Origin of the sequence: Pilosibacter fragilis, from assembly GCF_032490495.1 — a bacterium.
GTDB classification, from domain to species: Bacteria; Bacillota; Clostridia; order Lachnospirales; family Lachnospiraceae; genus Pilosibacter; species Pilosibacter fragilis.
Genome location: NZ_JAVYJB010000003.1, coordinates 345,497 through 403,167, shown reverse-complemented (window position 1 = coordinate 403,167; position 57,671 = coordinate 345,497). Strand labels below are relative to the sequence as shown.

Genomic DNA, 57,671 nt, shown 5'->3' with positions numbered 1-57,671 from the left:
AGGCTTTGTGGACCCGGTGGTCAGCATCACGGACGGGAAGGTGGATGTTGTGGTGAACGCGGCATCACTCTCGGACCAGGAACGGGCGCAGATCGAGGATATCGTGAAGAGGAAGACGGAGATCGGGGCAGACGGGATCGTGATCACGCTGCTGGATGTGGATGAGTGATAAGGACGATGGTGCCGGAATATTGGCGTAAAGTGGTATGGTTCCCGGTATCTCTGGCGGCAGGCGCAAAGTGTGATAAAAAGAACTATGCAAAGAGAGGAGAAAATGGTATAATAACTGTATCTTTGATATACAGGAGGTAATTGTTGTGGCAGCGGAAACAGAGAGAAGCAGTCATAAGGTTTATGAAAAGGACAAAATTGGAGAAGTCCAGATTGCGGATGAAGTCGTGGCAATTATTGCCGGCCTGGCAGCAACTGAAGTTGACGGCGTGGACTCCATGGCGGGAAATATTACGAACGAGCTGGTTGGAAAGCTTGGAATGAAGAACCTTTCCAAAGGCGTTAAGGTGGAAGTTACGGAGGAGCATGTAAGTGTGAATATGGCTCTGAATCTGAAATATGGATATAGTATTCCGGACGTCTGCGAGAAGGTGCAGGAGAAGGTTAAGAACGCGATCGAGAACATGACGGGGCTTACGGTGCTTGATGTGAATATTAAGATTGCCGGGGTCAGCCTGGAAGAAAAGTAAAGATTGTGACTGCGTGAGGGCAGGATTCCCGGGAGACACTGGGAGTCCTGCCCTTTTTGGCGAACTTATTTTATCTCGATTGTGTAGTTATAGCTGTAGGTATGGACGTAAAGTGTATTATCCTGGTATACGAGGAGATCAGGCTGCTTTTTTAGTTTCAGGCGGGAGAGGACTTCTCCGGTGTGAAGATTAAGCTGGTAGAGGTAGTCGTCCTCGGAGGTGAAGCCGTATCCGCAGATGATCACATTGTCTTTTACGATAAAGTTCATGGAATTACAGGTCTGGTCAGCGCTTCTCCAGAGGAGTTTGTTATTTTCCAGATCATAGGCAAACATGAAACAGGTATCCAGCTGGGCGTAGCCGTTTGTCACGCTGGCTCCGTAGAAAATACCGTCCTTCAGACAGGCATTGTTTCCATTGATGTACCATTTGTCGGTGGGATAGGTTAAGACATACAGGCAGTTCCCGGTACCGTTTTCAAAAATATAAAGCTCTTCGCCGGACCAGAGGTACTGGTAGTTGTCATCATAAAAGCTGTTCCAGTCGGTGCCGATCATTGGGAGGGATAATCCTTTCCTGTCGTACCATTCGTTTGCAAAATCGATACCGTTTTCTTCTTCGGATACGATTTTTAAATCAAAAGGAGCGGCGGCATCACCGGTGGGATGTGTCTCCCTGGCTGTGGACAGGTCGATGGTAATGTATTTTGTCTCAGAAGCCGTATTTTCGGTGTCAGTATTGGCAGCAGGGCTGGTTTCTGTTTTCATATCGGTTTCAGAGCTTTCTTCTGCCACTGTTTTCGTGTCAGATTCAGAGGTGCTTTCTGACTCTGTTTCCACTGCCGTTTTTAATTCGACTTCGGAAGTATGTACGGCTGTTTCTGTGGAGACTTCCTTCGAAATATTATTTTTGTTGCCGCATCCGGTTAATAGCATGCACAGGATGATGAGCGGCAGGTATTTTACTTTGTTCATTGTATTATTTTCCTTTCTGAGGTAAGTTTGGAATTCTGAAGGGATCAGAAAGAGTATACCATACCACAAGGATAAAAGAAACATCTCTCACATAAGGACTTGTGAAAATATACATTTTCATGTATAATCGTAACTGTTCAGTAGGTCTGCGCACTTGCTGCGCTGACCGTAAGAAAACATAGGCTGGAAGGCAAAAATCCCATCAGCGAAGCTGATCTGGAATGGATTTTTGCACGTAACTATGAAGGTACTGAATAGTTACGTATAATCCTAAATTAGGAGTACTCTGTTCTGCGCTCACATCTGCAGAAGCTGCAAAAGGCAGCTTTTTCGGAAGCATGGCTGCAAAAGAGCAGTTCAGAGATTGATAATCAGAGCAGCACGGACTGACGGAAAAGCCCGTCGGCCCGTTCAGATAAACGGAGGTAGAAAAGTGACCAGAAGGGAAGCCAGAGAACATTGTTTTAAAATGCTGTTCTGCCAGGATTTTTACCCGGCAGAGGAGAAGGAAGAGCAGTTAGAGAGATATTTTGAAGCGCCGAAGGAGGATGTGACCGGCGAAGACGGAAAAGATGAGATCCTTCATGATCCGTTTGAGAAAGAAGAGGATCGCGCATATCTCGAAAAACGCGTCGAGAAGATCATGGAACTGATCCCGGAGATCGATGAAAAGATCAACGAGATCGCGGAAGGCTGGAGAACAAGACGTATGGGTAAAGTTGAGCTTACGATTTTACGTCTTGCAGTGTTCGAGATGAAATATGATGAGGAGATCCCGGAGAAGGTTGCCATCAACGAAGCGGTTGAACTCGCAAAGAAATTCGGCGGAGATGAAGCTCCGGCATTTGTAAACGGTATCCTTGCAAAACTGATCCAGAAAGGCAATTAAACGATGGCAGGTGTTTACTCTGTTGCACAGGTAAATTCATACATCAAAAATATGTTTGCACAGGACTTCCTTCTTCGCCGCCTATCGGTGAAGGGGGAAGTTTCCAACTGTAAGTATCACAGTTCCGGACATATCTATTTCACACTGAAAGACGGCGGCGGAACACTTCAGGCTGTCATGTTCGCAAGCCAGCGCCGCGGCCTCAACTTTAAGCTTGCCGAGGGACAGCAGGTTGTTGTAAAAGGAACTGTGGATGTCTACGAGCGGGACGGAAAATACCAGCTCTACGCGTCAGAAATCGAACTTTCCGGGCGCGGGGACCTGTATCTGAGATTTGAAAAACTCTTAAAAGAGCTGGAAGAGATGGGGATGTTTGACCCACAGTATAAGCGGCCGATCCCGCGGTTCGCAAAGACCGTGGGAATCGTCACAGCGCCCACGGGAGCTGCAATCCGGGATATCATGAATATCTCCCACAGACGGAATCCATATGTCCAGCTGATCCTCTACCCGGCCCTGGTTCAGGGAGACGGCGCAAAGGACAGCATCGTAAAAGGAATCCGGACGCTTGATGCGATGGGACTGGATGTCCTGATTGTCGGGCGCGGCGGCGGTTCGATCGAAGACCTTTGGGCCTTCAACGAGGAGGAAGTCGCCAGAGCGATCTTCGCATGCAATACGCCGGTGATCTCCGCAGTCGGTCACGAGACCGATGTGACGATCGCGGATTACGCGGCAGATCTTCGGGCACCGACTCCGTCAGCGGCGGCAGAGCTTGCGGTATTTGATTATTTCCAGTTCCGGATGGATCTGAATGCGAGAAAACAGCGCCTGATGAAGGAGATGGGTACAAGTCTTGAGCGGGCTAAAAGCAGGTTAAAGCATGATGAGCTGACATTGCGGTTTTATGACCCGAAGAGCCAGCTGAATGAGAAGAAAAAACGGCTGGCGGACGCGGAAGATACACTTTTACGTCTGATCGCAGAGCGGCAGCAGGAGACGGGACGTGATCTGCAGAATGCGGAGACACTGCTCAGAAGATCCATGGCGGACCGGCTTGCGGCTGATAAGAGAAATCTTGCGGTGAAGAGTGAACGTCTGTGGGGACTGTCCCCGTTAAAGAAGATCAGCGGCGGATTCGGATTTATCACGGACAGGGATGGCAAACGTCTGGAGACTGTGGAACAGGCGGAAGCCGGAAAACGGATCACGGTCCGGGTGAAGGACGGTCGGATCGGGGCTGTTGTAGATCATGTTGAGAAGTATCAGTAGAAATGGATTTTTGCACGTAACTATGAAGGTACTGAATCGTTATGTAGTTTGCGGGAAAATAGAACAACACGGCAGTACATTCTGCCACAGTGAGGAATCATATGGATGACGAGACAAGAAAACAGATGAATGTCGAGGAGACATTTGCGGCTCTCGACCGGATCATCGGAAAGCTGGAAAAGGGAGACGGATCTTTGGAGGACGCTTTCGCTGATTATGAAGAGGGCATGAAGCTTGTAAAGAGCTGTAACGAAAAAATTGAGACGATCGAAAAAAAGATCCTTGTTTTGAGTGGAGATCAAACGGAGGAAAAGGAAAATGGCGGACAATTTTAAGGAAAGGTTCAGTCAGGCGGTCAAGGAGACTGAGACAGTCGTATATTCATATTTGCCGGAGGAGACCGGACATCAGAGGACGATCTTTGAGGCAATGAATTACAGTGTAAAAGCAGGTGGAAAGCGCTTAAGACCGCTTCTCATGCGGGAAGTGTACCGTCTGTTCGGCGGAAACGGTCCGGAGATCGAGCCGTTCATGGCGGCCATGGAGATGATCCACACCTCGTCCCTGATCCATGACGATCTGCCGTGCATGGATAACGACGAATACCGCCGCGGAAAACTCACCACCTGGAAAGCCTACGGCTATGACATGGCAGTACTGGCGGGTGACGCGCTGATGATCTACGCGTTCGAGACTGCGTCAAAGGCCTTTTCCATGGGCGCTGATCCGGCAAAAGTCGGCCGCGCCATCGGGATCCTCGCAGAAAAGACCGGAATCTATGGCATGATCGGCGGACAGACCGTCGATGTGGAGCTCACCGGAAAGGCGGTTCCGAGAGAAAAACTTGATTTCATCTACCGGTTAAAGACCGGTGCTCTCCTCGAGGCCTCCATGATGATCGGTGCAGTCCTTGCGGGCGCGACCGTGGAAGAGATCAAAGAGGTGGAAACGATGGCCTCCGAGGTCGGTCTCGCGTTCCAGATTCAGGACGATATCCTCGATGTGACGAGCACTCAGGAAGAGCTTGGAAAGCCGGTTCTGAGCGATGAAAAGAACGAAAAGACCACTTATGTGACCTTAGAAGGCCTTGAAAAGGCAAAACGGGATGTAAAGGAAATTTCTGACCGGGCAGCAGGAAGACTTGCGGGGCTGCCGGGAAAAAATGAATTTCTGTACAATATTATTGAAATGCTCGTGAATAGGAGAAACTAATCACTATATAAAATATGTAAGGGAGTAGTCTGGAAACATGCTGCTTGATCATATAAAACAGTCTTCGGACATCAAAAAACTGAAAGAAGACCAATATCCGGAGCTTGCGCAGGAGATCCGCCAGTTCCTGATTGAAAAAATAAGTAAAACAGGCGGTCATCTCGCCTCAAACCTCGGGGTTGTGGAACTCACGATGGCGCTGCATCTGGCGTTCGACCTTCCGAAGGATAAAATCGTCTGGGACGTGGGCCATCAGGCCTACACCCACAAGCTTTTAAGCGGAAGAAAAGCCGGATTTGATGACCTGCGCCAGTTTGGCGGAATGAGCGGATTCCCGAAGAGAAAGGAAAGCCCTTACGATGCCTTTGACACAGGACACAGCTCCACCTCCATCTCTGCGGGTCTTGGACTTGCCCAGGCGAGAGAGATCACGGAGGAGGATTATTCGGTGATCTCGGTCATCGGAGACGGCGCCCTGACCGGCGGAATGGCATATGAGGCATTGAACAACGCGGCCCAGATCAAAAAAAATTTTATTATTGTTCTGAATGACAATGAGATGTCCATTTCCAGAAACGTAGGCGGAATGTCGAAATATCTCAGCAGTGTCCGCACAAAAGAAGGCTATGCAGAGTTAAAACTCCGGGTGGAACGGGCACTCTCCGCGATTCCTGTGATCGGAAGACCGCTGGCATATGGTCTGTACCAGCTGAAGAACGGGATCAAACAGTTCCTCGTTCCCGGAATGCTGTTTGAGGACATGGGGATCACGTATCTGGGACCTGTGGACGGCCATGACGTGAAGGAAATGATCCGTGTATTTAAGGAAGCAAAGCGCGTCCAGCATGCGGTTTTAGTCCATGTTATCACGAAAAAGGGAAAAGGCTACAAGCCGGCGGAAGAAAATCCGGCGAGATTCCACGGTGTGGAACCATTCGATATCAAGACCGGAAATCCTTTAAAGAAGAAGGAGTTTCCGAGCTATACGGATGTATTCTCAGAGAAGATCTGCGAACTTGCCGGAAAGAATAAAAGAATCGTGGCTCTGACGGCAGCCATGCCGGATGGAACAGGACTCACGAAGTTTGCGAAGAAATTCCCGAAACGTTTTTTTGATGTGGGAATCGCGGAGGCCCATGAGGTGACATCGGCGGCAGGTATGGCGGCAGCGGGACTGAAGCCCGTAGTTGCGGTGTATTCTTCTTTTTTACAGCGCGGCTATGATCAGGTGCTTCACGATGTCTGTATTCAGGATCTTCCAGTGCTGTTTGCCATCGACCGGGCTGGTCTTGTCGGAAGCGACGGGGAGACGCATCAGGGGATTTTTGATATTTCCTTCTTAAGTCTTGTGCCCGGAATGAACATTATGGCGCCGAAAAACTGCTGGGAGCTTCAGGACATGCTGGAGTTCGGCGTGAATTTTGATGCGCCCCTCGCCATCCGTTATCCGAGAGGACAGGCGTACCGCGGACTGGAAGAATTTCGCGCTCCTGTCGAATATGGAAAGGCGGAGATGCTCTACGAGGAGTCGGAAATCGCACTTTTTGCCCTCGGAAGCATGGTGAGTACCGGCGAACACGTCCGGGAAAAATTAAAGGAAAAAGGACAGCCCTGTACCTTAGTGAACGCGAGATTTGTAAAGCCGCTCGATACGGATATGATCGATCGTCTCTGCATGACGCATAAACTGATCGTCACCATGGAAGAGAATGTTCTCCGCGGCGGCATGGGCATGTATGTCACAAAATATATCCATGAAAAACACCCGGAGATCCGCGTGATCCAGATCGCGCTTCCGGATGCCTATGTAGAACACGGAAACGTTTCTGTGCTCAGGGAGATGCTTGGAATCAACAGCGATTCTGTGATCAGACGCATTGAGACGGAATTTTTAAACGAGAAGAGATAAGGAGCAAAGCCAATGAAAGAACGGTTGGATGTTCTGCTGGTAAAGAGAAATCTGGCGGAGTCCAGAGAGAAGGCGAAGGCGGTCATCATGTCCGGCATCGTCTATGTGGATGGACAGAAGGAAGACAAGGCGGGATCCATGTTCGACGAGACAGCGAACGTGGAGGTGCGCGGAACCACATTAAAATATGTGAGCCGCGGCGGACTGAAACTGGAGAAGGCCATGACACATTTCGGCGTGACATTAGAGGGAAAGATCTGTATGGACGTCGGAGCGTCCACGGGCGGATTTACGGACTGCATGCTTCAGAACGGGGCAGTGAAGGTTTATTCTGTGGATGTGGGGCATGGACAGCTGGCGTGGAAGCTCAGAAATGATGAGCGCGTGGTCTGCATGGAAAAGACAAATATCCGTTATGTGACTCCGGAGGAGATCCCGGACAGGATCCAGTTTGTATCCATTGACGTCTCCTTTATTTCTTTGACGAAAGTTCTGGGGCCGGTGAAGGCGCTCATGGAGCCGGACGGAGAGGTCGTATGCTTAATTAAGCCGCAGTTTGAGGCAGGGCGTGAGAAGGTCGGAAAGAAGGGCGTTGTCCGCGAAAAATCTGTCCATCTTGAGGTCATTGAGATGGTCGCCTCCTTTGCGGGCAGCATCGGTTTTGAGGCCCTCCATCTGGAATTCTCCCCGATCAAGGGGCCGGAGGGAAATATCGAATATCTGCTCCATTTAAGAAACTGCACGGATGGAAGTACATTTGCGAACGACACCATCGGCGCTTCCGAGATCGTTGAAAAGGCACACGAGACACTGGATAAATAAGGCATAACAGGCATAATTTTATGAAGAAATTTTACATCGTTGCAAATCCTGACAAAGAGAATACGAAGAATATGCAGGCGGCTATTGAAAAGTATCTGAAGGCTCACGGCGCGGGAGTTTCCGTGGGGAGAAGTGTGTCCGGACATGGAAATCCGTACACGGATCCGGAGGAGGTACCTGCGGGTACCGAATGTGTCATCACGCTGGGTGGGGACGGAACCCTGATCCAGGCGGCAAGGGATCTTGCCGGAAGAAATCTTCCGATGATCGGTATCAATCTCGGCGGCCTCGGCTATCTTACCCAGATCGGCCGGGAAGGCGATGTGAAGGAGCTTCTGGATGCACTTTTGGAGGACTGTTATGAACTTCAGGAACGCATGATGTTGAAGGGCTGTGTTTACCGGAACGCAAGACCGGTGAAAGAGAGCATTGCGCTCAATGATATCGTCCTGACAAGGGACGGAGATCCACGGGTATTAAAGTTAAAGCTTTACGTGGATGGACAGTTCTTAAATGAATTCAGTGCTGACGGTATGATCGTTGCGACGCCTACGGGATCCACAGCGTACAATCTGTCGGCAGGGGGACCGATCGCCCAGCCGGACGGACAGCTGATGATCCTTACACCGATCTGCCCGCATACGCTGACGTCGAGAACGATCGTTTTCGGAGCGGATAGCCGGATCAGGATCGAGATCCCGGCAGCAAACCGGGGCAGTCAGGTGGCGGCTTTTGACGGCGACACGTTAGTGCGGCTGGAAAATGGGGATTATATTGAGATCACAAAGGCAGAGACGGTGACAAGAGTTGTGAAGCTTGATCACCGGTCATTCCTTGATATTTTAAAGATGAAGATGTACGACGCGTGAATTTACAGCGGAATAGCGCTGCAGGACACGCAGGACGGTGTGCGGATTTCTTCAAAAGAAGTGAAACGGACACTGATACAGGACGAGATCAGAAAGGGGCAGCAGACATGAAGGTTGACAGACACAGTAAGATCGTGGAGCTGATTGGAAAATATCAGATCGAGACGCAGGAGGAGCTTGCGGAGTATCTGAAAAAGGCCGGATATCATGTGACACAGGCGACAGTATCGAGGGATATCCGTGAACTGAAGCTCACGAAAGCTCCTGGAAAAAATGGCCGCCAGTGCTATGCGGTCATGCAGCATCAGAAAGATTTTGGCGAGAAATATATCCGTATTTTCAGGGACTGCTATGTGTCCATGGACATGGCACAGAATATTCTTGTGCTCAAGACTGTTTCAGGTATGGCGATGGCAGTTGCTGAGGCACTGGATGTGATCGGTTTTCATGAGATCGTCGGATGTGTGGCCGGAGACAACACGATCATGTGCGCGGTGCGGACCGTGGATGACACGATCATTCTGATGGATAAGCTGAAGAAGATCATTGAAGGAAAGTAACTGTTCAGTAGGTCTGCGCATTTACTGCGCTGACCGTAAGAAAACTTAGAATAGAAGGCAAAAATCCTATCGGCACAGCCGATTTGGAATGGATTTTTGCGCGTAACTGTTTCCTGAACAGTTACGGAGGAAAATAGGCTTTGGACTTTTTTGTTTAAGGCAGAATATTGCAGAAATATTGAGCCCTGCAAAGCAGAAACGGGATAATTACCTGGTTTTGCTTTGCAGGGATTTTTTAGGAAACAGAACGGAAAAAAGAGAACAACTGTTCGAAAAACACTGGACAATCGAACATATGTGTGCTATACTCGTTTTACAAAATCGAACAAATGTTTTATTTTCATAGAGGGAAAGCGAGGGAACAGGATGCTTGTTGGTTTACATGTTAAAAATCTTGCTCTGATTGAGCAGGCTGATGTGGAGTTTGGAAACGGTTTAAATATCCTGACCGGTGAGACCGGAGCCGGAAAGTCGATTATCATTGGCTCTGTTGCCCTGGCGCTGGGCGCGAAAGCGTCAAGGGATATGATCAGATGTGGGGAAGAGTATGCGTATATTGAGCTTATTTTTTCGGTTGATGACGAGAAAAAACGGGAAGAATTAAAGAAAATGGATGTGTATCCGGATGAAGATGGTCTTTTAATCATCTCAAAAAAGATCACCCAGACGAGAAGTATCAGCCGGATCAATGACGAGACAGTGACGACGGCGCGCTTAAAAGCCGTGACCGGAAAGCTTCTCGATATCCATGGACAGCATGAACATCAGTCTCTCCTTCATAAGCAGAAACATCTGGAGATCCTTGATGAATATTCCTGGAGAGAGACGGGAAGCTTAAAAAGAAATGTGGCAGAGAGTTACCGGAGATATCTGGAATTAAAGGGAAAGCTTGACGGATTCTCTCTGGATGAGGAAAGCCGGAAACGGGAACTTGATTTCGTGAGATTCGAGATCGATGAGATTGAGGATTCTGCATTAAAACCGGGCGAAGAGGAAGAACTTGCGGCGAAATTCCGTAAATTTTCCCATAGTCAAAAAATTATGGAAAGCTTACAGGGAGCTTATCAGGCGGTAGATGGGGACGCGATCGGGCGTGCGTACCGTGAGATGGAAAGTGTGGCATCCTACGATGAAAGGCTGTCCGGGATCGCTGCGGGTCTTTCTGACGCGGAAAGTATTTTATCGGATATCTGCAGGTCGATCTCGGACTATATGGATGAGATGGAGTTTTCTGGGGAAGATTTTAAAAAGACGGAAGAACGTCTGGATCTTGTCCGTGGAATTATGGCAAAATACGGAAACAGCGAGGAAGCTGTCTTAAAGAGTCTGGAAGAAAAGAAAAAACGACTTGAGGACTTGGAAAACTATGCGGAACTGGCGTTTGCCGCAAAAGCCGAGTTTGAGGAGCAGAAGCGGGTTCTGGGACTTCTCTGCGGACGGCTCTCGAAGGAGAGAGAAAAAGCAGCAAAGATTCTGGAGAACCGGATCACGGAGGAGCTTGAGGATCTGAACTTCCTTCATGTGGAATTTCGGGTAGATGTACACCGGACCGATCACTTTACGGCAGCCGGCTCCGACGAGGTGGAATTTTTGATCTCCACAAATCCGGGAAGTATTCCGCCAAGGCCGCTGGGGGAAGTTGCTTCCGGCGGTGAACTTTCAAGAATTATGCTGGCGATCAAGACGGTCCTTGCGGACACGGACGATATTCCAACTTTGATCTTCGATGAGATCGATACCGGTATCAGTGGACGGACAGCCCAGAAGGTATCGGAGCGCCTGTCCTATATCGGAAAAAAGCACCAGGTACTCTGTATTACCCACCTTCCGCAGATCGCGGCAATGGCGGATACGCACTTTGAAATAAAAAAATCTGTGGAGAATGGTGTGACTGCGACGAAAATCAGAAAACTAACAGAGAAGGATGAGGTGGATGAACTCGCAAGACTCCTAGGCGGAGCTGAGATTACGGAAAAAGTACGGGAAAATGCCGAGGAGATGAAACGTCTGGCAGAGGAGACGAAGAATCACAGAGCTGTACTTCAAACAGCGGGATGAATCGGCAGAATGAGAAAAAACTGACAGGGTGAAAATAAAAAAGCATCACATAATAGGAGAGGAGCAAAAAAGCTGCCTCTCCTTTTTTTATAACGGTTTCTGTGACGGCTGGGAATGACTGTCTGATAAAGTGGAAACGATAAAAGGGAAGCGGCAGCTTCGGAAAACTGCAGTGCAGGCGCGACAGCGGCGTTGCAGATAAAGAATGAATAAAGGAGGAGCTGCCATGATGAAAAAAGAATCGTTTCGACGGATCCTGATCCGGACATTCTGGATTTCTCTCGTCTTTACAATCGGATTTTCCTGGGTCTATATCCGGTATGCAGTGCCGGATCGGCTGAATCTGGTGGTCAATGAGGAAGAAGTCTTTCATTTTGCTCTTCCTCCCGGAGTGACCTTTGAGAGTGACAGCGAGGAGGTTGTCCTGAAGAATGCTTCAGAAATCCCGCAAGGAATGATCCGGATCGAACGCCCGGATGCAGTCTCTATGTATGGGAAAAATGAGGGAAGCTACCGGGTTGGAATGAAGTTCCTGGGACTTATCCGGATGAAAGACATTCAGGTGGAGGTGGTGGATGGATCTTATGCGATCCCCTGTGGAATGCCGGTGGGAATCTATTTAAAATCAAAGGGCGTTATGGTGATCGGGACGGGGCAGGTCACAAATGATACGGGAAACGTTGTGGAACCTGCTTATGGGCTTTTAAAGTCCGGAGACTATATCCAGACGGTGGACGGAGAAGATCTGGAAGATAAAAATGATCTGGTGGACGCGGTGAGCGCGTCAGACGGAAAGACGCTGGCGCTCGGAATCCGGCGTGATGGTCGCAGGATCGAGGTCGATATGACACCGGTTCTTGCGGAAGACGGAAGCTATAAGCTTGGTGCCTGGGTCAGGGATGATACTCAGGGAATCGGAACCATGACTTATGTGGATATGAACGGAAATTTTGGTGCTCTTGGGCATGGAATCAGTGACAGTGATACCGGGGAACTGGTGGATATTGAAGGTGGGGAACTCTACGAGACCCAGATCCTCGGGATCGAAAAAGGCCAGACCGGAAAGCCGGGAGTCATGTCAGGAGTGATCTATTACGGAAAAGGAACAAAACTGGGGGAAGTGAAGGAGAATACGGCAGAGGGAATCTACGGAACCGTAAACAACCATTTTCTGGATTCAATAAAAACCGATGCGATTCCCGTCGGCTTCCGACAGGATACTCACAAGGGAACTGCGTACATCCGAAGCAATGTGTCCGGGGAAGTAAAAGATTATGAGATCGAAATTCAGAAGGTGGATTACGGCAGCATTCAGAAAAATAAAGGCCTGGTTCTCCGTGTTGTGGATGAGGAACTTTTAAATTTGACAAGCGGCATTGTTCAAGGTATGAGCGGTTCACCAATTATCCAGGACGGAAAACTTATCGGGGCTGTGACCCATGTGTTTATCAACGATCCGACGAGGGGGTATGGGATCTTTGCGGAGAATATGATCTCGCATTGAGCGGGTACAATTTATGGTAAAGGTATTTAGAGCTTATAGGGGTTTAACAGAAAGTGAGCAGAGGGGAGCTGGACACAGGGGGGTATCGTTGTGAAGGAGCTCATATCCGTGTGAACAGTCATTTATGCCAGCGTTTGCAGGAACGTGCTTAACAGGTTCGCCGGGATCTGCCCTGGCGCAGATGCCTTTCCTGCGGTTCCGAAGGTCACGCAGGAGCCGACGAGCTGACCGCAGATACGGCTGATGACGCCGGTGGGGCTCATGGACATGGTGATCACCGGGGTATCACTGTGCTCCTCCTTCATGGTCAACGTTGCGTCAAGCAGTGTCAGGACATCCCGCTCACACTGCGGCATCACCGCGAATTTCACGATATCAGCGCCCAGGGACTGCATCAGGCAGAGATTGCTTATGATGATGTTCTTATCCGGCGTTGCGGTAAAGTCATGGCGGGAAGCGACGACCTTCACACCGACCCGGTGGGCTGCCGCGACGATTGTTTTCATCGTCTCTTCCCCGCGGGAGAGTTCCACGTCCACGAGGTCAATAAGACCGCTGTCGATCACGGCGAGGATCGTCTTCGTGTAGGTCTCCGTATCGATCTCCATCATTCCGCCTTCCACTCTGGTACGGATCGTGAAGAGCACCGGAATATTTCCTAAAGCATTCCGGAATAAGGTCATTGCCTTGGTCCGGACTTCGGGATCTTCCATACCGGTGTAGAAGTCCGCACGCCATTCGATCAGGTCGAACGGAGTATTCCGGATCAGATTTACAGATTTTTTCAGGTCATCGAGATTTGTATCCGTAACCGGAATGCAGATCTTCGGCATTCCGTCTCCCAATTTTACATTTCTTACTTTTACAATTGCTCCCATAAGCGGTTACTCCCCTGTTTCTATATGATTGATGTAATATCCGGTCATGCGTTATATAACGCACATCTCGCAGAAAGAATGCCGGTGCTTTGTATTCCAAATCGGCAAAGCCTGCGAGGCGTGATCCGCTATGTCCATAGTATAAAGACAGGAGAGAGAAAAGTCAACACTTATGCGCGTTAAAGTTTAAAAATTTAAAGCAATATATTAACGGGAACGATCAATTCCTACTTATCAAGCGAACTCATCGATCGATCGCAAAGGTGTGCAAAGAATTGTTAAAATAATATCATATAGATTCACAGGAAAACTGTCTTATTCCTGCATTTCACACATCAATTTTTACCATTCATACACGATTTTGTGCAGTTTGCACGAACCCCATTGTATCAGGGTTATGTTTACGTTAAAATTTAGACATGAAATGTGAAATATTTATAAAGAATATGAAGCATTTGAAAAGTGGGTATGTAATGATCCGGGTGGGACCGGATCGTTACGGGTAAACAAAAAGAAGGAGAGGTAAACAGTATGAGATTAGTGAAGAGAATCACAGCAGCAGCTATGGCACTCACAATGACAGCAGCTCTTGCAGGATGCGGCAGCAGTTCCGGCAGTACATCTACAACAGCAGCTGACACAACAGCGGCAGCCGTAACTGAGAAAGCGGCGGATGGTTCCAGCGCGGAGGCAGGCAGCACATCCGTGAGCATTGACAGGGCGAAAGAGTTCGTCACAGTCGCAACCGGTCCTACGAGTGGTATCTACTACCCGATCGGCGGCGCATTTGCAACCGCATTAGGAAATGCAGGATATAAGACATCCGCACAGGCAACCGGCGCTTCCGTTGAGAACATCAACATGATCTTAAACGGTGAGGCAGAGCTTGCAATCGCAATGCAGGACTCCGTCGTACAGGCGTATGAGGGCTTTGGTGCGTTTGAGAAGGCAGAGCCGGATCTGAGAGCCATGATGAGACTCTGGCCGAACTACGTACAGCTCGTAACCGTAGCAAGCACAGGCATCAAGAGCGTTGAGGACTTAAAGGGCAAGAGGGTCGGTATCGGTGCTCCGAACTCCGGTGTTGAGTTAAATGCGAGAATGATCTACGAAGCATACGGCATGACATATGAGGATAGTGATGTTGACTACTTATCCTACGGCGAAGCGATCGACCAGATGAAGAACGGTCAGTGCGACGCGGCATTTGTTACCTCCGGTCTTCCGAACGCAACCGTCAGCGAGCTGGCATTCAGCTACGATATGGTGATCGTTCCGATCGACGGCGAAGGCAGAGACAACCTGATCGAGAAGTATCCGTTCTTCTCCGCAAGCACGATCCCGGCCAATACATACAACAACAAAGAGGACGTGGAGAGCGTATTCGTTTACAATATCATGCTTGTAAATAAGGATGTATCCGATGACATGGTCTACGATATGCTTGACTGCATCTTCTCCGACGATGGAATCGCTACCATCAAGGCATCCCACAACACAGCAGACAAGAACATCGATGTTTCCTTCGGTGTTGACGATGTAAAGATCCCGCTTCATGACGGTGCTGCGAAGTGGTGGCAGGATCACGGTTATGAAACTCCTGAGAACTAAATTTAAAATCCTGATTCCGGTTCTTCTGGTAATCACAGCAATCTCTGCTGCCGTGTTCGCACGGCAGCAGAAAAAAATTCTGGTGATCGAAGAGCTTGAAACCGGAAATGTTTACCGGGAGATTCCGGTAAAGACCGGTGACGAGCTTTCCTTCCAGTGGGAACATTCCTTTGAGCATATTCCATGGTACGAGTATTACGAGATACAGAAAGACGGAAGCTTCATTCTCCACACCATCGCGGTCGCGGGCTTCGGTGCCGGAATTCCGGCAGAGATGGACTGCAAATACCGCTACGAAGACGGACTCGTCTACATGGATGAGATCGAGAGCGTCTTTCCACAGTTCAACTGGATCAATTCCCAGACAGCCCTGAAGAACATCAAGGTGAATGGCGAGCTCCTGATTCAGGGCTCTGACATGCCGCATCACGTAAAAATGGTGCTGAGGATCCGGAATGGTTTCGAAAATTAAAAAGGAAACTGCTGAAGCAACATCGACAACAGCTCTGACAACGAAGGGAAGGGAAATCTGTATGAGCGAAAAAGAGAAAAACATCATCCCCAGTACAGCGGAAGCAGAGATGAGCGAGGAAGAAAAACAGAAACTCCTCGAGCAGTTTGATAAAGAGAGCAAGACGAGAAAGTTCGGATCCCCGGTATTAAAGAAAGCTTACCGGGTATTCGCGATCATCGTTACCTTATATCATCTGGTTTTCGCATCCGGCCTTTACATGCCGGAAACATTAAAGCATCGTTCCATCCATGTCGGCATGATCCTGATCCTTGCCTTCATGCTTTATCCGGCCACGAAAAAAGCGAGCCGCAAAGTGATCGCGTGGTATGATTATGTATTTATTGCATTGTCAGCCGCAGTTCCGATCTATATGTGCGTAGATTATGTAAACATCATCAACCGTGCCGGAAAGCCGGACATGATGGATGTCGTGATCGGTACACTCTTAACCCTGGTCGTTCTGGAGGCAACGAGACGTGTCTGCGGCATGGCTCTCCCGATCATCTCCATTATCTTTATGATCTACAGCTTAATGGGGACAAAGCAGGGACTCATCCCGATCGATGTCCCGGGCATTTTCCTCCACAGAGGATACACATGGCAGAAGTTAATGAGCCACTTCTTCTCGAACACGGAAGGTATTTACGGATCGTCAGTCAATGTTGCGTCCACCTACATCTTCCTCTTCATCGCCTTCGGTGAAGTCATGAACAAGTGTGGCATGGGTCAGTTCTTCAACGACTTCGCGAACGCCATCGCGGGCGGCACAAAGGGCGGTCCGGCAAAGGTAGCGGTCGTTGCTTCCGGTCTTCTCGGAATGATCAACGGTGCAGCCGTAGCCGTCGTTGTTACGACCGGTTCCTTCACGATCCCGCTCATGAAAAAATCCGGCTATGACGACGAGTTCGCAGGCGCCGTTGTTGCGACCGGTTCTGTCGGTGGACAGCTGATGCCGCCGGTTATGGGTGCTGCCGCATTCATCATGGCAGATACGCTCGGCATGAAATACAATGAACTTCTTTTATCCGCGATCATCCCGGCAGTCATCTACTACATGGGCATCCTGTTCCAGATCCAGATGAGGGCTGAGAAGATGGGAATGCAGGGAACCCCGAAGGATCAGCTTCCGAAGATGTCCCAGGTCATGAAGGAGTACGGTCATCTGGCACTCCCGATCATCTTCCTCGTTTACATGCTGTTCTTCTCCGGAAAGACGGTTATCATGGCTGCGTTCTATACGATCGTATTCACGATCATCGTGGCGCAGTGCAGAAAGAATACGAGAATGACCTTCCAGGATATTCTTGATGCGATGGTAGCGAGCGCGAAGTCTACCGTATCCGTAGCGATCGCCTGCGCCTGCGTTGGTATCATCGTTGGTTCCTGCTCGATTACAGGTTTCGCCCTGAATATGGCAAATACCATCATCAGCATCGGCGGAAAGAGCCTGATGTTCACACTGGTATTCACAATGATCACCTGCATGATCTTAGGTATGGGTCTTCCGAGTATCCCGTCCTATATCATTACCTCCACGATCGCAGCTCCGGCTCTGGTACAGCTTGGTATCCCGGCCCTGGTTGCCCACATGTTCTGTTTCTACTTCGCAATGTTCGCAAACCTGACACCGCCGGTTGCCCTTGCAGCTTTTGCGGCAGCAGGTATCGCAGGCGGAAGTCCGATGAAGACAGGATGGGCATCCGTAAAGCTTGCGCTTGCAGGATTCATTCTTCCGTACATGTTTGTATACAATACAGACCTTCTGTTGCTTGATACTCCGCTTGCAAAAGCGATTCAGGTTGCAGTAACTGCTGCAGTTGGTGTATTCTTAATCAGTACAGCAGTCGAAGGCTTCCTGTTCACAAAGGTCAACATCGTATTGAGAATTGCCAGCCTCATTGGCGCTTATCTCCTGATCGACAGCGGTCTTGTGACAGATATCGCAGGTATCATGATCTGCGCAGTTGTATTCGTATTCCAGAAAGCAGCTGCAAAGAAGAGTGCACCGGCGGCAGCGTAGACCTTCATAGATAACCGGTGAACACACAGGGACTGCTGCAGAAAATTTACTGCGGCGGTCCCTGTTTTTCTATATGTGTCTGTTAGAACACACCGGGTCAGGCGTCGGACAGTTGTGATCCATGCCATGCGCAGATGGAAGCGCAGACATTCCGAAATGGAGGTTTTGCGCAGATTGCAATAACCACTGCGGACAGATATAGAAAAACAGGGATCGTCAGAGACAGGAGGAAACAATATGCTGCTTGATGTTATTTACAGTATCTGCTTTAACATCTGCCTATTGGTAGTGCTCGCCTTCATGATGACGAAGATGGACTTTGTCCAGAGACTTCTATTAAATGAAGAGGGCGGAAGTGAGGAAGGAAGAGGAGAGAGCGTCTGGCAGAGGCTCTGGGAAAAGGTGCTTCTCGGTGTAATCTTCGGCGTCTTCTGCATCATCTCTGATTACATTGGGATTCAGGTGACAGGGGCGCTGCCGAATGCCCGGGTGATCGGTGTCCTGTCCGCCGGATTTCTGGGCGGTCCTGTCTCCGGCTTTATCACGACAGCGATTGCGGCGGCTCACCGGTATCTGATCTTCCCGGAGCGGATCTCCACGGTGGCCTGTGTGCTCTCCGCGGTCATCCATGGGATCATCGGTTCCTTTATCGGCTGGAAGAAGAAGGAAAACCGCCAGTACTCGAATACATTTCTGCTTGGAGTCACGTTCATTTCCGAGATGATCCATATTGTTCTGATCCTGCTGCTCACCCGACCGTTTGATGCGGCCGTTGATATCGTAAAGATCGTGATCGTTCCGATGGTGATCATCAATTCCGTCGGCATGGTGATCTTCTTTAATGTTTTTAAATCGATCTTCAACACGGAGGACTTGAAGGTTGCGTCCAAGGTCTCCCTCGCAATGAGAACCGCCGAGCGGTGTACCCCGTATCTTGGCTCTGTGGAGAAGGACCGGAAGACGGCGGGAAAGATCATCGACATTATTATGGAAGAGTACCACTGTCAGGGCGCGGCACTGATCGATGACATGAAATTTCTGGCAAGGAGCGGGGCATTTTCCAGTATCGTTCTCACAGAGAACAATTATCCGAGACTTTTATCTGCAACAAAGACCTTCAAGACAACGAGGATCAGCCGCGTGCCTTTACCGGAGGACGGATTTTATCCTCTTTATAAGGAGAATGTGATCATCTCCGCACCGATCCTCCTCGATGAGGGAAAGGTTCTGGCGCTTGTGATGCTGGTGAAGAAAAATGCCTATTCCTATCGGGCGGATATTGAATTTGTCACGGGACTGGCGAATCACTTCGCGATGCAGATCAAGCTCTCGGAGATGGAGAAACAGAAGGAAGAGCTGAGAAAAGCGGAGCTTCGGACCCTGCAGTCCCAGATCAATCCGCACTTCCTGTTCAATTCTTTAAATACGATCTCCTACTTCTGCCGGGAAAAGCCGGAGAAGGCGAGGGAGCTCTTGCTGGCACTGAGCTCCTATTTCCGCAGCATGCTGGAGGATACCGATTATATGGTAACTCTTGACACGGAACTTGAGCATGTAAAAGCCTATACGATGCTGGAGGAGGCGCGGTTTGAAAAACGTCTCTCGATCGAGATCAATGCGGATCCGGAGACGCTGCGAAGCTGCGTGCCGAACCTGATCTTACAGCCCATCGTGGAGAATGCGGTCCATCACGGGGCAATGCAGAGGGAAAAAGGAGTCGGAAAGGTCATCGTAAACGTAAAACGGGAGGAACGGTCCACGAGGATCGACGTGATCGACAACGGACCGGGAATGGACTACCGGATCGTCCAGAGCCTGTACGGCGGGGAAAAAGTGGAACACACAGGAATCGGAATGATGAACGTGCAGCAGAGACTGATCTCCTTATACGGAAAGTCCTACGGACTCCAGATCGTGACAAGTGAAGAAGGGACGTACGTGCGGATGAACATTCCGGACAGCGCGGTTGGAAGCGCGCAGCAGGAGAAAACGCCAGGCTGACGATCTTCTGAAAGAACAGATGACAGCAGCCTGCTGTTTGGAACAGCGGCGTTTTTGACAGAACATGGGAGGCATGAGGTATGAGAATAGCAGTAGTTGACGATGAGCGCCCGGCAAGAAGCGAACTTAAATATCTGGTGGAACAGTGTGAGCCGGAGGCGGAGATCGCGGAGGCCGACGGAAGCGAAGAATTTCTTGCAATGCTGGAAAATGAGACCTTTGATGTGTGTTTTGTGGATATTAATCTGGGTGGAATGAACGGCACTACGCTGGCATCCATGATAAAGAGAAAGCAGCCGGACACGCTGATCATCTTTGCCACTGCGTTCCAGGAATACGCGGTAAAGGCCTTTGAGATCGGGGCGGTGGATTATCTCTTAAAACCCTTTGACTATGAGCGCGTCAAACGGGCGATGGAGCGGGTCCATGAACACATAAAGGAAAAGGCCGCCGGTCCCGGATATGAAATCGGGAAGATCATGGTGAACGTGGGCTCCAGCTTTCAGGTTGTTGACGTGGCGGATATCGTGTTCATCGAGACGGAAAAGCGTTCCTGCAAGATCCATATGAAGGACGGATCCTTCTATCTGCAGAACGAGTCATTGAACAATTATGAGACCCACCTGAAAAAGAGCCGGTTCTTCCGGATCCACAAGAGCTACCTAATCAATCTGGATTATGTGAAGGAGATGCAGGTGAGCTACAATAACGGATATTGTGTGAAGATGAAGTACTATGATGCTGAGGCATTGCCCATCGGTCGGACCCAGGTAAAGGAATTCCGGCAGATTTTTGAAAAGTAGGAATAATCAGAACAGTAAAGCAAATATTGAAAAATAAAGATCCCGCCAAAAGCCAGGACGTACAGATATTGTACAGAGGAAGGTTTCGGCGGGATCTTTAAATATCACAAAAAATTCACATACCTCCCTTGACATTGAATATTTGATATGTTACATTACATATAGAACAGTGAGGTGGTGAATATGTCATCGACAAAGAGAGATTATTATGATGTGCTGGGCATCTCGAGAGACGCGGATGCTGCGGCAATTAAACGTGCATATAGAAAATTGGCAAAGAAGTATCATCCGGACTCCAATCCTGGCGATAAGACGGCGGAGCAGATGTTTAAGGATGTAAATGAGGCTTACGACGTTTTGAGTGATCCGAAGAAGAAGAAGCTTTACGACCAGTTCGGACATGCTGCCTTTGATGAGACGGCAGGTTACGGACAGGGCGCCGGAGCAGGTGCCGGTGGTTTTGGCGGTTTCGGCGGCTTCGGAAACGGTGCCGGCGGAGCATACCGGTCTGGATCCTTCCGCTCCGGAGATGGAACATATCATGAATTCCATTTTGAGGGCGGTGACGGGGATGATATCTTCGGTGATCTGTTTGGAAATATGTTTGGCGGCAAAGGAAGAGCTGGCAGCGCTGGCTTTGGCGGTTCCGGCTTCCATGGCTTTGGCGGCGGAAATGGATTTTCCGGTTCTGGATTTTCTGACCGCGGCAACGACTTAAATGCGGAGGTCCAGATAACCTTCGATGAGGCCGTTCATGGCTGCGAAAAGACCATCACGATCCAGAACCCGAACCAGCCTGGCAGCAGACCGCAGACCCTGAAGGTAAAGATCCCGGCAGGCATCGAGACCGGAAAGAGCATCCGGCTTGCAGGTAAAGGAATGCCGGGAACCGGCGGTGGTGCCGCGGGCGACCTGCTTCTCAAGATCACAGTCGGTGAGAAGCCGGGCTGGACGAGAAAGGGCATGGATGTCTACAGCGATGTGGAAGTTCCGTTCACCACGGCCGTCTTCGGCGGTGAGACTCTTGTCCACACGTTATATGGCGATGTGGTCTGCAAAATCAAAGCCGGAACCCGCTCCGGTACAAAGATCCGTCTCCGCGGCAAAGGTATCGTCTCCTTAAAAGACCCGTCACTCCACGGTGACCAGTACGCCGTCGTAAGAATACAGGTTCCGGATGACTTAAGTCCGGAGGCAAAGCAGAAGCTTAAGGAGTTTGAGGAGATCTGCAGGCGGGATGGAAGATTCCATGCGGCATAAATAAAGAAAAATTAAAGAGATCCGGGATCCCATCATGTATGGATGGTCTCCCGGATCTTTTTGATGAATATGGATAATTATTTCCCAAAAGAATCAATGGATTCTCTCGCAGTGATCTGATCCAGATCAAAATTTTTACATATTTGTTCCAGAATAGTATCATCGCTTAAATGGAATTCTCTTCCCATGCGATGTTAAAGAAAAAAGAGCAGGACTCCCCCAAAGGAATCCTGCTCTGATACAATTCACACGGTTAATTATTTGATCACATGGATCCAGCCTTCCGGTGCCTCGATGTGGCCCATCTGGATGCCTGTTAATGTGTCGTAGAGCTTCTGGATCACCGGACCCATTTTCTCCATGCCGCTCGGGAAGCAGATCTCGTTGCCGTGGTCTACGATCTTGCCGACCGGGGAGATAACAGCAGCGGTACCGCAGAGACCGCACTCAGCGAAATCTTTTACTTCTGTAAACGGAACCGGACGCTCCTCTGTCTTTAAACCGAGGTAATGCTCAGCAACGTAGAGGATGGAGCGGCGTGTGATGGACGGAAGGATAGAGTCGGACTTCGGTGTTACGACTGTGCCGTCTTTTGTAACGAAGATGAAGTTTGCTCCGCCTGTCTCCTCAACATAGGTTCTTGTAGCAGCGTCGAGATACATGTTCTCATCATAGCCCTGTTTGTGAGCATCAACGATGGCATGTAAGCTCATTGCGTAGTTTAAGCCGGCTTTTACATGACCTGTTCCGTGAGGTGCTGCGCGGTCGAAGTCTGTGACACGGATTGTGATCGGCTTAGCGCCGCCCTTGAAGTACGGGCCGACCGGTGTACAGAAAGCACGGAACTGGTACTCGGATGCCGGTTTCACACCGATTACCGGGTTTGTACCGAACATATACGGACGGATGTAAAGAGTTGCGCCGGAACCGTACGGCGGAACGAAATCAGCGTTTGCCGCAACCAGCTTTGTGATCGCGTCAATGAAGCGCTCCTTCGGGAACTGCGGCATCTCAAGTCTTGCTGCGGAGTTCATCATACGCTCAGCGTTTAAGTCCGGGCGGAAGGTTACGATGTGGCCGTCTTCTGTTGTGTATGCCTTTAAGCCCTCGAAGCAGGTCTGTGCATACTGGAATACACATGCACACTCGTTTAAGGTGATCATATCATCAGTTGTAAGAGTTCCCTCATCCCAGGAACCATCTTTGAAGTTGGATACATATCTGTAATCAGTTTTGATGTAACCGAATCCGATATTGGACCAGTCGATATCTTTCTTTGCCATTGGAAATTCCTCCATTCTGCCGTCTGACCGGCATTGTATTTTTTGCCGCCGGGGTCGGACGGTAATGTCTTTTTACTGCGGTACTGTTTCGATGTAATGAACAGTTACCGTGTTTTCTATTATAAGTACTTAAGATTTATCCTGCAAGTTCTTTATGGCAAAAAGATGAAAAAAATATGGGAAAATGGGAGAAATAATGCTACAATATAACCTTAAGGAATAAAGAATATTCCGCAGATTTATTCAGCATGCCCGCAGAGGCCAGACGCCTGCTATAAGAGTGAGTGAGGGAGCTGTAACTGGCGGACATGTAGCCGGAACCTTTCGGGGCAGACAGACGGATACCGGAGATGTGCGGAAAAGAAAAAAGCTGGGGAAAGGCAGAAATAACAATGGAACAAAAGAAAAACAGACTGCACTACGCCTGGTTCATCCTTGCGGGCTGCTGCATCCTGCAGGGGGCGACTCTGGGACTCATCAACAACTGTGCCGGTGTCTTTTACTCCCCGATCTGCAAAGAGCTGGGATTTGAGCTGGGAAAACTTACGATGTACCGGATGCTCTACTGCATCAGTTCTGCTTTGGCGCTGCCATTTGTGGCGACAAGCTTTCGGAAACATGATGTGCGGATCGTGATCAGCATTGCAGCTGTCATATACGGAGGCTGCGCGACCCTCATGGGTACCTTCCATGAACTGTGGCAGTGGCATTTGACAGGCATCATTCAGGGAATTGCCTCGTCCTTCGTCTGCATGATCCCGGCGCCGATCATTCTTGGAAACTGGTTTAAGAAAAAGACCGGAATGGCGGTGGGAATCTCCGCGGCGTTCTCCGGTCTCGTCGGCATGATCGGCAGCAGCTTTCTTGGAATGGCGATCCCGGCATTCGGATGGAGGGTGAGCTATGTGGCAGTTGGAATCGTCAGTACCGCGCTGGTCCTCCCGATCTCCCTGTTCGTTCTCCGCTACAAGCCGGAAGAGATGGGACTTCTGCCGTACGGGGCAGAGGATGTGGAGCAAAGGGCTGTATCAGGCACATCAGCGCCTGCATCCGCGGAAAACGGGACTCCGATAAAAGAATTGCTGCGTCAGCCGGAATTTTATATTGCCATAGGTGCATACTGGACCAGTGTGTCGTGCGCGTACCTGAATTCCTTCCTGACGCCCTGTGGGATCGCAGCCGGCCTGACGCTGCAGGCGGCGGCCATGATGACGAGTATATCCCTTCTCGGAAACATGTCCAGCAAGCTGATCCTCGGAAAGGTCAGCGACAGCCTTGGGATCATAAAGACCTTCGAATTTTCCATTGCGCTGGCGTTCTTTGGTCATGTGCTGCTGTTCCTGGGCTCCCCGAAGACTGTGATGGCGGGCTCCCTGTTCTTCGGTGTGACATTGCCGCTTTCCTCGGTCATGATGCCATTATTCTGCAGGATCTTCTGGAAGGGCGAGACATACAGCACGGCGTACGCCTACTCCACCATGGTGGGAACGCTTCTGGGAGCACCCTTCAACATGTGGTTTGGAACCTTTTATGATATAACGGGAGATTACAGGCTGACCATCGGAGTGAGCGCGGCGATGCTTATTATGTTGACCTTCCTTATCGTTCTTGAGGGTGTTCGTCTGAAACGGGCGAAGTCCGGAAAGTCTCCTTCGCAAGCTCGATAAAGGCGTCCATCTCACCGGTGTGCCATTTGTCTTTGTGATAGAGGACCTGACGGTAGAGCTCCATGTGGAAATCCTTTACTGGCAGGATCGAGAGAATACCGGATTCCACTTCATGCCTTACGGCAAACTCCGGGAGAAATGAGATCCCGGCATTCTGTTTTAACATATTGATAATGAATTCAGTGTTTCCAATTTCCAGGAAAGGCTTGATCTCCTTTCCGAGAGATGCCAGATACCGGTCAAGAACGAACCGGTAGCTGGCATTTTTTTCGGTCAGGAGGAATGGGTGGCTGATGACCGAGGCAAGGTCTGTGGGATCATTTTTTGCCAGCGTGTGGACGGAGGAAGAGACAAAGGAGATATTTTCCGGCGCTTCCAGAACTTTTATAAAACGCTTGTCGTCAATGGGCTGGTCGAGGAGATAGACCAGATCGATAGAGTTCTTGTTCATGCGGTCCAAAAGAACATCCGGGGAGTCCAGAACGATGCTCACGGAGACGTTCGGGTAAAGCTGATGGAATTTCTTTAAAAGATCCGGAAAGATGGATTCACAGATGGATTCAATGGTTCCGATGGTGAGGTCACCGGAGAGCTCAGTGGAGGCGGAAACCGCGTTTTTCGCGTCGGCGACGGTGCCAAGGATCGTCACGGCATAGCGGTAAAAGATCTCCCCGTGATGGGTCAGGACCGTCTTTTTTCCGAGACGGTCAAAGAGATGGATGCCGAGTTCCTCCTCTAACTGTTTGATCTGGACCGTGACGGCGGCCTGGGAATAACCTAACGCCTCGGCGGCTTTTGAAAAACTTTGCTTTTGCGCGATCTGTAGAAACGTGCGGATCTCTCGAAGTTCCATGGCGGATTCCTTTCTTCTCTATAAAAATTTATAAACGATCTGTTTAAAACGTTCAATTTTACTTTTAGCACTTCTTATGATACGCTAAGAATATAGAAATTGCAAGAAAATAGCAGGATAGAATGCGAATTTTCAGGATGTGAGACTCGGAGTCATGAATGGCAGGCGGAAAAAGTGATCCGATCGGCAGAAAAGAACGGAGAAAGGACGGATACAATGGAGAAAAGCGATATCAGATATCAGGCATATGTGAGTATTCTGGAAGAGGAACTGAAGCCGGCGATGGGATGTACGGAGCCGATCGCCATCGCTTACTGCGCGGCAGTCGCGAGGGAAGTGCTCGGCGGACTCCCGGAGAAGGTGAAGGTAGGAGCCAGCGGCAGCATGATCAAGAACGTAAAATCCGTGATCGTCCCGAATACGGATCATTTAAAGGGAATTCCGGCGGCGGCGGCGGCAGGAATCGTTGCAGGTGATCCGAAAAAGGAACTTGAGGTCATAGCGTCTGTCACAAAAGAGCAGATCACGGCGATGAAGGAATTCCTTCAGACGACCCCGGTGGAAGTGGAGCACATTGATAACGGAATCACCTTTGATATCATTGTGACACTGACACGCGGAACAGATACCAGCATGGTCCGCATCGCAAATTATCACACGAATGTGGTACATATTGAAAAGAACGGAGAAGTCATCAGGGATACTCCGGTGAATGGTGAGGAGGAGGAAGGTCTTACGGACCGCTCACTGCTCGATATGGAGCATATCTGGGACTTTATCCATACAGTGGATGTGAACGATATCAGAGAGGTTCTGGAGCGCCAGAAAACTTACAATATGGCAATCGCCAGAGAGGGAATGCGTGGGCAGTATGGATCCAACATCGGCGCACTTCTTCTCGATATGAACGGAAATGATGTCCGTACACGGGCGAGAGCCATGGCGGCAGCCGGATCCGACGCACGAATGAACGGATGTGAGCTTCCGGTTATCATCAACTCCGGCAGTGGAAATCAGGGAATCACGGCTTCTGTTCCGGTCATCGTATACGCAACGGAGCTGGGAGTCGATGAAGATACCATGTACCGGGCGATGGCACTCTCAGATCTCACGACGATCCACCAGAAGACGCCCATCGGAAGACTTTCCGCCTACTGCGGTGCAGTCAGCGCGGGTGCGGGGTCCGGAGCGGGGATCGCGTATCTCTCCGGAGCGTCCTATGATGAGGTGGTCCACACCGTGATCAATGCGGTAGCCATTATCTCCGGTATGGTCTGTGACGGCGCGAAAGCGTCCTGCGCGGCAAAGATCGCTGAGGCGGTGGACGCGGGGATCATCGGCTACTATATGGCAAAGCGTGGTCAGAACTTTGATGACGGTGACGGAATCGTGACGGCCGGGATCGAGGCGACGATCCGCAACGTGGGACGTCTCGCAAAAGAGGGAATGAAGGAGACGAATGATGAGATCATCAGCATTATGATCGGGAGCTGAGGTCTGTCATCCCGTGTGAATTAAGATATGAAAGTATGGTTTCGGAGTGTTGTCCAGGTGACGGCACTCCGCTTTTGATGTATAAGGTTTTTTCTGTGAGAAATAACCTTAGTTTGATAAAGAATAACAAAGAAGTGGAAAGATATGGCAAAAAATGATACATTATATACAAGAAAAGCCGCGGGAATGTGCGGCTTTCAGAAATTCTTTTCAGCAGTGATGCGTGGGAAGAGAGATAGAAAAATGAGGGAGGGAAGAACATGAGCTATGATATCAATCTGAAACATCTGGAATACTTCATCAAGGTGGCGAGACTTGGTTCCATCAACAAGGCGGCCCAGATGCTCTATGTTTCCCAATCCCATCTTGGAAAGATCATTCATGACCTGGAGGAGACCGTTGGAGCGCCGCTCTTAAACAGGAGCCGTCAGGGCGTGACGCTGACTCCCGAAGGAAATGAGTTTTTGGAGCGGTCGGTGCGGATCTTAAAGGAAATGGAAGAAATGCACCTGCGGCCTTTAAAAGAGATGGAGAAGACAGAGCCCCTGGCGGTGTCCATGACAAAGTTCTCCCATGTGATGGAGAGTTTTATCACTATCGTGAGACGTTACCAGGATCAGCCGGAATTCACCCACCGCCTGTATGAGGGGCAGTTGGAGGATGTCATCGAGGATGTGGTCTCCGGGCGGGCCGACATCGGAATTTTCCATTTCGACAGCCAGAGACATGAGGAGATCCAGGTGATGGCGGCGGCAAAAGGTCTTACATATCGGTTCCTCTCCTATGTGGAACCGCAGATCGTGATCTCAAAGGATCATCCGCTCGTCCGGGAGAAGAAGCCGATGACGAGGGAGAATCTTGCGAATTACGGATTTATCCGCTATATGGGGCTGTATGACGATATTCTCTCCAATATCCTCGGACCAAATGAGGATGGGGGAAGTACGGGAAAGAAGAAGGAGATTTATGTGACAGGGCGTGCGACGCTCATGAACCTGATCGCACAGACGGATTTTTACAGCATCGGAATCCATGACTTTGACAAGCAGCTGTCGGATTTCCGGGCAGTTTCCGTGCCGATTCCGGGGTGCGAGGTGAAGCTGGAATTCGGGTATGTGACACTTGCGGATGTGCCGATCTCCGGGATCGGGGAAGAGTTTTTGAAGGAAGTAAGAGAGCGGCTTGAGAGGGGACAGGACGTTTAAAATAAGAAAAAAGCACGGAAAATGTGCTGACAGGAGTTTCCTGCGAAGTATGGAAAGTGCGGCAGCAGGAGTGAAAGGTCATATAGGAAAGGAGTAAACAAAAGTTATGTTTCAGGATCTGATCAATGAGGCGCTGGAAACGGGACGCCCATACATCAAAGAGGGGGAGGTTGCGACGTACATTCCGGAGCTTGGAAGAGCGGACAAGAATAAGCTCGGAATCAGCATCTTCTGCCGGGATGGAAGCCGGTTCTCCTGCGGGGACACAAAGGACCGGTTCAGCATCCAGAGTATTTCGAAGGTTATCAGCCTTGCGGTAGCCCTTGAGGTCTGCGGGTTTGACATGGTGTTTGAGAATGTGGGGATGGAACCGTCGGGGGACGCCTTCAACTCCCTGATCAAGCTTGAGGGATCTAACAGCCATCCATACAATCCGATGATCAATTCTGGAGCAATCGCAGTGTCGAGCTTTATTGAGCCGAAGGTATCGTTTGAGGAGATGCTGAAGCTGGCGAGATGTTTCTGTCAGGATGACGGGATCGTTCTGGATGAGAAAGTCTACGGTTCAGAGATGTCAACGGTGGCGAGAAACCGCGCCATCGCCTATCTTTTAGAGAGCAAGGGCGTGATCAATGGAAATGTGGAGGAAGCGCTGGATTTCTATGTGAAAATGTGCTCGCTGAGCGTCACGGCGGAAAGCCTTGCGGGTTTGGGACTTCTGCTCGCGAATGACGGAGTGGATCCATCCGGAAAGCGGCTGCTGAATTCCGATACCGTGAGAGTCGTGAAGACGATCATGCTGACCTGCGGCATGTATGACGGGTCCGGGGAATTTGCGGTCCGCGTGGGGATCCCGTCGAAGAGCGGTGTCGGCGGCGGGCTGCTCTCTGTTGTTGACGGAAAGATGGGGATCGGAATCTATGGTCCGTCCCTGGACGCAAAGGGAAACAGCATTGCGGGGAGAAAGATCCTGCAGTTCCTTTCCTCACAGATGAAATTGCATATTTTTGCGAAGAAAGACTGAGCAGTTTTTTGATGAAGGGTAACAGTTCATCAGGTTACGATGAAAGTATGAAAGTGGTACGGGCCCCAGGGAAAAATGGGCGGACGGAAACTTTCTTCTTTAGAGAAAAATTAGGAAGGGGAGGTATTAAGAGAGAAAATCAGGCAGAAGTTTGGGCTGATGATCACACAAAGATGCAGGTTGTCGCAAGCGACCGCGCTCGGCACGAGAATGTGTCGAGGTACATTCTTCTTCGGGGATAATGAAATGTGTGGTCCTGGCAAAATGATTGTAAATACGGGTAACTTACAGTAAAATTTTGGGGTAACAAAAAAGAAAAAAGAGGGGTAACAACACATGTACGATTTGTATGGGGCACTGATCGGGAATCTCAGTAATTATCTTTACACATACATCCTGATCATTTTACTTGTTGCAGGCGGAATCTACTTTACGGTCCGCACAAAGTTTGTTCAGTTCCGCTATTTAAAGGAATCTTTGCGGGTCGTTCTCGCACCGAGTGAGGATGACAAGGCGATCTCGTCCTTTCAGGCACTTATGGTTTCGACGGCATCCCGTGTGGGAACCGGAAATATCGCAGGCGTATCCACAGCAATCTGTCTCGGCGGACTCGGATCATTATTCTGGATGTGGCTCACAGCGCTTCTGGGAATGTCTACTGCTTTCGTGGAGGGAACTCTGGCTCAGATCTATAAGCGCCGTTCCGATGACGGCGGCTGCTACGGCGGTCCGTCCTACTACATCGATCAGGCAACCGGAAAACACTGGCTCGGAATCCTGTTTGCAGTGTTCATGATCCTGACCTACATGGTCGGCTTCAATCTGGTTGCATCCTTCAATATCGCAGATGCATTCCGTGTCATTCCGGCATACTCCCAGAATGAAAACCTTGCAAAATGGATCATCGGCGGCGTGCTTGCAGTGTTATTCTTCGTCTGCATCAGCGGCGGTGGAAAGCAGATCGCAGGGATCACGGAAAAGATCGTTCCGTTCATGGGATTCTTCTACATTGCGGTTGCCGTGTTCGTGATCGTGACCCATATCACACTTCTTCCAGGAGTGTTCGCAGAGATCTTCCGCAACGCGTTTGATGTGAAAGCAATTTTCGGCGGATTTACGGGGTCTGCGGTCATGCTTGGTATCAAGAGAGGTCTTTTCTCTAACGAAGCCGGTGTCGGCGCTGCTGCGTGTGCGGCTGGTTCCGCGGGTGTTTCCCATCCGGTAAAGCAGGGACTTGTTCAGGTGCTTTCTGTATTCCTTGATACCTGTATGATCTGTACAGCAACTGCGATGCTGCTGCTCTGCTCCGGTGTGGAGCCGGATGCGGATATGGCCGGAATGGCCTATGTGCAGGCGGCTATGAACAGCACACTCGGCAAGTTTGGTGTTGTGTTTATTACAGTTTCCCTGTTCCTGTTTGCATTTACGACTCTGCTTGGAAACTTCTATTATGCGGAGACAGGGCTTGCGTATCTTTGCGGCATGACTCCATCTAATGGGGCAAAGTGGTGCATGAGGATTGTTGCTGCGGTGGTTGTGTGCGTCGGCGCTACGATGAAGCTTGGTATTGTCTGGGATACAGCGGATGTGCTGATGGGCTTCATGGCGCTGATCAATGTGCCGGTGATCGTTATTCTCCTGAAGCCGGTACTGCGGTGTCTTGAGGATTATACAGAGCAGAAAAAGGCCGGAAAGAATCCGGTGTTTAAGGCGGAGCATATTGGACTGAAGGAGAAGGTGGACTTCTGGAATTAGGGACGATATTTCCGGGAATGGAATCAGATATGGAAATGGGTGAAGGGCAGCCGAAAGGCTGTCCTTTGTTTTTGGGACGGGAGCGGCGATTTTGGAGAGAGTACGCTGCCGGTCTGCCTCCAGTCCCAGACACCGGGTATTTCCCAGGCGGTTCCTCTAAGCTTGCGGAAGAATGCTAAGGGCGGTGGTCAGTCGGCACAACTCGCCTTCGGCTTAGACAAGTGCCGCCTGTCCACCAACGCATTCTCCCACGAGCTAAGAGGAAACCATGCCCGGAAAATAATGCGTCTGAGCCTGGAGGCAGACCGGCAGCTGGTCGTGGCTGTGCGAAGGAAAAGTTCTTATATTACATAGTCATCTCCGGGCTGACCATTCTGAACGAGGTCGGCGATGGTGACGCCGTCCAAGTATTCGTTGACGACTTTGTCGAGACCCTGCCAGAGAGGGAGAGTTTTACAGCTTCCCATTCTGGGACAGTCGGTGCTGCCGGGCTCTAAGCAGGCTACCGGAGCCATGGAGTTTTCAGTGAGGCGAAGAATGCTGCCGACTGTGTACTGTTCCGGTGCTTTTGTGAGGCGATATCCGCCGCCTTTACCGCGGACCCCCTCTAAGAGTTTTGCCTTTACGAGGATTTTGATGATGCCCTCGAGGTATTTTTCAGAGATTTCCTGTCTCGCTGCTGTATCTTTTAATGGAATATAGCCGTCTGTCTGGTGCTCCGCAAGATCGATCAGGACGCGGAGAGCGTAGCGGCCTTTTGTTGAAACCATCATAATCTGTATCCTCCCATGCTGCTGCGTGTTGCTGAATATTTTTGATCGTAATGTAAGTTTAACATTATTCCTATTATAATACAAGGTTTAAGGGAAATAAAGACAGTGAAAAGGATAAAGGTGTTGTGATATATGATAGAAATTTTCTAACATGATATCCGGAATGAGACTTGACAAACAGATGATATCGCCATATAATCCTATTAACATATATTAAAGGTGGGTAATAACTTATGGCAAACATATATACATCCGCAGACCAGCTGATCGGAAAGACTCCGCTCTTAGAGCTTACACAGATTGAAAAATCCGAGGGACTTAACGCGAAGATCCTTGCGAAGCTGGAATATTTCAATCCGGCCGGATCGGTAAAGGACAGGATCGCGAAGGCGATGATCGATGACGCTGAGGCGAAGGGAATCTTAAAGACTGGTTCTACGATCATCGAGCCGACTTCCGGAAACACAGGAATCGGTCTTGCGTCGGTTGCGGCTGCCCGCGGTTACCGGATCATTATCGTTATGCCTGAGACCATGAGTGTGGAGAGGCGCCAGCTTATGAAAGCCTACGGCGCGGAGCTTGTGCTCACTGAGGGCGCAAAGGGAATGAAGGGCGCGATCGCAAAGGCGGAGGAGCTCGCAGAGGAGATTCCGGGAAGCTTTATTCCGGGACAGTTTGTAAACCCGGCGAATCCGGAAGTTCATGAGAGAACAACCGGGCCGGAGATCTGGGAAGATACGGACGGCAAGGTTGATATTTTTGTCGCTGGTGTCGGCACCGGCGGAACCATCACCGGAACCGGAAGATATTTAAAGAAGCAGAATCCGGACGTGAAGGTCGTTGCGGTGGAACCGGCAAGCTCCCCGGTACTGAGCCAGGGCAAGGCAGGCTCCCACAAGATCCAGGGAATCGGAGCCGGATTTGTTCCGGATGTTCTCGACACAAAGGTTTATGATGAGATCATCGCTGTGGAGAATGATGACGCGTTCGCGGCAGGAAAGTTAGTTGGAAAGAAGGAAGGAGTCCTCGTGGGAATTTCCTCCGGTGCGGCGATCTGGGCAGCGATCGAACTTGCGAAGAGACCGGAAAACGCAGGAAAGACGATCGTGGCACTGCTTCCGGATACCGGCGACAGATACCTTTCCACACCGTTATTCGCGGACTAAGGGAAGAAAAAACAGATAAAAATATATGAGAAAGACTGCGGGTTCATATCGGTTGATATGTGGATCAGCAGTCTTTTTATGCAGCAGGAAATGCCGGGGAATTCCCTGTTGCATAAAAGGCATTAACGTGCTAAAGATGCGCACTCGCGCAAAGATGTAGATTGCCGCACGCGACCGCGCGAGGCGCGAGAATGTGCCAGGCACATTCTTTTTCTACAATGGAAGCTCCAAATGTGCCGGGCGTATTTTTTGCGTTTTTGACAGAAGGTCGTGAAAAACTGTTTGGAGCAAAAGTAAATAAATTCTGCAAAACAATAATAATTACTATTATTGACATTTAAAACAAAGTATGTTAGAATACAACCATAAACAAGACGATACGCAACAGACAAGACGATATACAACAAAAAAGACGACCGTCAGACAGAAACGGTAAATTACAGGAACAGAAAGAATCATTTTGCAAAAAGAAGGGAAAACAATAAGAAAACAAGAATCAGAAAGGAGTTCAACACTATGAGCAGATACGCAGGAACAAAAACAGAAAAGAACCTCGAGGCAGCATTCTCCGGTGAATCCCAGGCGAGAAACAAATATACCTACTTTGCATCCGTAGCAAAGAAGGAGGGATACGAGCAGATCGCGGCTTTATTCTTAAAGACAGCTGACAACGAGAAAGAGCACGCGAAGATGTGGTTCAAGGAGTTAGATGGAATCAGCGATACCGCTGCGAATCTTGCAGCCGCTGCAGCCGGTGAAAACTACGAGTGGACCGATATGTACGAGGATTTTGCGAAGACCGCCGATGAGGAAGGTTTCCATGCTCTCGCAGCAAAATTCCGTATGGTAGGCGAGATCGAGAAGCACCATGAGGAGCGCTACCGTGCCCTTCTTAAAAATGTGGAGACAGCTTCTGTATTCGAAAAGAGTGAAGTAAAGGTATGGGAGTGCCGCAACTGTGGGCATATCGTGATCGGAACAAAGGCACCGCAGGTATGTCCGGTCTGCAGCCATCCGCAGAGCTACTTTGAAGTTCGCGAAGAAAATTATTAAGTCATATGCTTACGTTATGGCACTGTTCTATTTCATTGCCTGCTGAATGAAAGGCATCGAAAAGAAGGGGCTGTCGCATTAGCAAATATTTTTTGCTGGGCGGCAGCCCTGCTTTATGCCCAAATGGCATCGAAATCGGTCACGTTTTCGATGCCATTCTTTATAAACGCAGTTCATTCCCAGGCATCCCTTTCGGCATGCCTTATTTCAGGCTGTTTTGTTTTCAACTATCAAAATCTATGCCCTTTTTAATGGAAAAAGATAACTTCCCGTTCTTCCGGTCTGAATCTTGCAATGGAGCTTATTGATATTTCGTCCCATCGCCAGAAGGATGCTCTCTGCCAGTGCATTTGCCTTTCCACGATACAGATATCTTCGAAAATTCATGTCCTCTTTTACGTCAGCAAAAGAACCTTCTGCCTGAATACTGCGATTCATACGGAGCATCGTTCCCTACTCACTTGTGATCCGTTCCAGATCTTCTGCACGTTTTTGACTCATCGTCTTCGAGACCATCAGCACTTTACTACGTTTTTCCATAGGTGTTTTGCAGTTGTTTCCCTTGATACATTCCGTTTTATAAGGACAGCCGGTACAGTCTGGACTTCTGTAATAAGTTTTTACACTGACATATCCGCTGGCTGTTTTACTTCTGCGTTCATTTGTAACAGTCAGTTCCCTTCCATTCCGATAGATATAGCTGTCTCTGTCTGCGTGATACTCCATGTTTTCTCTTCTGCTGATGTCTTTTTTGTATTTTCGGGTTTTCGAAATCTCATAGTTCTGCGGCTTTATATAGGCGGTCTGTCCGTTTCCCTCTGTTGTTGTTCGATTTTTGGTGTATGGTAAATGTCTTGCTTTAGATTGCCGTTTACTTCGGTCGTAATTTAATTGTAAATATTTTTTGAATGTTTCCAACAAGATATTGACTTTAATCGTAATTATGAGCATAATGTTATTGAGTTATTATAACCGAGGTGAGTGTATGGATTACATGACTGAACTCACCGCTATTGCAAAAACGCATGGCGGAATTATTGAAACGAAAATAGCAGCGCAACGCGGCATCTCCAAGGCGATGCTTTATAAGTTGTGCAAAGAAGATAAAATCCATCGTATTGTAAAAGGCCAGTACATTCTTCCCGATGATATGCAGGATGAATTATTGGCAATCAGTAACCGTTCAGAAAGAATCATTTTTTCTCACGAAACAGCTCTTTACCTTCACGGAATTTCTGACCGTACTCCATTTGAGCATACGGTTACTGCACCGTCTGGTTGTATTCCTTCTGCGGCAATTAAATCTGAATGCAAAGTGTATTATATCAAGCCTGAATTGTTTGAACTTGGCAAAACAACGCTGAGAACACCTGCTGGAAATGATGTTCCTGCATACGATCTTGAACGCACCATTTGTGATGTAATTCGCAGCCGTAACAAATTGGGAACTGAAACATTTTTAGCGGCACTTAAAATGTACGCCGCAAGCCCGAAGAAAAACCTAAACCAACTGAATACATATGCAAAACAGATGCGTGTTGAAAAAGTGTTGCGTCAATATTTGGAGGTGCTTCTGTGAGTAAAGCAATGAGTTTGAAGGCGAAAATTCGCAATATCGCAAAACAGAAGAATATCCCTGCACAGGTCATTCTGCAGAACTATATGTTTGAGCGTCTGCTTGTCCGCCTTTCCGCTTCCGAATACAAAGAGAAGTTTGTATTAAAGGGCGGTATGTTGGTAGCCGCCATTGTCGGACTCGACAACCGCGCAACCATGGATATGGACACCACTCTTAAAAATCTGCCCCTTACACCGGAAGCAATTCGCAGTGCGTTGGAAGATGTTTGTGACATCGCATTCGATGACGGCGTTGTATTCGAGATTGGCACAATTTCGCCCATCCGTGAAGATGATATTTACGGCGGATACCGTGTCATGCTGAACGCCAAGTTTGATACTCTGCTGACTCCACTTAGCATTGATGTGTCCACCGGTGATGCTATTACACCCCATGCGGTGCAGTACAACTTCTCTGAAATTTTCGATGATGAGAAATCTTATGAGCTGTGGGCATACAACATTGAAACCGTCATGGCTGAAAAGGTTGAAACTATTTTACGCCGTGGCGTGTTCAATACTCGTCCCAGAGATTTTTACGATACCTATATACTGACCACAACGCAGAAATTCGATAATGCGGTATTTGCTGATGCGTTAAGTGCAACTGCCAAGCATCGTGGCACTACAGAACAGATTGCAGATGTTCCTTCTATTCTTTACAACATCGAAGAAAGCCCGGAACTCAAAACAATGTGGGACAAGTATCGCAAGCAGTTTTCTTATGCGAAAGATATTACTTACGAACAAATTATGGATTCCATAAAGACTTTGCTCAAACCTGAATTATTCACGGAGCAATTTCTAACCTAAACCTTGCACCATGAATTGAAAAAATGATCCATGCAGCCATAACTTCTCTCAATTTGTCAGAAAAAAGGGCATAAAATCCCTATGACGAGTTTTTGAGCAATTATCAGGCTGTCAAGGTTCGTTGACAGTTGCTATTCCAGCTGTACATCCAGCTTACCTATTGCAGAAAGGGTGTCATAAAACTCTTCTTTATATGGACAACTGCTGCACAGCTTGAATGTGATATATCTTGCTGAACGGACTACTTTTGCAGCAATCTTCAGCAGTTTTAAACGAACGGTATCAATGCGTTGTTTCTGCATTTCTGCTGATAATACCAATCGTCTAAACCAATTAAATATGTTGTAGGCAAGAGTATGTACCTGGACTCTGTTTGCATTTACGATTCTGTTGTGACTGCTCACCGCAGAAAAATCAAAACCAGATTTGCTTTCTTTGATGAAGTTTTCCATCAGACCTCTTTTGCAGTAAAATTTGATAAGGTATTCTGGTGAGGAATCCATGTTTGTGACGATAAAGGTATACATGTAAACCATTTGGTTTTCTGGCTTCTCAACCTTGCACACAACGCGTCTTTCATAAGGCCATGGACCAGCTTTGTACATGAATTCACCGTAAACCACAGCGTAGTCTACCTTGTTATTTTGAGTCCGACTGGTAAGTGCATCTGCAAGAAACGACGCTTTTTCACGGAGAATCTTGTTTCCCTTCAGCCGGATGACATAGCTTGTTCCGTTTTCCTCACACTGTTTATAGAGATCAGGAGCTGCAAAACCACTATCGCCGAGAAGCAGGAGATGGATGGTTGGATAATCATTCACGATCACGGCTTTGCCGTGAATAATTCAGGTTTACTTTAAAAATATGCAATTTCTGACATCTTTCCATTTGAAGCTATAAAAAATTTTCCCATATCAGAATCAAATAATAATGATTTCTCAGGCTTAAGCATATCCAGCTCTTCCGGTATACTCCTTGCAATAATAAAACTGTTTGAACTCAGGGAAAGCAAATCATGATTGCCTACAAAATATTGTCCTATTGATCTCCAGAAATTTGCACCAAATGTCTGCATACTATATAAAACCAGATCCATCTCATCCTCAATATCTATCCCATAGATCATTTCAGCAACACGAATCAGAAATGTTTTCTCAATGCCTGATATAACTACAATTTGGCGGGATCCCAGATTGTAAACCATTTTCTGGCATATAACTTTTCCAAAGTCTTCACCTTGATAGTTTCTATTTATAATCTTCACATTTGCTGCAACATTGAGAAATGAAATCAAATTTGTATTGATCACATTTTTCAGCTGCTCTTCAAAATCACTATTGTATGAAGATATGGCTGAGATTCCTTTCCCTACAATTGCCATATCTTCTGTTATTATATGTTCCAAAAGCCATCCAATTCCATCTCCCACAAGTTCTGCTATCTCTTTTTTGCTGCATTCATTGCGCTTTACAATGTCTGCTTTTTTTTTCAGCAGCATATTATAAAACTCGTCATGCAGCATCTTATGAAATTCATAACCGGCATAACCTATCTCCCGCATATATATTTCTTCACTCTTTGCATGCCTTTTAAAATATCTAAGCATATATTCCAGAGTTTCATTCATAAGGAATAACCGGTACTTCGCATCATCTCCTCTCTCCATTACTTTATTATAAATCTGATCTGATATCCGAAACAATTCTTTATGCTCTTCATCAAGTTTATCTATGCCCATAAGATAATTTTTACTCCATTTGATCATTTTGTCGTCTCCCTTCATGTTTTTATACTGTCAATATGCCTGTATTATCCAATTTTGCAGTTAACGCTTTAACCATTATATCATTCCCATTTTACATTTTCAACACGCGAACTTTACATTTTTAATGAAATATAAAAAGCGCCTCCCGGATTCAGAATATATTCATTCTGTTCCAAGAGACGCACTCACTGTCTTTTTATAAAAATGACTACTTATCCTGAATTATTCACGGAGCAATTTCTAATCTAAACCTTGCACCATGAATTGAAAAAATGATCCATGCAGCCATAACTTCTCTCAATTTGTCAGAAAAAAGGGTATAAAATCCCTATGACGAGTTTTTGAGCAATTATCATGCTGTCAAGGTCCATTGACGGTTGCTATTCCAGCTGTACATCCAGCTTACCTATTGCAGAAAGGGTGTCATAAAACCCTTCTTTATATGGACAGCTGCTGCACAGCTTGAATGTGATATATCTTGCTGAACGAACTACTTTTGCAGCAATCTTCAGCAGTTTTATACGAACGGTATCAATGCGTTGTTTCCGCATTTCTGCTGATAATACCAATCGTCTAAACCAATTAAATATGTTGTAGGCAAGAGTATGTACCTGGACTCTGTTTGCATTTACAATTCTGTTGTGACTGCTCACCGCAGAAAAATCAAAACCAGATTTGCTTTCTTTGATGAAGTTTTCCATCAGACCTCTTTTGCAGTAAAATTTGATAAGGTATTCTGGTGAGGAATCCATGTTTGTGACGATAAAGGTATACATGTAAACCATTTGGTTTTCTGGCTTCTCAACCTTGCACACAACGCGTCTTTCATAAGGCCATGGACCAGCTTTGTACATGAATTCACCGTAAACCACAGTGTAGTCTACCTTGTTATTTTGAGTCCGACTGGTAAGTGCATCTGCAAGAAACGACGCTTTTTCACGGAGAACCTTGTTTCCCTTCAGCCGGATGACATAGCTTGTTCCGTTTTCCTCACACTGTTTATAGAGATCAGGAGTTGCAAAACCACTATCGCCGCGAAGCAGGAGATGGATGGTTGGATAATCATTCAGGTACTCGTCGAGAATCGGCTGCAGGAAATCGGTTACACCGGTACAGGAATAAGCCGCTCCATCACGGAGTTGGATTTTATCAGATCACCAGTGATTCTGTCATAACAGACGAGCGGATGGTAGCCATTACTCTGATAATGGAAGTTAAATGCCCTGCCTTCCTGTTTGCCGTATGCTGCGAGGAGCGTGGAATCCAGATCCAGGATGACGGCCTGAGGCATCTGGATGCTGTAGATCCTTTTTCTGAGTATCCGGCTGATCTCCTGGAACTGCTTTAAAGTATCTTCATCCATGCGGTTAAAGAATCCTGATACGGTTGGCTGAGATGCTAATGCGGATTTTTCAAGTACAGCTTTAAAAACAGGATCATTGGTCAGTTCATCCGAAGCATCATCTTCGAAGTAACCGGCCATGATCATATATATCATCTGGAGAAGGTTATCCCTGTCCGTATGATATCGAAACACTGCAGAATCATTGGTCTTAAATGAACGGTTTAAAATCCGTTCAATGCCAAGTCTGCTTATGAACTCTTTGATGAGGAGTAAGCCTGCATCGGAGGATAAGTCGCCTCCATCAAAATTTATTTTAATTTGCCTATTGCTTTGAAGTGAAAAGGTGTTTACAATACTCTTAAAGGGCTCCTTTGTTGGTATTTATTTTGATTAGACACCTTAATTTTACCACAAATGGATGCTCTTTTTATTCACTTAACAAGTGAAAAGCAATTAAAAGCAATATGCAATTAAAATACAGTAACTATGTGGCTTTCAGCCACGATTACGGCTTTGCCGTGAATAATTCAGGTATATTTATTGGCTGCCGATTCAATCTTGGTGCCATCAATAAAAATGGTCTTTCCCGAAATCTCACCAAGAAGATAGAGCAGATCTGACATTTGGGCAAGCAGAACCTTTGCGCAGGCAGAAAAATGTAGGGAGATAAAACGCGCAATCGTTGCATGATCAGGAGCAGGCATTCCTTCAAGGAGATACATAAAGTTGATATCCCGTTTACATGCTTTTCGGATATCTCGACTTGAGTAGATTCGATTCATTGCTGCATAGATAACGAGTTTCAGCATCTGACGCGGCGTTGCCTGATTTTTTCTGATCCTGCCATAAGTTTTATATAGTTCATAAAGGTCCATTTCCTCCACAAAGGCACTTACCGGACGAACTGGATCATCAGATGGAATAGAAATCTCTAAATCCAGCGGAAGTTTAATTTGATAATACAGCGAAAATGAGGTATAATCCCTCTGTATTATTTTGTTTAGTCGCATAAACTGATTATACCACGAACGCCGGGCTTTTCGAAGCTCGGCGTTTTGTGTTGGATATATAAAATGAGCTGCCGCACGTTAGTGCGACAGCCCCTTTTTTATTTCTGATAAGCAGCCCGCTCGCCGCCGATATATTTGAGCCGTGTTCTCGCACAGACAACATGGGCGGAGCCGATGGATTTGATGGTGGTGCGGACCGGAACGGCGACATGGCGCAGATGCATACCGATCAAGGTGTCACCGATATCGATCCCGGCGTGTGCCTGGATATATTCCACAGCGCATGGATGCTCGAATTCGTTCCATGCGGCGGTGGAGAAGGATCCGCCTGCCTTTAACTGCGGTTTTACATTGACCATCTCCAGGCCATATTTCTCGGCGCACTCTTCCTCGACGATCAGGGCGCGGTTTAAGTGCTCGCAGCACTGGGCGGCGAGGTAGAGACCATGTTTTTTTGTCACGTTGGAGAGAGCGGTGAAGACAGCCTGACCCACTTCACTGCTGGAGTAGCAACCAATCACATGGGCAGCAATCTCGCTGGAGGAGCAGCCAACAACCAGAATCTGGCCCGGTTTCATATTGGCGATCTCGATCAGTTCCTCTGCAACGGCTTTTGTCTGTTCATAAATTAAGTCAAGATCCACATCGATGGATGTGGCGGTATCTGTTGCACTCATGATAATTACCTCCTGGTAAAGTTATAAGAAGTTCCTGTTTTACTCAAAATGATACTTGTCTAACAGCTCATGCTTCATATCCCAAAGCGGCTTAGAGAGATCCACATGGACTTCATGCGGGTTTACAAGACGCTTTGTCTCATCCCATAAGGTATTGAGCTCTTCCTTGCAGTATTTCTGGATATCCATGACCTTCGGGGAGTGGTAGACACACTCGCCGTCCTTGAATACCTGCACCGGAAGCTCACGCATCGTATAAGTTCCGGGAGCGAGGAGTGTCTTTTTCCATGTCGCTATCGGGTCAAAGAGCAACAGTGGCTCGTCCTCATTGAACGTCTCGCCGACGAGACAGATGATATCAGCGATGACCTTGTGGCTGTCCTTTCCGTAGATACGGTAGGTGGTCTTGTTGCCCGGGTTTGTGATCTTCTCCTCGTTCTCGGAGAGCTTGATCTTCGGGATGAACTTTCCAGTCTTCTTGTCCATGATCGCCGCGAGCTTATAAACACCGCCGAAGGACGGGCAGTCCTTGGAGGTGATCAGGTTTGTGCCGACACCCCAGGAGTTGATGGTTGCGCCCTGGTTCTTTAAGCTTGTGATCAGGGTCTCATCGAGATCGTTGGATGCGGAGATCACAGCGTCCGTGAAGCCTTCCGCATCGAGCATTTTTTTCGCCTCTTTGGAGAGATAAGCGAGGTCTCCGCTGTCCATACGGATTCCGTAGAAGGTAAGCGGGATTCCCTCCGCGCGCATCTCCTTGAATACCTGGATTGCATGCGGGATACCCGAATTTAAGGTGTCGTAAGTGTCGACTAACAGGATACATGCAGTCGGATAGAGTCTCGCGTAGGTGCGGAAGGCGGTGAGCTCATCCGGGAAACTCATGATCCAGCTGTGGGCATGGGTTCCTTTTACCGGGACATCGAACATCTGACCGCAGAGCACGTTGGAAGTACCGATACAGCCGGCGATCATAGCGGCTCTCGCACCGTAGATTCCGGCATCCGGACCCTGGGCACGTCTTAAACCGAACTCCATGACTCCGTCTCCGCGTGCTGCATGGACGATCCGGGAAGTCTTTGTTGCGATCAGGCTCTGGTGGTTGATGATATTTAAGATCGCGGTCTCAACAAGCTGGGCCTGCATGATCGGGGCGATGACCTTTACGAGCGGTTCTCTCGGGAATACGACGGTTCCTTCCGGGATCGCGTAGATATCACCGGTGAATTTAAAGGTGGAGAGGTACTCCAGAAAATCTTCCCCGAAGAGTCCTGTGGTGCGGAGATAATCGATATCTTCCTTATCAAAGTGTAAATTTTCGATGTATTCGACAACCTGCTCTAAGCCGGCCGTGATGGCAAATCCGTTTCCATCCGGATTTGTGCGGTAGAATGCGTCGAAGATGACAGTCTCATTTGCATCCTTTGCATGAAAGTAACCCTGCATCATGGTCAGCTCGTAGAGATCTGTAAGCAGCGTCAGGTTTCGTTCGCTCATAATGTTTCTCCTTAAATTTCTCCGCGGTAAGTGTCAGCGGAATATTAAACGCAGCAGTCCGGAGCGTATAAAAATGCCGGACGATAACGACAGCTTAAGTGCGGTTCACCCCAAAAGAACCGGGCGGCTGTCAAACGTGTTGTGGTTGATTATATCAGTTCTTGTGCGAAAAGGCAAATTGCGTGTTAAAAAAGTAACGAACACTTCAAAAGAACGTAAAATGTGCCTAAAAAGTTAAGAAAGAAAACAGGAAGACGGCATCAATATGGAAAGATTTCGCAACTCCCGAGGGATTCCCTTGACTTTTAAATACCTTATTACTATAATTATTTTGATACCAAGGTCAAAAGGTCGGAAATCTGATGCAAGCTTGCTTGCAAGAGGATTTTTGACCTTGGGACCCGCCTAAAACATGAATAAGTAGCCATTTTTCGTAGAAAAATGAGCGGATTATGAATGTTTTGAGGATTGTGGAAGCACGTAGTGCGAAACAATCCGGTATCAAAGGGGGCAAAAGACCTTTTGACCCCAACATCATTATTTTGTCTGAGTGTAAAAAAATGTAACTATGAACAGATTCGATGGTTACATTCAGACAATCCATAGAAAAAAGCCATGACGGAGACAGTAGGTTCACAAGCAGAAAGCCAAAGCGAGCCGGGGACGATGGAAGCCCGGTGCTTTTTCGTGAAAGGAAGATCACTCCCGAGCTGGAAGCTGAACCCTGAAAGCGGTACTGCTTTTGGAAAGTAAGTGTACCCGGTGATTCCGCCGTTAAAGGGAACTCATATGTCAGTATGCAGCAATAGGTGGTTAAAAGCGTTATTTTCGCCCTGTTCTCATTGAGAACGGGGCTTTTTTATTACTGATTCAGCATACGACACACAAAACACGAAGAGCATAACAACGAGAAAGTTATGCGCAAAACATTGATTGGAGGAAATGTGTCATGTACGAGAAAGTATCAACAGACCTGAACTTTGTGGACAGGGAAAAACAGGTTGAGAAATTCTGGAAAGACGAAAAGATCTTTGAAAAGAGTATTGACAGCCGCAGAAAAGGAACCCCATACGTATTTTATGACGGACCGCCTACCGCAAACGGCAAGCCGCATATCGGACACGTACTTACCCGTGTTATCAAGGATATGATCCCGAGATACCGCACCATGAAGGGCTATATGGTTCCGCGTAAGGCTGGATGGGATACCCACGGACTTCCGGTAGAGCTTGAGGTCGAGAAGCTTCTTGGTCTCGACGGAAAAGAGCAGATCGAGCAGTACGGTGTTGAGCCGTTCATTGAGAAATGTAAAGAGAGCGTCTGGAAATACAAAGGAATGTGGGAGAATTTCTCCAGCACCGTTGGTTTCTGGGCTGATATGGATAATCCGTATGTTACCTACCATGATGACTATATCGAATCCGAATGGTGGGCATTAAAACAGATCTGGGATAAGGGACTTTTATATAAGGGCTTTAAGATCGTTCCGTACTGCCCGCGCTGCGGCACACCGCTTTCCAGCCATGAGGTTGCCCAGGGATATAAGGATGTAAAAGAGAAATCTGCCATCGCCCGCTTCAAAGTAAAAGGCGAGGACGCATACTTCCTTGCATGGACCACAACACCGTGGACACTTCCGAGCAACGTGGCTCTCTGCGTAAATCCGAAGGAGACCTACGCAAAGGTAAAGGCTGCAGACGGCTATACCTACTATATGGCAGAAGCCCTGCTTGATGCCGTTCTCGGAAAGCTTGCGGATAAGGAAAATGGAACTCCGGCATATGAAGTTCTTGAGACCTGCACCGGTAAGGATCTTGAGTACAAGGAATACGAGCCGTTATTTGACTGCGCAGTTGAGATCTGCGAGAAACAGCACAAGAAAGCATACTTCGTGACATGCGCGGATTATGTAACCCTGACAGACGGTACCGGCGTGGTACACATTGCACCGGCCTTTGGTGAGGACGATGCCCAGGTAGGCCGCCGTTATGATCTCCCGTTTGTACAGCTTGTAGACGCAAAGGGCGACATGACAAAGGAGACTCCGTACGCAGGCGTATTCGTGAAGAAAGCGGATCCGATGGTCTTAAAAGACTTAAAGGAAAAAGGCCTGTTATTCGAGGCACCGGCCTTCGAGCACAGCTACCCGTTCTGCTGGCGCTGTGACACACCGCTTATCTACTATGCGAGAGAGTCCTGGTTCATCAAGATGACAGCGGTGAAGGATGATCTGATCCGCAACAACAATAAGATCAACTGGATCCCGGAATCCATCGGTAAGGGACGCTTCGGTGACTGGCTGGAGAATGTTCAGGACTGGGGAATCTCCAGAAACCGTTACTGGGGCACACCTCTTCCGGTATGGCAGTGTGAGTGCGGAAAGATGCACTGCATCGGCAGCCGTGAAGAATTAAAGAAGATGAGCCCGAATTATCAGGATGTTGTTAAGAAATACAGCAAGGAGATGGATGGAGACAAGGGAGAGGTTGAACTTCACCGTCCGTTTATCGACGATGTAGTGATCACCTGCCCGGACTGCGGAAAAGAAATGCACCGTGTACCGGAGGTTATCGACTGCTGGTTCGACTCCGGCGCAATGCCGTTCGCGCAGCACCACTATCCGTTCGAGAACCAGGAGCTTTTCCACAAACAGTTCCCGGCACAGTTCATCTCCGAGGCTGTTGACCAGACAAGAGGATGGTTCTACTCCCTGCTCGCTGAGTCCACGCTGCTCTTTAATGAGCCGCCGTACCAGAACGTTATCGTTCTCGGCCACGTTCAGGATGAGAACGGACAGAAGATGAGTAAGTCCAAAGGAAACGCTGTCGATCCGTTTGACGCCCTGAAGACATATGGTGCCGACGCGATCCGCTGGTACTTCTACATCAACAGCGCACCGTGGCTGCCGAACCGCTTCCATGGAAAGGCTGTTATGGAAGGACAGAGAAAGTTCATGGGTACTCTCTGGAACACCTATGCATTCTTCGTTCTCTATGCGAATATTGATAACTTTGACGCGACCAAGTACACACTGGAGTACGATAAGCTTCCGGTCATGGACAAATGGCTGTTATCCAAGTTAAATTCTACTGTTAAGGCAGTGGATGATGACCTTGCGAACTACCGCATCCCGGAGGCAGCAAGAGCACTCCAGGAGTTTGTGGATGACATGAGCAACTGGTATGTCAGAAGAAGCCGTGAGCGTTTCTGGGCAAAGGGCATGGAGCAGGATAAGATCAACGCTTACATGACTCTTTACACAGCTCTTGTGACGATCAGCAAGGCAGCAGCTCCGATGATCCCGTTCATGACAGAGGAGATCTACCAGAACCTGGTAAGATCCATCGATAAGACGGCTCCGGAGAGCATCCACCTCTGCGACTTCCCGACCGTTGATGAGGCACATATCGATGCCGAGCTGGAAGCAAAGATGGATGAAGTCTTAAAGATCGTTGTGATGGGACGTGCGGCAAGAAATACCGCAAACATCAAGAACCGTCAGCCGATCGCAAAGATGTTCGTAAAGGCACCGGAGAAGCTTCCGGAGTTCTACCAGGAAATCATCGAGGACGAGTTGAATGTGAAGTCCGTAGAGTTCACAGACGACGTGAGAAGCTTTACCTCCTACACCTTCAAGCCGCAGCTTAAGACGGTAGGACCGAAGTACGGAAAACAGCTCGGAAATATCAAGAAAGCTCTGGCTGAGTTAGACGGAAACGCAGCGATGGATACGTTGAACGAGAAGGGCGCTCTGACCTTCAACTTTGACGGAAATGAAGTCGTTCTCACAAAGGATGACCTCCTGATCGACATGGCACAGACAGAAGGTTATGTATCCGAGGCAGACAATACCGTGACCGTTGTTCTCGACACAACACTGACACCGGAGCTTCTCGAGGAAGGCTTCTACCGCGAGATCGTCAGCAAGATCCAGACCATGCGTAAAGAGGCTGGATTCGAGGTTATGGACCACATCTACGTTTACGCGGACAAGAATGAGAAGATCGCAGATCTGATCAAGAAGTACGCGGACGAGTTAAAGAGCGAGGTCATGGCTGACAACATTATGCTTGGTGAGATGGCTGGCTACACGAAGGAATGGAACATCAACGGCGAGGATGTTGTATTCGGCGTAGTGAAAGTGACAAAATAGACGGATGACAACAGGAAAAAGTTCCGCAGCGCGGGGATTTCATGAACAATATTTATGGACAGACCCGCAATGCGGAACCTTCCTGTAAATAAGGGGTTCACATTGACCGGATCACAGACGCGGCCTGAAGAGGCATGGCGTGGGATCCGGCCATTAAGAGAGTATAAAGGAGGACTTTAGGGGTGAGTCAGACAATTAACAAGGATGAACTGAAGAAGACCATTGTGTTTAACGTAAAGAGCATCTACCGCAAAACGATCGACGAGGCGACTCCGGCTATGGTTTACCAGGCTGTCGCACTTGCAGTTAAGGACATGATCATCGACCGCTGGATCGCGACTCATAAAGAGTACGACAAGCAGGATGCGAAGATCGTTTACTACATGTCCATGGAGTTTTTAACCGGTCGTTTCCTCGGCAACAATATCATCAGCCTCTGTGAGCAGAAGGAAATCGAGGAGGCACTTTCTGAACTGGGCTTTGACCTGAATTCCATTGAGGATCAGGAACGGGATCCGGCACTCGGAAACGGCGGTCTTGGACGTCTTGCGGCATGCTTTTTGGATTCCCTTGCATCTTTAGGCTATCCGGCATATGGCTGCGGCATCCGTTATCGTTATGGAATGTTCAAACAGCAGATCCGTGACGGATATCAGATCGAGGTCCCGGATGAGTGGTTGAAGGACGGCTATCCGTTTGAGATCCGCCGCGCAGAGTATGCGACGGAGGTCAAATTCGGCGGTTATGTGGAGACAGAATGGGACGGAAAGAGAAACCATTTCGTACAGAAGGGCTACCAGTCCGTTATGGCGGTTCCGTATGATATTCCGATCATGGGATACGGCAACAATGTTGTAAACTCTTTAAGAATCTGGGATGCACAGCCGGTGAATACCTTCAACTTAAGCGAGTTCGACAAGGGCGATTACCAGAAAGCTGTTGAGCAGGAGAATCTGGCGAAGACCATCGTTGAGGTCCTTTACCCGAATGATAACCATTATTCCGGAAAAGAGCTTCGCTTAAAACAGCAGTATTTCTTTATTTCTGCCAGTGTTCAGCGTGCCATCAAAAAGTACAAGGAAAAGCATGACGATATCCATAAATTCTATGAGAAGGCATCCTTCCAGTTAAACGATACACATCCGACCGTTGCGGTTGCTGAGTTAATGCGTATCTTACTTGACGAGGAGAACTTAGAGTGGGATGAGGCCTGGGAGATCACGACAAAGACCTGTGCCTACACAAACCACACCATCATGGCTGAAGCTCTTGAAAAATGGCCGATCGAGCTGTTCTCCCGTCTGCTTCCGCGTGTTTACCAGATCGTTGAGGAGATCAACCGCCGTTTTGTAGCCCAGATCCAGCAGAGATATCCGGGTGACAACGAGAAGATCCGCAGAATGGCGATCATTTACGACGGACAGGTCCGCATGGCTTACCTTGCAATCGTCGGCAGCTTCTCTGTAAACGGTGTTGCGAAGCTTCACACAGAGATCCTTGAGAAACAGGAGCTTCGTGACTTCTATGAGATGATGCCGGAGAAGTTTAATAATAAAACAAATGGTATTACCCAGAGACGTTTCCTGCTTCACGGCAACCCGCTGCTTGCAGATTGGGTGACCGATAAGATCGGAAATGAGTGGATCACAGATCTCTCCAATATTAAAAAGCTTTCTGTTTATGTGGATGATGAGAAGTGCCAGCAGGAATTCATGAATATTAAGTACCAGAACAAGATCCGTCTTGCAAAGTACATCAAGGAGCACAACGGCATCGATGTCGATCCGCGATCCATCTTCGATGTTCAGGTAAAACGTCTTCATGAATACAAGAGACAGCTCATGAACATCCTTCATGTGATGTATCTCTATAACCAGTTAAAAGATAACCCGAATATGGACATCGTTCCGAGAACCTTCATCTTCGGTGCGAAAGCAGCAGCCGGATACAAGCGTGCAAAACTGACCATCAAGCTCATCAACAATGTGGCTGATGTGATCAACAACGATAAGTCCATCGGCGGCAAATTAAAGGTCGTATTCATTGAAGATTACCGTGTATCCAACGCAGAGCTGATCTTCTCCGCTGCGGATGTCAGCGAGCAGATCTCCACAGCAAGTAAGGAAGCATCCGGGACCGGAAACATGAAGTTCATGTTGAACGGCGCTCTGACGATCGGAACCATGGACGGAGCAAATGTGGAAATGGCAGAGGAAGTCGGCAAGGAGAATATGTTCATCTTCGGTGCGTCCGCAGATGAGATCATCAACCTTGAAAACAACGGCGGCTACAACCCGATGGATATCTTCAACAATGATCAGGATATCCGCCGCGTGCTGATGCAGCTCATCAACGGCTACTATTCTCCGCAGGATCCGGAGCTGTTCCGCGATATCTACAACTCCCTGCTCAACACCCAGAGCAGCGACCGCGCAGATACCTACTTTATCTTAAAGGACTTCCGTTCCTATGCGGAAGCACATAAGAAGATCGACCAGGCATACCGCGATGAGAAGTGGTGGGCAAGAACCGCGATGCTCAACACCGCATCCGCAGGAAAGTTCTCTTCTGACCGTACGATCGAAGAGTATGTAAGGGATATCTGGCATCTTGAGAAGATCAAGGTAGAGCTGTAATTTTTGCTTGTAATTAGTTACAGTTCAGCCATTACAGCTTCTTGTTTTCATATTCATGAAAACAAGAAGCTTGGTGGTTCCACCATATGCTGATTTGGATGAAAAAGTGCTTATGCAAGCAAGCTTGCAATACACTTTCTCATTCAAACCAGCGCATGGCTGAACTGTAACTGTAATTATGAAGGTACTGAATAGTACATAACATAAAAATAAGGCCCGTCTCATACACTAGAGATACCGGGGATCAACCGGATATCAGATGTGTATGGGGCGGGTATTTTTATGAAACGTTTTTTTATGATGTTATTTGCGATGGTCATGATCCCTTATGTAACGACGTTAGCGTGGACAGGCAGGATCCGGACGGACGATGGAGAGGAAGTTCCGGCGGAAGAGTTCCTTGTGGGAGTTGTGGCGGCGGAGATCCCGGCGGAGTATGGGATCGAGACGCTGAAAGCACAGGCGGTACTTGCGAGGACGTATGTGTACCGGATCGCGGATCCGGGAATCTCGCTGGAAAATGCAGGGGATGGAGCCGATTCAAGTGCAGCAGGGACTTTTTCAGGCATTTCGAGGACGTTTGACAGGAGTTTTATGGAGGAAGAACTGGATATTGACTGCCTGAGCATACGGGAGATGGAGAAGAAGTGGGGGAAGGAACACTTTAAGGAGTATTATGAAAAAGTCCGCCTGGCGGTGCGGGAGACGACAGGTCTTGTGGCAGAGTGCGGCGGGGAGCTGATCGAGCCGTTCTACTGCCTGGCAGCCGACGGAAAGACGAGAGAACTGACGGCGTACCCCTATCTTTGCAGTGTGGAAAGCCCAGGGGATCTGGAAGTGGATGGATTCTTAAGCATCCGTACATTCACAGAAGCAGAGTTTGCGGATAAGATCGGAAGGATCGGCGGTCCGCTCCCGGGAGCGGACGGAATCGCCGGAAAGATCCAGATCATCGAGCGGGATGAGGCCGGGTATGTGAGGCGGGTACAGATCGGGGATATGGATTATACTGGGGATGAGGTCCGGGATTCTCTGGGGCTGCAGTCATCCTGTTTCCACTTTTCGTCCACGGACGGGAAGATCCGGGTGTCATCGAAGGGGATCGGCAGCGGATACGGATTCTCCCAGGCTGGGGCGGATGCGATGGAGAGAGAGCAGGGGAGCGGGTTCCGGGAACTGCTGAAATATTATTTTCGAGGTATTGAGATCGTGAAAATTGCGGAGTAAAAGAAGCTTAGTTCAGGTTTCGCTTATATTCGAGAACTTTGTATTTCGGTTTGATCGATACCAAAATGTATTAATTTCTATAAATGAGCAAATACCGAAAAGTGCACAAAAATTATAACTTATTGTGCATGTAACATGGACATTGGTCCGCTTAATATTCTATATGTCTGCATGTGATAGACTTAATAGTGCAGTTTTTCAAATTTGTTCATTTATAGTTAATTTCCTAAATAATGCTGGAGAGTATTTATTTAATCCTGCATAAGGTGGCTCACAGAAGATAAAAGGTGGATACGTCCGGAAAAAAGTATGATTTCGTGTATAACTTCATCACCGTGGGTAAGAATATAACCGAGGTGATAAACGTGAAAGAAAGAGGAAATCAGCTTTTCAAGGACAAATTCGTCCTTGTCATGCTCGTACTTGGCCTGCTGACTATTGTTGCGGCAGCAGGCGCTGTGAGAATTCAGAAGGGGAGAGAAAATATCGGAGAGAGCCCCTATCTGGAGATCGAAGACCCGGACCATGTGATCGCAGGGGATTCCAACGCAGGAGCGGAGTCCGGAGGCGATACACTGGCGGGGGAACTGGCGGCATCCGGAGATGAAGCCGGGAATGGGGAACTTGCTGGGGACGGCACGGCTGTCGGTCTGGCAGACAATAAGAATGGTGCCGGAACTGGCGCTGATCCCGGCAATTTTGCCGGAGAAATTTCGATGGATACCGGTCTTGCTGATGCATCAGATAGCGCCCTGACAGGCGATCATTCCATGGCGGAAGCCGGTGCCGCTGTCAGCGAATCCCTGGTCCTCGATTTCGCAGACACAGATAAGCTCTCCTGGCCTGTGACCGGAAATATCGTTCTTGGCTACTGCATGGACACCACGACCTACTTCCCGACCCTGGACCAGTACAAAGTCAATCCCGCCAATGTGATCCAGAGCGAGGTCAGCACCCCGGTATCGGCTCCGGCGGACGCCAGAGTGGTCTCTGTTGGGACAAACGAGGAGATCGGTAATTATGTTGATCTCGATTTGGGAAACGGCTATACTGCCGTCTGCGGCCAGTTGAAAGAGATCCCTGTGGTAGAAAATGAATATGTACGACAGGGGGATCTTCTGGGCTATGTCGCCGAGCCGACAAAATACTACGCGGTGGAAGGCACGAATGTGTTCTTCGAGTTTCTGAAGGACGGCGTGCCGGTGGATGCGCTGGATTTTCTGGAGTGAGAGATCACGATTACACGTAATTTGCAAAGTTAAGCCAAAAAGCCTTCAGGGAAGCTCTCTGGAGGCTTTTTATATAACAGGAAATTCCCTGTTGCATAAAAGGCACTAACGTGCCAAAGATGCATATTCTAATATCAGAACAAATAAAGGAGACATCCGCATATGAATTGCAGAAATTCCGATCTGCCGGATACCGCTATGGGTCCGTCCTGCGGCTGCGGCAGAAATCTGTCTGATATTTCCGGGCCGGGACCTGTTGTGCGTCCGGTGGCCAACTTTTGTTTTGATGACAATGATCCAAGATTTCCGATAGGAATGGGATATGTTCCGATGCAGATGTGGGGGACCATATATCCGTTAGCCAGAGGTTTTGTCCGGGGAACGATCTTCCCGTCCCTGGATCTTCCATTTGCCGTGGGGAGGTGCAGAAGATGAGGGAACTATATCGATGCAGCATGATGCCGGGAATGCCGGCAGAACCTGTGAGTGACTCCCGCCTGTCAGCGCAGGATGTGATGCCTGTGTGCGGTACGTGCCAGAATGCCGGGGGCATGGCCGCAGGGGATAAAGAACTGTTGATGCGTCAGATCATGGAAGCCGGTTTTGCGATGGATGATGTTGTCCTGTTCTTAGACACTCATCCGGAAAATCAGGATGCACTTCGCTATTACAAAACGGTCCGTGACATGCGTGACCAGTCCATGGCTGCCTATGAGAGGCGGTTTGGGCCGCTGAGATACACCGATGTCACGTCCATGTCCTGGAACTGGGTAACTGAAAAATGGCCATGGGAAGGAGGATGCTAAGATGTGGGTCTACGAAAAAAGATTGCAGTTTCCGGTAAATATAAAGGAACCGAATGCGAAGATGGCGCAGTTTATTATGAGTCAGTATGGTGGACCCGACGGCGAGATGGGTGCATCCATGCGTTATCTCTCCCAGCGCTACTCAATGCCGTATGGGGAGCAGAAAGCGGTTCTGACGGATATCGGAACGGAGGAGCTCGCCCATCTGGAGATCGTTGCGGCGATCGTTCACCAGCTCACGAGAAACTTAACAGCGGAGGAGCTGGAAGCGCAGGGATTCGGCCCGTACTATATCGACCATACCACGGGGATCTGGCCTCAGGCGGCTGGCGGTGTGCCCTTTAACGCCTGCGAGTTCCAGTCGAAGGGCGATCCTGTGACGGATCTCTTCGAGGATCTTGCTGCGGATGGTACGACTGCGTAAGTGCAACATAGAAGTGTTAAGTAGAAGTTCTATATAATCTGGTGTGCCGGACACCAGATTTTACAGAACTTAGAAATTCCAATGTATTTCAATCGGGACATTTCTTGTCCCTGGAATCCGTTTTCCTACTAATATATAATCAATTAGTGTTTCAACGGTTTCTCTGTCTAAATGTTCAAGATTTGTGTATTGCTCAATAAGCTGGCGGCGATTATCGCCTGTCTGGATTTTTCTCTCAATTACATCAAGCTGTTTTTGCGTTTCAATCACCAGCTTTTCAAGCCGTTCTCTGTCATTTGTGAAGTCTTTTGACAAATTCAGGAAATCATTTTCGGAAAGAATCCCTTTTACTTTATCAAGATAAAGTTCTCTGATTACCTTTGCGTCTTCTTCAATCTTTTTTTGATAAGTAGCAAGTTGTGTTTCTAAAGCAGTTTTTTTCTCCTTTACGTTGGAGTGAAATTCCACGTTCTGTTCCAATTCATCTTTATCAAGATATTCTTGTGATAATTTGTTCAGTTCAGAAATAACTGCCTGCTCCAACTTCTTCACAGAAATAAATGAGCCTATGCAAGCGTCCTTTGCAACATGGCGATTTGAACATTGTAAATAATGTCTTCCATCTGTCTGCTTATTAGAACGCATGGTATAGCCACAGTTCATACAGCGAGCTTTTCTGGCAAACAGCCCTATAGTTCCTACTGTAAATGGTTTTGCTTTTTCAGCTACCATAGATTGTACTCTATCCCAAAGTTCACGGTCAATAATCGGTTCGTGTGTTCCCTCTACTCTGTACCATTCCTCTTTAGGTCTGGGCTTATTTTGTTTTGTCTTATACGATACGCTGCCGTATTTTCCCTGAACCATATTTCCGATATAGATTTCATTTATTAGCATATCGGCAATAGCAGAATATTTCCATAAGGTACTATTTTTTCTGGTAGGCTGCTTATAGCGTAAACCATGAAGCCGTTTATATTCCGTAGGGTTTGGAATCCCACGGTCATTCAGCATACGGGCAATCGCTGTTTTGCCATATCCCTGTGAAAATAAAGTAAAAACTTCTCTGACAACAGCAGCAGCTTCTTCGTCAATAATCAGGTGTCCCTTTTGTTCGGGGTCTTTTTTATAACCATAAAGAGCAAATGCACCAATATGAAATCCATTCTTCCGGCGGTCAGTCAATACGCTGCGGATGTTTTCTGACATATCCTCTAAATACCACTCATTAACCAGACCATTGATTTGTCTTGATTTTTTGTTTCCTTTATTAGCGGTATCTGCATTATCTACAATACTGATAAAACGAATCCCCCAAATAGGAAACAATCCATGTATGTATTTTTCCACCAATTCTAACTCTCTGGTAAATCTGGATTGTGTTTTACAGAGGATAATATCAAATTTTCGGTGTTCAGCGTCATTTAACAGTTTGTTAAATTCTGGTCTTCGTCTATCTGAACCAGTATAATCGTCATCACTGTATATATTGTAGACTTCCCAACCTTGTTCCAATACATATTGAATCAGCATGGATTTTTGATTTTGAATACTGTTACTATCATCAGTTTCATGTTGTTTGTTTCTATCTTCTTCTGATAAGCGGCAATAAATAGCAACTTTTGACTTTGTGTTCATCATATTTTATCTCCCTTAAAGAGAAGATAAAACAAACATTCCACCTACACTTATTATACCGTGTTGAGAAATGTTTGTCTATCATTTTACAGGTAATACCTGCCCTTTGGATTTTTCTAATTGATTGATGAGTTCTATCCATTTCTGATTGAACTCTTTTTTTAATGCCGACTTATCTTCACACTTAAATACATTTTTGCAGGAAATTTCTGCTTCTTTTGGCATAATTCCACCTCACAGTCTTTACTATGTTTACAGACTATGCAAAAATGCTTGTTCATTATGAAAAAATCATCCTTAGCAAACCGAACAGCTTTCGCTAAAGCTCATGGGAATCTCACCCCTGCATGGTTCTCATCCAGCCGTACCCTTTGCCAGCGGTGCTACATCATCACACGGACTAAGGCTGTACGGAAGTATCATTATCACAATAGAAAGGTCATGGCGGCAGCTTTTGCGGCAAGCTGCTTATGGAACGCTGGCAGGAATCGCTATCCGGTTTCATCCCTCCTTTGGTGGGTCACGGCGTGCCAGCCCAACGGCTCTCTTTCTATCGAAACGTATTCGGCTGCTTTATGCTGCGTTGATTAGACGCTTTCTTTTTCAAGGAACAATCTGGCTTTGTCAGCCTGTTAAAATGCACTGGTGATAATGCACTTTAATAGACTGGCAAACTCTATCTGGGAAGCATGGGCTTGTCCATGCTTCCACAGGAGAGCGTTATTTTTACTTTGGTTCCCTGATTTCAAAAGATAAAATCTTTGCAATCAGACGTGTTTCCATCCGGCGGCGTAGGGTTTCATCTACAACCATGTGGGTATTGCCATATTCGTCTTTCATGGGACGCATGGAACGGCTGGCAATAAAACCGCTATAATGGCGTACAATCTGGTTGATTGCTTCAATATCACCGTCCGCAGCCCTTACAATCACAGGAAACGGAATCATAGGGTGCTTTGCTGTCATGCTTCTTCCTCCATAAATTTTTTGATAAATTCCAGTCCGGCGTGTCTTCTTCTCTGGATGGTAGAACGGTTGACTTCCAGAATTTTTGAAATTTCCGTATCGTCAAATCCAAGAAAATAATATCTCAGGATAACGTCACGTTTCTTTCCATCCAGATTTTCTAATGCTTCTGCTAATAGGCTGTTTTCAATGCGGATAGTAAATCCATCCATTTCAAAAGTATGGAAGTGGGATGGATAGGTGTCTTCGGAAGAAAACAGATTGACGGTGTAATCGTCCATATCACAGAACAGGGTTTCCCGTTTACACTGTCTGGACAACGCTTTGAGATGGTCTTTGCGTTCATCCTCCATGGCGACTTTACAGATATAATCAAACTGGTTCTCTATGGTTGTCTGAAATTCAGATGGCTTCATCATTGCTCACCCCCTTTCCAGCCTTGAAAGGGAGCGAATTGATAGGAATTTCTGCTTCTTTCCCCCTTTTCGCTCTTAGTCCCGACAGGACAGGGGGTGCAGTTGCGTTTTGAGAAGAAAAATTTAAAAACTTTTTCTTCCAACTAAAAAAGCACGCAAACAGACGATATTTCTGCTTGTGTGCTTCGATAGTTCTTTCTATGTATTCTGAAAAACCACATTGAGGGTCAGACTTTTCTAGTGTAGGTGGATGGCTTTTTTTAACGGTTTACCGAATGTAGATATATTTAAGAAAATATTTTGCATAGCGGCTTCCTCCTGTAAGCCGCTGTCTGTATAAAGTAGTAGACTTTAAAAATCATCTATATTTCAGGCAAAAAAAGACGGCGGCTTTTGTTAAACCGTCGTCTGGAAATGATGATGTAATTTTTGACGCAGGGAAAGTATGCTGCCAAATAACGGTTTTTTTTATTTCCGTTTCGACAGCATAGTTTTATCTTTGGTACGCATAATAGGAACTGTACAACTATACGATACGTTTTTCTATACCTGTCACTATTACAACAGGAACAGTAAAATGTACAGAGGTGGTGTATTATGCGTAAAAAAGAAGATAAATATGATTTCAGGGCGTTTGGGCTTGCCATAAAAGAAGCCCGTAAAAAACAGGGCTTGACCCGTGAACAGGTGGGAGCAATGATTGAAATTGACCCACGCTATTTAACCAATATTGAGAATAAAGGGCAGCACCCAAGTTTACAGGTGCTTTACGACCTTGTATCTCTGCTGAATGTATCAGTGGATGAGTTTTTCTTGCCTGCCAGCAGTCAGGTGAAAAGCACCAAACGTAGGCAGTTAGAAAACAAAATAGACAATTTCACAGACGCTGACCTTGTTATTATGGAAAGCGTTGCAGATGGTATTGTCAAATCTAAGGAAGTGGGGGAAATGTAAATCCTCCACTTTTGTTTATAATTGCAGTGATATTAGAATTGATACTCTGCAATATTTTTGAAATCATTGTTCAACACATAATATACCTTATTTTTAGCAACGGAATATATAAAAGAAACTCTGGTTGCCCAAAGTCCTTCCTGACGTACTGACCTAAGTACATCAAAGGCGTTGGAAATAGAGAAGTTTTCTCCATATCCTTGCAGTAAATCCTTTGCCTTTTCATATCTGTTATCCCCAGATAAAACATATGGATTAGTCAATTCTGGTTTTAAAATGGAGTAATTTGTTATTAAGGAATATTTTTCTTTTTCCAAGCGATACCCAATCCCCGGTTCAATAATGAGAACACGCCCATTTCTATCCGA

49 protein-coding genes and 4 pseudogenes (2 of these 53 running past the window's edge) are annotated in these 57,671 nt (G+C 47.8%); 35 read left to right on the top strand and 18 right to left on the bottom strand.

Annotation, left to right across the window (positions count from 1 at the left end; translation table 11 throughout):
- Nucleotides 1-169: the 3' portion of a SpoIIIAH-like family protein gene (locus ABCW45_RS04350; protein WP_015553751.1), read on the top strand. The gene continues 560 nt to the left of window position 1, outside the view; 169 of the gene's 729 nt are visible here — the last part of the coding sequence; the start codon falls outside the window, past its left edge; its stop codon occupies nucleotides 167-169.
- 148 nt (nucleotides 170-317) lie between these two features.
- Complete coding sequence (locus ABCW45_RS04345) at nucleotides 318-701, top strand: Asp23/Gls24 family envelope stress response protein (RefSeq protein WP_117470208.1); 384 nt, start codon at nucleotides 318-320, stop codon at nucleotides 699-701.
- A gap of 65 nt (nucleotides 702-766) precedes the next feature.
- On the opposite strand, the gene ABCW45_RS04340 is transcribed toward ABCW45_RS04345, so the two are convergent.
- Nucleotides 767-1,675, bottom strand: coding sequence for a hypothetical protein (locus ABCW45_RS04340; RefSeq protein ID WP_117503207.1), 909 nt, complete (start codon nucleotides 1,673-1,675; stop codon nucleotides 767-769).
- Between the two features lie 433 nt (nucleotides 1,676-2,108).
- Here ABCW45_RS04340 and nusB point away from each other — a divergent pair, with 433 nt between their 5' ends.
- From nusB to spoIVB, 10 genes are all read left to right on the top strand, one after another.
- A complete protein-coding gene (gene nusB / locus ABCW45_RS04335; protein ID WP_021905440.1) occupies nucleotides 2,109-2,564 on the top strand; it encodes a transcription antitermination factor NusB in 456 nt (151 codons plus the stop codon).
- A 3-nt stretch (nucleotides 2,565-2,567) separates the two neighbouring features.
- The gene (gene xseA / locus ABCW45_RS04330; RefSeq protein ID WP_117503208.1) at nucleotides 2,568-3,836 is read left to right on the top strand and encodes an exodeoxyribonuclease VII large subunit; all 1,269 of its coding nucleotides are present in this window, start codon (nucleotides 2,568-2,570) and stop codon (nucleotides 3,834-3,836) included.
- A 101-nt stretch (nucleotides 3,837-3,937) separates the two neighbouring features.
- Nucleotides 3,938-4,171 (top strand): exodeoxyribonuclease VII small subunit, encoded by a 234-nt coding sequence (xseB, locus tag ABCW45_RS04325; RefSeq protein ID WP_015553747.1) that lies wholly within the window; start codon nucleotides 3,938-3,940, stop codon nucleotides 4,169-4,171.
- Entirely contained in the window at nucleotides 4,155-5,048 is an 894-nt protein-coding gene (locus ABCW45_RS04320; protein WP_117503209.1) for a polyprenyl synthetase family protein, read from the top strand. The genes xseB and ABCW45_RS04320 overlap by 17 nt, the downstream gene beginning before the upstream one ends.
- A 37-nt stretch (nucleotides 5,049-5,085) precedes the next feature.
- Complete coding sequence (gene dxs, locus ABCW45_RS04315; protein ID WP_343220357.1) at nucleotides 5,086-6,957, top strand: 1-deoxy-D-xylulose-5-phosphate synthase; 1,872 nt, start codon at nucleotides 5,086-5,088, stop codon at nucleotides 6,955-6,957.
- A 12-nt stretch (nucleotides 6,958-6,969) separates the two neighbouring features.
- A complete protein-coding gene (locus ABCW45_RS04310; protein WP_015553744.1) occupies nucleotides 6,970-7,779 on the top strand; it encodes a TlyA family RNA methyltransferase in 810 nt (269 codons plus the stop codon).
- 20 nt (nucleotides 7,780-7,799) lie between these two features.
- Nucleotides 7,800-8,648 carry an NAD(+)/NADH kinase gene (locus ABCW45_RS04305; protein WP_343220356.1) on the top strand — a complete coding sequence of 283 codons (849 nt, stop codon included), beginning with the start codon at nucleotides 7,800-7,802 and terminating at the stop codon, nucleotides 8,646-8,648.
- Nucleotides 8,649-8,755: 107 nt separating this feature from the next.
- Nucleotides 8,756-9,208: an arginine repressor gene (gene argR, locus ABCW45_RS04300; protein ID WP_343220355.1), complete on the top strand. Its 453-nt coding sequence runs from the start codon at nucleotides 8,756-8,758 to the stop codon at nucleotides 9,206-9,208.
- A 366-nt stretch (nucleotides 9,209-9,574) separates the two neighbouring features.
- Nucleotides 9,575-11,266 (top strand): DNA repair protein RecN, encoded by a 1,692-nt coding sequence (gene recN, locus ABCW45_RS04295; RefSeq protein ID WP_343220354.1) that lies wholly within the window; start codon nucleotides 9,575-9,577, stop codon nucleotides 11,264-11,266.
- 226 nt (nucleotides 11,267-11,492) lie between these two features.
- Nucleotides 11,493-12,770 (top strand): SpoIVB peptidase, encoded by a 1,278-nt coding sequence (spoIVB, locus tag ABCW45_RS04290; RefSeq protein ID WP_343220353.1) that lies wholly within the window; start codon nucleotides 11,493-11,495, stop codon nucleotides 12,768-12,770.
- Nucleotides 12,771-12,892: 122 nt separating this feature from the next.
- On the opposite strand, the gene aroD is transcribed toward spoIVB, so the two are convergent.
- Nucleotides 12,893-13,648 (bottom strand): type I 3-dehydroquinate dehydratase, encoded by a 756-nt coding sequence (gene aroD, locus ABCW45_RS04285; protein ID WP_117503213.1) that lies wholly within the window; start codon nucleotides 13,646-13,648, stop codon nucleotides 12,893-12,895.
- A gap of 531 nt (nucleotides 13,649-14,179) precedes the next feature.
- Here aroD and ABCW45_RS04280 point away from each other — a divergent pair.
- From ABCW45_RS04280 to ABCW45_RS04255, 6 genes are all read left to right on the top strand, one after another.
- A complete protein-coding gene (locus ABCW45_RS04280) occupies nucleotides 14,180-15,259 on the top strand; it encodes a TAXI family TRAP transporter solute-binding subunit (protein ID WP_343220352.1) in 1,080 nt (359 codons plus the stop codon).
- Nucleotides 15,240-15,731, top strand: a complete 492-nt coding sequence (locus ABCW45_RS04275; protein ID WP_343220351.1) for a DUF1850 domain-containing protein — start codon at nucleotides 15,240-15,242, stop codon at nucleotides 15,729-15,731. Before ABCW45_RS04280 ends, ABCW45_RS04275 begins: the two co-directional genes overlap by 20 nt.
- Nucleotides 15,732-15,792: 61 nt before the next feature.
- Nucleotides 15,793-17,793 carry a TRAP transporter permease gene (locus ABCW45_RS04270; RefSeq protein ID WP_343220350.1) on the top strand — a complete coding sequence of 667 codons (2,001 nt, stop codon included), beginning with the start codon at nucleotides 15,793-15,795 and terminating at the stop codon, nucleotides 17,791-17,793.
- 237 nt (nucleotides 17,794-18,030) lie between these two features.
- Nucleotides 18,031-19,794: a LytS/YhcK type 5TM receptor domain-containing protein gene (locus tag ABCW45_RS04265; RefSeq protein WP_343220349.1), complete on the top strand. Its 1,764-nt coding sequence runs from the start codon at nucleotides 18,031-18,033 to the stop codon at nucleotides 19,792-19,794.
- A gap of 80 nt (nucleotides 19,795-19,874) precedes the next feature.
- A complete protein-coding gene (locus ABCW45_RS04260) occupies nucleotides 19,875-20,597 on the top strand; it encodes a LytR/AlgR family response regulator transcription factor (RefSeq protein ID WP_117503217.1) in 723 nt (240 codons plus the stop codon).
- A 183-nt stretch (nucleotides 20,598-20,780) separates the two neighbouring features.
- On the top strand, nucleotides 20,781-21,857 hold the full coding sequence (locus ABCW45_RS04255; RefSeq protein ID WP_343220348.1) for a DnaJ C-terminal domain-containing protein: 1,077 nt from the start codon (nucleotides 20,781-20,783) through the stop codon (nucleotides 21,855-21,857).
- 257 nt (nucleotides 21,858-22,114) lie between these two features.
- On the opposite strand, the gene ABCW45_RS04250 is transcribed toward ABCW45_RS04255, so the two are convergent.
- Entirely contained in the window at nucleotides 22,115-23,140 is a 1,026-nt protein-coding gene (locus ABCW45_RS04250) for a branched-chain amino acid aminotransferase (protein WP_117484394.1), read from the bottom strand.
- 392 nt (nucleotides 23,141-23,532) lie between these two features.
- On the opposite strand from ABCW45_RS04250, the gene ABCW45_RS04245 reads away from it, so the two are divergent.
- The gene (locus tag ABCW45_RS04245) at nucleotides 23,533-24,807 is read left to right on the top strand and encodes an MFS transporter (RefSeq protein WP_343220347.1); all 1,275 of its coding nucleotides are present in this window, start codon (nucleotides 23,533-23,535) and stop codon (nucleotides 24,805-24,807) included.
- Here the strand turns inward: ABCW45_RS04245 and ABCW45_RS04240 are convergent.
- Nucleotides 24,740-25,660, bottom strand: a complete 921-nt coding sequence (locus tag ABCW45_RS04240; RefSeq protein WP_021905423.1) for a LysR family transcriptional regulator — start codon at nucleotides 25,658-25,660, stop codon at nucleotides 24,740-24,742. The two genes, ABCW45_RS04245 and ABCW45_RS04240, sit on opposite strands and share 68 nt — an antisense overlap.
- Nucleotides 25,661-25,876: 216 nt before the next feature.
- Here ABCW45_RS04240 and ABCW45_RS04235 point away from each other — a divergent pair, with 216 nt between their 5' ends.
- The 4 genes from ABCW45_RS04235 to ABCW45_RS04220 all read left to right on the top strand — a co-directional run bounded on the left by ABCW45_RS04235 (nucleotide 25,877) and on the right by ABCW45_RS04220 (nucleotide 31,138).
- Entirely contained in the window at nucleotides 25,877-27,154 is a 1,278-nt protein-coding gene (locus tag ABCW45_RS04235) for an L-cysteine desulfidase family protein (RefSeq protein ID WP_117484435.1), read from the top strand.
- A gap of 260 nt (nucleotides 27,155-27,414) precedes the next feature.
- Nucleotides 27,415-28,359 carry a LysR family transcriptional regulator gene (locus tag ABCW45_RS04230; protein ID WP_343220346.1) on the top strand — a complete coding sequence of 315 codons (945 nt, stop codon included), beginning with the start codon at nucleotides 27,415-27,417 and terminating at the stop codon, nucleotides 28,357-28,359.
- A 106-nt stretch (nucleotides 28,360-28,465) separates the two neighbouring features.
- Nucleotides 28,466-29,383 (top strand): glutaminase A, encoded by a 918-nt coding sequence (gene glsA, locus ABCW45_RS04225; protein WP_343220345.1) that lies wholly within the window; start codon nucleotides 28,466-28,468, stop codon nucleotides 29,381-29,383.
- 336 nt (nucleotides 29,384-29,719) lie between these two features.
- Nucleotides 29,720-31,138: an alanine/glycine:cation symporter family protein gene (locus tag ABCW45_RS04220; protein WP_117484389.1), complete on the top strand. Its 1,419-nt coding sequence runs from the start codon at nucleotides 29,720-29,722 to the stop codon at nucleotides 31,136-31,138.
- A gap of 341 nt (nucleotides 31,139-31,479) precedes the next feature.
- Here ABCW45_RS04220 and ABCW45_RS04215 read toward each other — a convergent pair whose 3' ends face one another.
- Nucleotides 31,480-31,911 (bottom strand): RrF2 family transcriptional regulator, encoded by a 432-nt coding sequence (locus tag ABCW45_RS04215; protein WP_015553725.1) that lies wholly within the window; start codon nucleotides 31,909-31,911, stop codon nucleotides 31,480-31,482.
- 233 nt (nucleotides 31,912-32,144) lie between these two features.
- Between ABCW45_RS04215 and cysK the strand changes: the two genes are divergently transcribed.
- Together cysK and rbr are read left to right on the top strand one after the other, a co-directional pair.
- A complete protein-coding gene (gene cysK, locus ABCW45_RS04210; protein WP_015553724.1) occupies nucleotides 32,145-33,077 on the top strand; it encodes a cysteine synthase A in 933 nt (310 codons plus the stop codon).
- A gap of 516 nt (nucleotides 33,078-33,593) precedes the next feature.
- A complete protein-coding gene (rbr, locus tag ABCW45_RS04205; RefSeq protein ID WP_015553723.1) occupies nucleotides 33,594-34,130 on the top strand; it encodes a rubrerythrin in 537 nt (178 codons plus the stop codon).
- A gap of 237 nt (nucleotides 34,131-34,367) precedes the next feature.
- Here rbr and ABCW45_RS18000 read toward each other — a convergent pair whose 3' ends face one another.
- Both ABCW45_RS18000 and ABCW45_RS17995 read right to left on the bottom strand, forming a co-directional pair.
- The gene (locus tag ABCW45_RS18000; RefSeq protein WP_165860036.1) at nucleotides 34,368-34,568 is read right to left on the bottom strand and encodes a transposase; all 201 of its coding nucleotides are present in this window, start codon (nucleotides 34,566-34,568) and stop codon (nucleotides 34,368-34,370) included.
- Nucleotides 34,569-34,583: 15 nt separating this feature from the next.
- On the bottom strand, nucleotides 34,584-34,856 hold the full coding sequence (locus ABCW45_RS17995; RefSeq protein WP_118728055.1) for a transposase: 273 nt from the start codon (nucleotides 34,854-34,856) through the stop codon (nucleotides 34,584-34,586).
- A gap of 259 nt (nucleotides 34,857-35,115) precedes the next feature.
- On the opposite strand from ABCW45_RS17995, the gene ABCW45_RS04195 reads away from it, so the two are divergent.
- Together ABCW45_RS04195 and ABCW45_RS04190 are read left to right on the top strand one after the other, a co-directional pair.
- Nucleotides 35,116-35,709, top strand: a complete 594-nt coding sequence (locus ABCW45_RS04195) for a type IV toxin-antitoxin system AbiEi family antitoxin domain-containing protein (RefSeq protein WP_015553720.1) — start codon at nucleotides 35,116-35,118, stop codon at nucleotides 35,707-35,709.
- Nucleotides 35,706-36,560 carry a nucleotidyl transferase AbiEii/AbiGii toxin family protein gene (locus ABCW45_RS04190; RefSeq protein WP_242990660.1) on the top strand — a complete coding sequence of 285 codons (855 nt, stop codon included), beginning with the start codon at nucleotides 35,706-35,708 and terminating at the stop codon, nucleotides 36,558-36,560. Before ABCW45_RS04195 ends, ABCW45_RS04190 begins: the two co-directional genes overlap by 4 nt.
- A gap of 131 nt (nucleotides 36,561-36,691) precedes the next feature.
- On the opposite strand, the pseudogene ABCW45_RS04185 reads toward ABCW45_RS04190, so the two are convergent.
- From ABCW45_RS04185 to ABCW45_RS04160, 6 genes and pseudogenes are all read right to left on the bottom strand, one after another.
- A pseudogene (locus ABCW45_RS04185) lies at nucleotides 36,692-37,381 on the bottom strand (IS1380 family transposase); the annotation flags it as partial.
- Between the two features lie 35 nt (nucleotides 37,382-37,416).
- Nucleotides 37,417-38,325, bottom strand: a complete 909-nt coding sequence (locus ABCW45_RS04180; RefSeq protein ID WP_343220344.1) for a bacteriohemerythrin — start codon at nucleotides 38,323-38,325, stop codon at nucleotides 37,417-37,419.
- A gap of 380 nt (nucleotides 38,326-38,705) precedes the next feature.
- A pseudogene (locus ABCW45_RS04175) lies at nucleotides 38,706-40,051 on the bottom strand (IS1380 family transposase).
- A gap of 280 nt (nucleotides 40,052-40,331) precedes the next feature.
- Nucleotides 40,332-40,680: pseudogene (locus tag ABCW45_RS04170) on the bottom strand (transposase); the annotation flags it as partial.
- A gap of 98 nt (nucleotides 40,681-40,778) precedes the next feature.
- Entirely contained in the window at nucleotides 40,779-41,357 is a 579-nt protein-coding gene (locus ABCW45_RS04165) for a TIGR01440 family protein (RefSeq protein WP_343220342.1), read from the bottom strand.
- Nucleotides 41,358-41,396: 39 nt separating this feature from the next.
- A complete protein-coding gene (locus tag ABCW45_RS04160) occupies nucleotides 41,397-42,854 on the bottom strand; it encodes a nicotinate phosphoribosyltransferase (RefSeq protein WP_343220341.1) in 1,458 nt (485 codons plus the stop codon).
- A gap of 949 nt (nucleotides 42,855-43,803) precedes the next feature.
- On the opposite strand from ABCW45_RS04160, the gene ileS reads away from it, so the two are divergent.
- From ileS to ABCW45_RS04125, 7 genes and pseudogenes are all read left to right on the top strand, one after another.
- On the top strand, nucleotides 43,804-47,007 hold the full coding sequence (ileS, locus tag ABCW45_RS04155; RefSeq protein WP_117552716.1) for an isoleucine--tRNA ligase: 3,204 nt from the start codon (nucleotides 43,804-43,806) through the stop codon (nucleotides 47,005-47,007).
- Nucleotides 47,008-47,189: 182 nt separating this feature from the next.
- The gene (locus ABCW45_RS04150; RefSeq protein WP_343220340.1) at nucleotides 47,190-49,643 is read left to right on the top strand and encodes a glycogen/starch/alpha-glucan phosphorylase; all 2,454 of its coding nucleotides are present in this window, start codon (nucleotides 47,190-47,192) and stop codon (nucleotides 49,641-49,643) included.
- Nucleotides 49,644-49,925: 282 nt separating this feature from the next.
- Nucleotides 49,926-50,870, top strand: a complete 945-nt coding sequence (locus ABCW45_RS04145) for a SpoIID/LytB domain-containing protein (RefSeq protein WP_343220339.1) — start codon at nucleotides 49,926-49,928, stop codon at nucleotides 50,868-50,870.
- 365 nt (nucleotides 50,871-51,235) lie between these two features.
- Nucleotides 51,236-52,099: a peptidoglycan DD-metalloendopeptidase family protein gene (locus ABCW45_RS04140; protein WP_343220338.1), complete on the top strand. Its 864-nt coding sequence runs from the start codon at nucleotides 51,236-51,238 to the stop codon at nucleotides 52,097-52,099.
- 162 nt (nucleotides 52,100-52,261) lie between these two features.
- Nucleotides 52,262-52,534 (top strand): spore coat associated protein CotJA, encoded by a 273-nt coding sequence (locus tag ABCW45_RS04135; protein ID WP_117484348.1) that lies wholly within the window; start codon nucleotides 52,262-52,264, stop codon nucleotides 52,532-52,534.
- Entirely contained in the window at nucleotides 52,531-52,905 is a 375-nt protein-coding gene (locus tag ABCW45_RS04130; RefSeq protein WP_243019839.1) for a spore coat protein CotJB, read from the top strand. Before ABCW45_RS04135 ends, ABCW45_RS04130 begins: the two co-directional genes overlap by 4 nt.
- A 1-nt stretch (nucleotide 52,906) precedes the next feature.
- Nucleotides 52,907-53,314, top strand: a pseudogene (locus tag ABCW45_RS04125) (manganese catalase family protein); the annotation flags it as partial.
- Between the two features lie 84 nt (nucleotides 53,315-53,398).
- On the opposite strand, the gene ABCW45_RS04120 reads toward ABCW45_RS04125, so the two are convergent.
- The 4 genes from ABCW45_RS04120 to ABCW45_RS04105 all read right to left on the bottom strand — a co-directional run bounded on the left by ABCW45_RS04120 (nucleotide 53,399) and on the right by ABCW45_RS04105 (nucleotide 56,352).
- Nucleotides 53,399-54,970, bottom strand: coding sequence for a recombinase family protein (locus ABCW45_RS04120; protein ID WP_303231158.1), 1,572 nt, complete (start codon nucleotides 54,968-54,970; stop codon nucleotides 53,399-53,401).
- Between the two features lie 78 nt (nucleotides 54,971-55,048).
- Complete coding sequence (locus ABCW45_RS04115) at nucleotides 55,049-55,192, bottom strand: hypothetical protein (protein WP_005427045.1); 144 nt, start codon at nucleotides 55,190-55,192, stop codon at nucleotides 55,049-55,051.
- Between the two features lie 501 nt (nucleotides 55,193-55,693).
- Nucleotides 55,694-55,933, bottom strand: a complete 240-nt coding sequence (locus ABCW45_RS04110) for a helix-turn-helix domain-containing protein (protein WP_074133949.1) — start codon at nucleotides 55,931-55,933, stop codon at nucleotides 55,694-55,696.
- On the bottom strand, nucleotides 55,930-56,352 hold the full coding sequence (locus tag ABCW45_RS04105; RefSeq protein ID WP_425518584.1) for an RNA polymerase sigma factor: 423 nt from the start codon (nucleotides 56,350-56,352) through the stop codon (nucleotides 55,930-55,932). Before ABCW45_RS04105 ends, ABCW45_RS04110 begins: the two co-directional genes overlap by 4 nt.
- A 594-nt stretch (nucleotides 56,353-56,946) precedes the next feature.
- On the opposite strand from ABCW45_RS04105, the gene ABCW45_RS04100 reads away from it, so the two are divergent.
- Nucleotides 56,947-57,303, top strand: a complete 357-nt coding sequence (locus tag ABCW45_RS04100) for a helix-turn-helix domain-containing protein (RefSeq protein ID WP_343095309.1) — start codon at nucleotides 56,947-56,949, stop codon at nucleotides 57,301-57,303.
- A 32-nt stretch (nucleotides 57,304-57,335) separates the two neighbouring features.
- Here ABCW45_RS04100 and ABCW45_RS04095 read toward each other — a convergent pair whose 3' ends face one another.
- Nucleotides 57,336-57,671, bottom strand: partial view of an Ntn hydrolase family protein gene (locus tag ABCW45_RS04095; protein ID WP_009009559.1) — the end only. Its footprint extends 360 nt past the window's final position; the window shows 336 of its 696 coding nt (coding positions 361-696); its start codon lies off the right edge, out of view; its stop codon occupies nucleotides 57,336-57,338.

Excerpts from the sequence above, each read along its gene's own strand:
- ABCW45_RS04340 (WP_117503207.1), bottom strand. The coding sequence starts at position 1,675 with ATGAACAAAGTAAAATACCTGCCGCTCATCATCCTGTGCATGCTATTA.
- xseA (WP_117503208.1), top strand. The coding sequence starts at position 2,568 with ATGGCAGGTGTTTACTCTGTTGCACAGGTAAATTCATACATCAAAAAT.
- xseB (WP_015553747.1), top strand. The coding sequence starts at position 3,938 with ATGGATGACGAGACAAGAAAACAGATGAATGTCGAGGAGACATTTGCG.
- ABCW45_RS04320 (WP_117503209.1), top strand. The coding sequence starts at position 4,155 with ATGGCGGACAATTTTAAGGAAAGGTTCAGTCAGGCGGTCAAGGAGACT.
- dxs (WP_343220357.1), top strand. The coding sequence starts at position 5,086 with ATGCTGCTTGATCATATAAAACAGTCTTCGGACATCAAAAAACTGAAA.
- ABCW45_RS04310 (WP_015553744.1), top strand. The coding sequence starts at position 6,970 with ATGAAAGAACGGTTGGATGTTCTGCTGGTAAAGAGAAATCTGGCGGAG.
- ABCW45_RS04305 (WP_343220356.1), top strand. The coding sequence starts at position 7,800 with ATGAAGAAATTTTACATCGTTGCAAATCCTGACAAAGAGAATACGAAG.
- argR (WP_343220355.1), top strand. The coding sequence starts at position 8,756 with ATGAAGGTTGACAGACACAGTAAGATCGTGGAGCTGATTGGAAAATAT.
- recN (WP_343220354.1), top strand. The coding sequence starts at position 9,575 with ATGCTTGTTGGTTTACATGTTAAAAATCTTGCTCTGATTGAGCAGGCT.
- spoIVB (WP_343220353.1), top strand. The coding sequence starts at position 11,493 with ATGATGAAAAAAGAATCGTTTCGACGGATCCTGATCCGGACATTCTGG.
- aroD (WP_117503213.1), bottom strand. The coding sequence starts at position 13,648 with ATGGGAGCAATTGTAAAAGTAAGAAATGTAAAATTGGGAGACGGAATG.
- ABCW45_RS04280 (WP_343220352.1), top strand. The coding sequence starts at position 14,180 with ATGAGATTAGTGAAGAGAATCACAGCAGCAGCTATGGCACTCACAATG.
- ABCW45_RS04275 (WP_343220351.1), top strand. The coding sequence starts at position 15,240 with ATGAAACTCCTGAGAACTAAATTTAAAATCCTGATTCCGGTTCTTCTG.
- ABCW45_RS04270 (WP_343220350.1), top strand. The coding sequence starts at position 15,793 with ATGAGCGAAAAAGAGAAAAACATCATCCCCAGTACAGCGGAAGCAGAG.
- ABCW45_RS04265 (WP_343220349.1), top strand. The coding sequence starts at position 18,031 with ATGCTGCTTGATGTTATTTACAGTATCTGCTTTAACATCTGCCTATTG.
- ABCW45_RS04260 (WP_117503217.1), top strand. The coding sequence starts at position 19,875 with ATGAGAATAGCAGTAGTTGACGATGAGCGCCCGGCAAGAAGCGAACTT.
- ABCW45_RS04255 (WP_343220348.1), top strand. The coding sequence starts at position 20,781 with ATGTCATCGACAAAGAGAGATTATTATGATGTGCTGGGCATCTCGAGA.
- ABCW45_RS04250 (WP_117484394.1), bottom strand. The coding sequence starts at position 23,140 with ATGGCAAAGAAAGATATCGACTGGTCCAATATCGGATTCGGTTACATC.
- ABCW45_RS04245 (WP_343220347.1), top strand. The coding sequence starts at position 23,533 with ATGGAACAAAAGAAAAACAGACTGCACTACGCCTGGTTCATCCTTGCG.
- ABCW45_RS04240 (WP_021905423.1), bottom strand. The coding sequence starts at position 25,660 with ATGGAACTTCGAGAGATCCGCACGTTTCTACAGATCGCGCAAAAGCAA.
- ABCW45_RS04235 (WP_117484435.1), top strand. The coding sequence starts at position 25,877 with ATGGAGAAAAGCGATATCAGATATCAGGCATATGTGAGTATTCTGGAA.
- ABCW45_RS04230 (WP_343220346.1), top strand. The coding sequence starts at position 27,415 with ATGAGCTATGATATCAATCTGAAACATCTGGAATACTTCATCAAGGTG.
- glsA (WP_343220345.1), top strand. The coding sequence starts at position 28,466 with ATGTTTCAGGATCTGATCAATGAGGCGCTGGAAACGGGACGCCCATAC.
- ABCW45_RS04220 (WP_117484389.1), top strand. The coding sequence starts at position 29,720 with ATGTACGATTTGTATGGGGCACTGATCGGGAATCTCAGTAATTATCTT.
- ABCW45_RS04215 (WP_015553725.1), bottom strand. The coding sequence starts at position 31,911 with ATGATGGTTTCAACAAAAGGCCGCTACGCTCTCCGCGTCCTGATCGAT.
- cysK (WP_015553724.1), top strand. The coding sequence starts at position 32,145 with ATGGCAAACATATATACATCCGCAGACCAGCTGATCGGAAAGACTCCG.
- rbr (WP_015553723.1), top strand. The coding sequence starts at position 33,594 with ATGAGCAGATACGCAGGAACAAAAACAGAAAAGAACCTCGAGGCAGCA.
- ABCW45_RS18000 (WP_165860036.1), bottom strand. The coding sequence starts at position 34,568 with ATGAATCGCAGTATTCAGGCAGAAGGTTCTTTTGCTGACGTAAAAGAG.
- ABCW45_RS17995 (WP_118728055.1), bottom strand. The coding sequence starts at position 34,856 with ATGGAGTATCACGCAGACAGAGACAGCTATATCTATCGGAATGGAAGG.
- ABCW45_RS04195 (WP_015553720.1), top strand. The coding sequence starts at position 35,116 with ATGGATTACATGACTGAACTCACCGCTATTGCAAAAACGCATGGCGGA.
- ABCW45_RS04180 (WP_343220344.1), bottom strand. The coding sequence starts at position 38,325 with ATGATCAAATGGAGTAAAAATTATCTTATGGGCATAGATAAACTTGAT.
- ABCW45_RS04165 (WP_343220342.1), bottom strand. The coding sequence starts at position 41,357 with ATGAGTGCAACAGATACCGCCACATCCATCGATGTGGATCTTGACTTA.
- ABCW45_RS04160 (WP_343220341.1), bottom strand. The coding sequence starts at position 42,854 with ATGAGCGAACGAAACCTGACGCTGCTTACAGATCTCTACGAGCTGACC.
- ileS (WP_117552716.1), top strand. The coding sequence starts at position 43,804 with ATGTACGAGAAAGTATCAACAGACCTGAACTTTGTGGACAGGGAAAAA.
- ABCW45_RS04145 (WP_343220339.1), top strand. The coding sequence starts at position 49,926 with ATGAAACGTTTTTTTATGATGTTATTTGCGATGGTCATGATCCCTTAT.
- ABCW45_RS04135 (WP_117484348.1), top strand. The coding sequence starts at position 52,262 with ATGAATTGCAGAAATTCCGATCTGCCGGATACCGCTATGGGTCCGTCC.
- ABCW45_RS04130 (WP_243019839.1), top strand. The coding sequence starts at position 52,531 with ATGAGGGAACTATATCGATGCAGCATGATGCCGGGAATGCCGGCAGAA.
- ABCW45_RS04120 (WP_303231158.1), bottom strand. The coding sequence starts at position 54,970 with ATGATGAACACAAAGTCAAAAGTTGCTATTTATTGCCGCTTATCAGAA.
- ABCW45_RS04115 (WP_005427045.1), bottom strand. The coding sequence starts at position 55,192 with ATGCCAAAAGAAGCAGAAATTTCCTGCAAAAATGTATTTAAGTGTGAA.
- ABCW45_RS04110 (WP_074133949.1), bottom strand. The coding sequence starts at position 55,933 with ATGACAGCAAAGCACCCTATGATTCCGTTTCCTGTGATTGTAAGGGCT.
- ABCW45_RS04105 (WP_425518584.1), bottom strand. The coding sequence starts at position 56,352 with ATGATGAAGCCATCTGAATTTCAGACAACCATAGAGAACCAGTTTGAT.
- ABCW45_RS04100 (WP_343095309.1), top strand. The coding sequence starts at position 56,947 with ATGCGTAAAAAAGAAGATAAATATGATTTCAGGGCGTTTGGGCTTGCC.